This window comes from Glutamicibacter protophormiae (assembly GCF_014647495.1).
Classification (GTDB): Bacteria; Actinomycetota; Actinomycetes; order Actinomycetales; family Micrococcaceae; genus Glutamicibacter; species Glutamicibacter protophormiae.
In genome coordinates, this window is sequence record NZ_BMPH01000005.1 from 113409 (window position 1) to 171079 (window position 57671).

Genomic DNA, 57671 nt, shown 5'->3' on the forward strand with positions numbered 1-57671 from the left:
GCGGTGGACGTGAAGGGCCCTCAGCTCCGCAAGCGGCCCGTCAGCGTGGATGCTGAGGTCGGCTGGAAACCCGGAATCGGGTGCGCCATCGCGCCATGTTCCCAGTACTTGACCCGTAAGGCGGTCAACCGTTCGTGGACGGTCCGCTGGGGAAGCGAACCGATCCGGGTCCCTTCGGCTTCAACCTCCACAGGTTTCAGCGCCTGGTTCGGCATGGAAGCCTGAATTAACTTGAGCTCGCTGGGCTGGGGATCGATCCTTGCGACGAGGACAGCTCGAGCATGCATCGAAGAAAGGCCCACGATGTCCTGGGCGGATTCCTTCGCCGAGGTCGTGACCACCGGCATGTTCTGAACCCATCAGTGGGCGCTGAAATGATGGCGTCACTTCCTGGAACCCGGCAGCTCAGCGACACGCTGCGCAGTTCCTGTCCTGGCACTACGTCCTGGCACCTGTACTGCCTCCACCTTGTTCATAACTTTCCGCGCGCCCCCATCGGCCACGGCGCGCGCACCGGCGTCGTCCAATTGCAGGGATGACTCCTGGTGCTCCACAGTGCCTTTTCAGCTCCACGTGACGCGGCAATGCCCGGCATGGAATGACGGGAATTGGCATCAACTTCCAAGGCGCCCTCCGCAGGCTCGTGGCGGGCCGCAGATGAATGGAAAGTAGCCGTGCGGGCAGCGGATTCCCGCCGCCCGCACGGCGGCCGGCGTGGCCTGCACACCGGGTCTAGGAGACGGCGTCCTTGCTGTTCTGCACGAAGCCCGGAACCACCGAGAGGCGCTCCACGGCCTCGTCGATGATGCGGTCCACGAGCTGCTCGCAGGTCGGCAGGTCGTCAATCACGCCGACGACCTGTCCGGAGGCCAGCATGCCGGCCTGCGTATCGCCGTTGACCAGACCTGCCTTGAGCAGCATCGGGGTGTTGGCGGCGAGCATCATCTGGCCCCAGCTGCGCCCGGTGCTGCGCTTCATGCTCAGCCCGTCGCGGGCCAGGCCCAGCCAGGACTGCCCGGACAGCTCCTTGAACTGCAGGGTGCGGCGCGCGGTGCCCAGCAGCCGGCCCAGCGGCGATCCGGACTCCAGGCCGTCGATGAACTCGGTGCGCAGCAGCCGGTGCGGCATGCCGTCGGCCTTCGTGGTGACCACGGTGCCGTCCAGCCCGAACTCAAGGTAGCGCTGCTTGATGTGCTCGGGCACTGCGCTGTCGCTGGTGAGCAGGAAACGGGTGCCCATGCCGATGCCGGCCGCCCCGTAGGCCAGGGCCGCGGCCAGGCCGCGCCCGTCGAAGAAACCGCCGGCGGCGATCACCGGGATGTCCACCGCGTCGAGCACGGTCGGCAGCAGCAGGGTCGTCGGGGTGGCGCCGGTGTGCCCGCCGCCCTCGCCGCCCTGGATCATCACCGCGTCGGCGCCCCAGGAAGCGACCTTTTCCGCGTGGCGCGGCAGGCCGACCGAGGGGATGACCACCGCGTCGTTTTCCTTGAGCTTGTCGATCAGCTCGCGCTTGGGCGCCAGCGCGAAGGATGCCACCTTCACACCGTACTTGACCAGCAGGTTCACCCGGTCCATGGCGTCCGCGGCGTCGGCGCGCAGGTTGACGCCGAAGGGCTTGTCGGTGCGGGACTTGGTCTCCACGATGGCCTTCTCAAGCTCGTCGTAGGTCATGGTTGCGGAGGCGAGGATGCCCAGGCCGCCGGCTTCTGCGGTGGCTGTCACCAGGCTCGGGCCGGCAACCCATCCCATGCCTGTCTGCACCACGGGGTGCTGGATCCCGGTGAGTTCGGTCAGCGAGGTGCGGATGCGGTTTGGGGTGCTCAAGGGCGGACCTCTTGTTCTCTGCGGTTGGCGGGGTCCAGGACCTCGCGGATCAGTTCTAGCTCCTGCTTGTCGGGCAGTCGGGTAGCCGGGATCGATTCGGGCACGTGCAGGTCGAAACCGGTCGCGTCCAGGACCTCCTCCAGGCTGGCGCCCGGGTGCAGGCTGAGCAGCGCCATGGTGCCGCCCGGCCCGCTGAAGTCGTAGACGCCGAGGTTGGTGACCACCCGGTGCACGTGGTGGAAGCGCGCCGCGCCGGGTCCTGCGGCCCGGGCGCGGTTCGCCCCCACGCCGGTCACGAAGTCGACGTCCTGCACGAAGCTGCGCTTGGACTGCCGGGCGATCCAGTAGCTGGTGGCGTGGTTGACGGTGTTGGTGGCCGCGGCCCGGGAGCCCAGCAGCTGGCGGTGCGGCTGGAAGTGGTCCCCGATGGCGGAGAAGTTGTGGTTGCCTTCGCGGTCGATCTGCGCGCCGCCCATCACCACGTGGCGCTTGCCGGCGGCGATCAGCTCGAACAGCTCGCGGTAGGGCAGGTAGCCAGCGCTGTACTCGCTGTCTTCGCCCAGGGCGGGGACGTCCCCGTAGATCGTGGATTCGCCGTCGCTGAGCATGAGCGACGGGGCATGGGTCAGCGCCGCCAGCCGGGCGCCGAGCGTGGGAATCACGCCGGCCGGGCTGGCCAGGATGTCGCGCTGGCCGCGGAACAGGTCGCTGCAGGCGGCGACGGCGATGTCCGCGCGGGTGGCGCCAAGGGTCTCAGGCATTCAGGGCCTCCTTCCGCCAGATGTTCTCATTGTCCAGATGCCCGGCGCGGTACCGCTCCCACAGTGCGGGATCGGAGGCGGCTTGGGCGTATTCGCGCTGCAGTTCCTCATTGCGCGGGTAGTCCGGCAAGCAGGTGGTGAAGTGGGCCCCGCCGGGGGCCTCGAACACGTGGTCCACCATGGTGCGGTTCAGCAGCAGCGTGGCAGGGTGCGCACCCTCGGTCAGTTCGCGGGTGCCGACCACGGATTCGGCGCTGAGGATGGTGCGTGCCGCGGCCCGGGCGAACAGGTCGTCCACGTAGGGGTCCGGGCCCAGGCACTGCCCGTTGCCCAGCGCATCGGCCCGGTTCAGGTGGATGAGCGCCAGATCCAGCGGCACGGCCGGCATGGCCACCAGTGTTTCCCCGTCCCCGTAGGGGGAGGTGATGGTGCGGATCTGCGGGTTGACAGTCAGCACGTCAGAGCCCAGCCCGGTGCGGGTCACCTCGAAGGGCAGCCGCCGGCCGGCCGCGCGCAGCCCGGAGACCAGCATGGACTCGTCCAGCTCCGTGGTGGCAATGGCCCCGGATTGCCGGGCGGCCGCGAAGTGCGGGTCGACCGCGATGGAATCCAGGGTGACGAACCCGTGGACGACCTCGCGCACCTGCCCGGTGGCGCACAGCGTGCCCACGTCCGGGCCGCCGAAGCTGACGATGCGCAGATCCCTGGCCCCGGAGCGCACCAGCGCGGCGACCAGCGCCATGGGCTTGCGCCGGGAGCCCCAGCCGCCGATGCCGATGGTCATCCCGTCCTCGAACAGTCCGCCCAGCGCCGCGGCGTCAATGACCTTGCCGGACATGGCTAGGCTCCGGTGGCGACGAAGTCGTCGCGCAGCTCGTCGGCGACGCCGCCGAGGTTCAGCTCGAAGGTGAAGCCCTGCTCGAAGCGGTAGCTGCGGTTCACGTCGATCGGGTCGATGCAGTTCAGCGCCTCCTTGGCCGCGCGGATGACGCGCGGATCCTTGGCCGCGATTTCGTTGGCGTAGGAGAACGCGGTCTCGTCCAGCTTGTCGGCGCTGACGACCTCCGCCACGGAACCCAGCTCGGCCAGGCGCTGGGCGCTGATGTTCTTGCTGGTGAAGTACAAGGTGCGCAGCATGTGGGTCGGCACCAGGCGGGCCAGGTGGGTCGCCGCGCCCAGGGCGCCGCGGTCCACCTCCGGCACGCCGAAGTAGGCGGTGTCGCTGGCGACGATGGTATCCGCGTTGCCCACCAGGCCCACGCCGCCGCCCAGGCAGAAGCCGTTGACCGCGGCGATGACCGGGACCGCGCATTCGTAGATGGACTTGAACGCGGCGAAGCAGCCGCGGTTGGCGCCGAGGATCGCGTTGAAGTCCTCGGTGGACTGCATTTCCTTGATGTCCACGCCGGCGTTGAAGCCGCGGCCCTCGGCGCGCAGGATGACCGCGCGGGTCTTGGCGTCCTTGGTGGCTTCGTTCATGGCGTCGGCGACGCCGAACCATCCGGCGACCGGAAGGGCGTTGACCGGCGGGTAGTTCATGGTGATGACGCGGACTCCGTTGGAGTGCATTGCTGAAGTAATCGACATTGGGATCTCCCTGTACCTAACGTTTGCTTGTTTGTTACCCTAGCACTTGCTTGGTTTCAGGTACACTGGCAATCCATAAGCACCACATCGACGAAAGGAATAGCCCATGACTGGCATTTTGAGTGGCCGCGTCGCCATCGTGACCGGCGCAGGCCGCGGACTCGGACGCGAACATGCACTAGAACTGGCCCGCCAGGGAGCGATGGTCGTGGTCAACGACTTCGGCACCACCCTCGGCGGCGCCATCGACCCGGCGAATCCGGCCCACGAAGTCGTGGCGACGATCCGCGCGGCGGGCGGCCAGGCAGTGGCCAACGGCGCCGATGTGGCGAACTTCGAGCAGGCCGGCGCCATGGTGCAGCAGGCCATCGACACCTATGGCCGGCTGGACATCCTGGTCAACAACGCCGGCTTCGTGCGCGACCGCATGCTGGTGAACACCACCGAAGAGGAATGGGACGCGGTGATCCGCGTGCACCTCAAGGGCCACTTCGCCCCGCTGCGCCACGCCTCGAAGTACTGGCGCGACGAGGCCAAGGCCGGACGCACCCCGCAGGCCCGCGTCATCAACACCACCTCCGGCGCAGGCCTGAAGGGCAGCGTCGGGCAGGCCAGCTACTCGGCCGCCAAGGCCGGCATCACCGGCCTGACCCTGGTCGCCGCCCACGAGCTGGCCCGCTATGGCGTGAACGTGAACGCCATCGCCCCGGCCGCCCGCACCCGCATGACCGAGGACGCCTTCGGCGAGACCATGGCGGCCCCGGAAGAGGGCTTCGACGCCATGAACCCGGCCAACGTTTCCCCGGTCGTGGCCTGGCTGGCCAGCGCCGGCAGCGAAGTCACCGGACGCGTCATCGAGGTCGAAGGCGGCCGCGTGTGCATCGAGGAAGGCTGGAACCACGGCCCGCTGGTCGACGCCGGAGCGCGCTGGGATGCCGCCGCCGTCGGCACCCAGATCGAGCAGCTGCTGGCCCAGGCCGCCGTCCCGGAACCGGTGTACGGATCATGAGCGCCGCGGCAGTCGACCCGATGACCGCCGGCGCCTGGGCCGGCCAGCATCTGGGGGAGAAAACCGTCGGCTACACCGCTGACCAGGCGATCCTGTACGCGCTCGCCGTCGGCGCCAAGCCCGCGGACCTGGACCTGGTCTTCGAGGACCGGCTGCGCGTGCTGCCGTCCTTCGGCTTGACCCTGGCCCAGTGGGCCCCGGACATGCTGGCCGACCGTGGAGCCTTCGACAACCGCGCCGTGCACGGCGCGCAGGAGCTGCTGGTTGCCAAGCCGCTGCCGCGCAGCGGGGAACTGGCGCTGAACGCCCGGGTGGGCGAGGTCTGGGACAAGGGCGGCGCGGCCGTCTTCAACGTCATCGTCGAATGCGACCACTTCCAGGCCACCTGGCAGATTTTCGCCCCCGGCTTCGGCGGTTTCAACGGCGAGCGCGGCCCGGGCCGCCCCGCCGCCCCGGGCACGCCGCCCGTGGGAACCGCCAGCGTGCAGAGCGCCGAGAACCAGGCGGCCTTGTACCGGCTGCTGGGGGACAAGCACCATATCCACATCGACCCGCAGGCCGCCGCGCGCATCGGGCAGGACCGTCCGATCCTGCACGGGCTGGCCTCGCTGGCCGCGACCACGCTGCCGCTGGCAGACCTGGCCGGGGCGCACCCGGCGGACCTGACAGAGTTCGGCGGGCGCTTCTCCGGGGTGGTTTTCCCCGGGGACCGCATCGAGGTCAAGACCTGGGACAACGGACGATTCGAGGCCGCAGTGGCCGACCGGACGGTAATTGCCGACGGACTGGCGGTCTTCGGCTGAGCAGTGCCGAAGACCGGGGCGCGGGCAGCGCCACGGAAGCTGAAAGAGGGAACACATGAGAATCATCGTCTTGATGAAGGAAGTCCCGGATACCTACGGTGAACGCACCATAGATCTGGAAACCGGGCTGCTGAAGCGCACGGAGGCCGAGCCGGTGCTCGACGAGATCACCGAGCGCGCGCTGGAGGTGGCGTTGCGCCATCGCGAGGCGCAGCCGGGCACCGAAGTGGTGCTGCTGAGCGTGGGCCCGGAAGGCAGCCTGCCGACCACCCTGCGCAAGGGACTGGCCATGGGCGCGGACCGCGCGGTGCACGTGCAGGATCCGGCGCTGCTCGGCGCGGATTTGACGCTGACCGCCCAGGTGATCGCCGCCGCGGCCAAGCAGATCGGCTTCGACCTGGTCATCGCCGGGAACGTCTCCACCGACGGCGGAGGCGGCGCACTGCCGTCGATGCTGGCGGAACTGCTCGGCGTGGCCGGGCTGGCGGCGCTGTCCAGCGTGCAGATCGACGAGCTGACCGTCGCCGGGCGCGTCAACACCGACGTGGAGCGCTACGACGCCAGCGCCGACCTGCCGGCGGTCATCTCGATCACCGAGGCGCTGCCGGATGCCCGCTTCCCGAACTTCAAGGGCATCATGGCCGCCAAGAAGAAGCCGTTCGACACCCTGGACCTGCAGGCCCTGGGCCTGGCGCCGGGCGAGGAGGACGCGCGGTCCATCGTGATCTCCGCCGCCGCCCGTCCGGCGCGCAGCGCCGGCACGCGGATCGTCGACGAAGGCAACGCCGGCGAGCAGATCGCCGAATTCCTGGCCAAGAACCAACTGATCAAGGGGCATTAAGATGAGCAGCAATTCCGGGAACCCGATCCTGGTCCTGGTGGACACCTCGCCTGAAGGGCAGCTGCGCGCGGGCGCGGCGGAACTGCTCGGCGCGGCCGCCTCGGTAGGCAGCGCCGTGGCGCTGGCCGTTGCGCCGTCCGGACAGGCCGAGCGCCTGGCCGGCGAGCTGGCCGAGCTGGGCGCGCAGCGCGTGCTGGTCGCCGGCTCCGAGGCCTTCGGCGCCGAGGTCATCGCCCCGCTGGTCGACGCGCTGGCCGCCGCCTACGCGCAGGTGCAGCCCGAAGCCGTGCTGGCCCCGAACTCGATCCGCGGACGCGACGCCGCAGCGCGCTTCGCCGCCCGCGCCAGCCTGGCGCTGGCCGTGGACACCGTGGGCATCGGCCGCGACGAGGAAGGCATCATCGCGCACCACTCCGTGTACGGCGGCGCTTACCTGGTCGACTCGGCCGCGAGCACCGGAGCCCTGGTCGCCACCCTGCGGCAGGGATCCAGCGAGGCCCGCGCCCAGGCGCAGCCGGTCCAGCTTGAACCGCTGGCCGTGCAGCCCTCCGGAGCGCCGGATGCGGTGGCCACCTCCCGCGAAGAGGCGGTCATCGAGTCCTCGCGCCCCGACCTGCGTGGAGCGGACATCGTGGTCTCGGGCGGACGCGGCCTGGGCTCGGGAGAGAACTTCTCCCTGGTCGAGTCGCTGGCCGACGCCCTGGGCGGCGCCATCGGCGCTTCCCGCGCCGCGGTAGACGCAGGCTACGTGCCGCAGACCATGCAGGTGGGCCAGACCGGTGTCACCGTGGCACCGCAGCTGTACATCGCGCTGGGCATCTCCGGCGCCATCCAGCACCGGGCCGGCATGCAGACCTCCAAGACCATCATCGCCATCAACAAGGACCCGGAGGCCCCGATCTTCGACGTCGCTGACTTCGGCGTGGTCGGCGACCTGTTCACCGTGGTCCCGCAGCTGGTCGAGGCCATCGAAGGAAAGCGGGCGAACTAATGGCACGGCAGGGACTACCGCGCACCCCGGGGGCGGCCCAGGCGCCGCCGCCGCCGGCACCGGTGCAGGAGAACGAACCGCCGCAGCAGGCAGCTGAAGCAGCTGCCGCCTCAGCGCCGGCCGCCTCGACCGGCGTGCGCCGCGGGCTGCCGCGGCCGGGGGCCGCACCAGCGGCTGCCGAATCGTCCGTGACCCAAGCAGCTCCGGGGCAGCCAGCTGACTCCGCTGCGGCGGTCAAGGCCGAACCGGTGGCCGAACCGGTGGCTGCCGCGCCTGCTGCGGCGACCGGGCGCCGCGGGCTTCCGCGTCCCGGGGCCGCAAGCGCGCCGGCTGCGTCTCAAGCGCCGGCGGCCGCCGCCCCGGCTGCGGCGGATGCGCCAGCCCCTGCCAAGCCAGAAGCCGCGGCCCCGAAGGTGCAGGCCGCGGCCACTGCGGCACCAGCCAAGCCGGCTCCGACCCCGCCCGGGGCGCTGGCCAAGCTGTGGGCCACCGCAATCGGCAAGACCGTGCTGCTGGCCGCGGGGCTGCTGGTGCTCCTGGGCGCCGCAGTGCTGCTGGCCCGTTGGCTGGTCGGAATGGAATCAGTGCAGGAATTCCTCACCCGGTACCCGGGGGAGACCCACCTGCCCGAGGGCGCCCCGGTGGGGCTTCCTGCCTGGATGGGCTGGCAGCACTTCTTCAACATCTTCCTGATGGTGCTGATCATCCGTTCGGGTTGGCAGGTGCGCACCCAGCGCCGGCCGCCGGCGAGCTGGACCGCGAAGTTCGGCAAGAACCCCAAGAAGATCAGCATCAACCTGTGGTTCCACCAGTTCCTGGACATCCTCTGGCTGGTCAACGGCGCGGTGTTCGTCATCCTGCTGCTGACTACCGGGCAGTGGATGCGAGTGGTGCCCACCAGCTGGGAAGTCTTCCCGAACGCGCTCTCGGCGGCCCTGCAGTACCTGTCCCTGGACTGGCCGACCGAGAATGGCTGGGTGAACTACAACAGCCTGCAGGTGCTGGCCTACTTCACGACAATCTTCTTGGCCGCGCCGCTGGCTGCGGCCACGGGATTCCGGATGTCCGGAGCATGGCCGTCGAAGGCCGAGAAGCTGTCGCGCGCCTACCCGATCGAGGTCGCACGGGCGATCCACCTGCCGGTGATGTTCTACTTCGTGGCATTCATCGTGGTGCACGTGGCACTGGTATTCTCCACCGGGGCGCTGCGCAACCTGAACCACATGTACGCGGCGCAGGACGCGGTGAACTGGACTGGATTCTGGATCTTCTTCGCCTCGCTGCTGGTCATCGTCGGCGGCTGGTTCGCCGCCCGGCCGATCCTGCTGGCCCCGCTGGCCTCGCTGTTCGGCAAGGTCGGACGCTAGCCGACGCACTTGGAAGGACCGCTCCTCGCTTATCCGCGATGGGGCGGTCCTTTGCTGTTGCCGACGGGATGGCAAGCCGATAACTGATTCTTGTGGGTGCGAAAGTGGGACTGCCCTTGCAGGGTTGCGGCGCGCGGGGTTCACTTTAATATCGAGAGTCCATCATTTCGAGTTGGGGACCGGGCAGGATTGAGAAACGAGTAGACGTTTGGCACAGCGCAAGACAGAACGAAAGAACCTGCAGGGCGAAGAAACCCGAACCAGAATTCTTGAAAAGACCATGCGGCTGGTCGCGGTCCACGGATATGCGGGAACCAGCCTCAGCATGGTGCGCAGAGCCTGCAACGTATCGGCAAGTTCCATCTACTGGCACTATTCAGGCAAAGAGGAACTGGTTGCGGCCGCCCTGGAACACGCCTACCGTTCCCAGGCCCAGCGGCTGCCGAACTGGCTGGATACCCCTCCCTCGTCCTCGCGCGCCAACGATCTCTATTCGCAGCTCATGCACTCGCCCAATGGCGAAGGGGAGATGGGGTACTGGCGCGTAGGACTGCAGCTTGCGCTGACCAAGCCCGAGGAACCGATCCCGGCCCGCGACAGGTTCCTGCAGATCCGCGCCGAAGGCATCGAGTGGACGGCGGACTGGTGGGAACGAACGCTGCCGGAAAACATGCCGCAGCGGCGGGAAGCCGCTCGCCTCATGGGAAACTTCACGGTCGCCGAACGTGAAAGCAGTTTCCTGAAGCTTCGCGGACCGCGGACTACCGACACCGCCCGGCTGACCAAAATGGTCGCCGCGGCCCTGGACGCCGTGGCTGCACAGCTGGTGACCTTAGCTGAAACCAGCAACCTGACGCCATCCACCCCGACCCCACCGCAGATGACGCTTGTGGCCTGTGCCGAGGACGCCGAGTCGGGCCGCGAGGCCATCTTGCGCGCGACGCAGGAGGTTATCGGGCAGTCGGGATACGACGGGGTGAGCATCGCCAAGGTCTGCGAGCGGGCAGGGCTTCCCGCCAGCTCCCTGTATTGGTCATTCAAGGACAAGGACGAGCTGCTGTCCACCGTCATCTCCAACGCGTGCGCCGGCTGGAAGCAGCTGCGCGAGAAGGAATTCGCCCTGCCGCCAGGCGAGCACTGGGCCGAGCAGGTGCGCACGTTCATTTTGCCGTCCCTGAAAGGCACGGAGCACGGCCAGGGCGCGGTGCCGATGAGCCTGCTGTTGCTTTTGCAACGCGCCGAGCATGTCCATGCCGGCCGCAACGAACTTGAAGGAGTCTTGCAGGAGACCTTCGAAGCGACCGTCGACTGGTTCTGCGCACTACTGGGCCCCGCATCCGTGCCGCTGCGCCGCCACGCCCAGGACGTCGCCATCTGCCTATTCCGCTTGCTGGACGGGATGCTGATCGGACGCCGGGTGGTGGAGCAGTTTTACGACCCCCAGCTTTTGGCTACGTTGATCAGCAATGCCATCGTGCAGATTGCACAGCGCGGAGCCCAAGCGGCGTGAGGCTCTGAGCCTGAACCATGGCTTTCAGAACTAGCAAGTTTTAAGCTTTGAAGAGCAATTGCCGCGCAGGTCTGTTCCCCGCCATGACGGGGAAACTTCCGGGCTGCGGCCTATTTCTTTGTGCCTTCCGGACCACCCGCGGCCGCGCCCCGAACATTACGCTGGGAAATGACAAGGTTCACGAGCCCGCCACGAAGCCGTTGCCAGACTGGTTTCCCCGGGCCCCACGCCGTGTCAGCCGCAAGAGCTCGGCCCTGGAAATCGGGAATACAACATGCGCTGATCCGCAAGGCAGCGGAAAACTATCCAAGGTCCGGGGATCGTGGAATCATTTGCCAGTTCATTGAGTCGCATTTCAGGGAGGAAGTGAATTGCTGCAAAGCGCCAAGTCCACTGCAAATTCAAGGCAAAATGCGACAGCATGGAAATCTGTCGATACACACTGGCTTATTGCAGGAGTTTATACTCGATGGGAGAATGTTCATATTCCCCGTCAAGCTTTCGGCATGGAACGAAACGCAGGCTGCTGTAGCGATCCTGCCCGCAGACTGATCCAAGGCAACCAAGGCCCACGATTCTAGATCCAGATAGTGCGCAAGATCGAAGGAACATGAATCTATTGGAGTACCGAGGAGATCATGAATTACCGGCGCAAAGACATCCACTTGTCGCTCACGAACGACCAGCTGGATGATCTCATCAGTGCGCTGGAAGCGCACCGCGACGGCTTCAGAAAACTGGCAGCCGATGCAAAACTCGGTTTCGGACTGGATGCCTCATATTGGGGCGGTCGGGTAGCTGATGTCCAGAATCTGCTCGACACCGTGCACCGTCAGGCCGAGAGCGGAAACATCGAGTCTCATACGGCAGAACGGGAAGACTCATAGCGTAGGGCCCCTTGGTCCGATGCGGGCCTAGTACGGCTCTACAGGCGCAACGGATCTGGTGAAACTCATATCCGTACGGATGAAACACGGCACCTCGTGGATCGCCGCGCTGTGCGCCCAAAAGGACACGCGAAACGGCGAGAGCCGGGTGAGCCGGTTCCTGACGCACAGGTCGCCCAGGGTGGTCTCAGGCGGCAGGGGCTCCACCCTGGTGAAGATCGGGCTGGGAATCGTGATATGCCAAAGTTCCAGATTGTCGCTCTCTGCTTCGCCGAGCGCCAGCAGGACTGCGCGGCCATGAATGGAGACGAATCCCATCACGTCGTCCAGCAATTCCGCTCGATCCGCCATCACGACGGGCATCCCTTCGGTCCAGCCGTAACTGGCTAGATGGCGTCTGGCCTCAGGCGAGCTAAGAAGTTCGCTAATGCGTTGGCTGGTGTGCGAACGCAGTTCTGGATAGTCCATATTTTCCTCCGCTGATGGCAGCTCTCCGAAAGGTGATTGCCCACGAAATCCTGCTGCAGTGGTTGCCAGCAGAAATCCCCGGGTGTCGCCTGCGGCGCTCGGTGATCATCGTGGAGTGTTCTTCTGACAATACGCCCAAATTCGCGATTCGAACATTCGGCATCCACCACCAAATACGGCGAATAAATTCTCAGCGCCGAGATTTTCTCATCTGCCGATAGGCGGTTGCGGGTTACTGGTGGCGGCCCCGCTCCCGACAGCAAAGCACGACGAGCAGACCCCCGAAGGATAAATCCGTCGGGGGTCTGCTCGGGTTGGAGGCCGTGTCGCCCTAGTCTGCTGCGCCGCTCATTTCTTCTGCGGTACGCACCAGCTCCTGGGCCCAGGCGAGCACCTGGGAACCGGAAACGCCCTGAGGCAGATCGGAAGCGCGCAAGACCAGCCGTACCTTGCCGGCGGCATCGCGGACCGGTGCCAGCAGCGAGTCCACGTCATAGCTGCCTTCCGCGGCGAAGTCCACCGGGGCGTAGCCGGAGGAGGTCTGCGCAATGATTTCGCGCAGCCTGCGCTCCTGGGCTGGGGTATAGAGGCCCGAGGAGTACTCGCGCAGCACCGAGTAGACCTCGTCGTCCGCGTAGTCCCCGCGCATGGTCACCGACCAGCCACGATCGCGGGCGGCCTGCAGTCGGGCGCGGTAGTCCTGGGGAGTGCATTCGTCCGAGGGCAGCGCGCGGGCCAGCCAGCGGTCGATGGTGTCCTCGTCCTCCCATGCCAGGCACATTTCGCCCATGGGCGGCATCAGCGGGATGCGTTCGCCCAGGCGCTGGCCGTCATGGAACTCCCCGGTGCCGGAGACGATTACCGCCATTTCGTCGCCGATGACGGCCATGGTGGAGATATCCGCGCCCAGCGATGCCGCGAGCTGCTTCATTGTCTGGCTGTGGCGTTCGGCGCGGCGCACCCCGCGGATCAAATCCGTTTCGAACGGGGCATGCAGCGACAGCGGGGCGAAGCGCCCGTAGCCGCCCTGGAAGAACAGCAGCGGCGCTACCGGCGAGCAGACCTGCAGCTCCTGCACCGCGCCAACCACGATGTGGTGGTCTCCGGCATCGGTGATGGACTCGAAGGTGCAGTCGATGTAGGCGACCGCGCCATCCAGCACCGGGGCGCCGGACGGCGCCGGGGTCCAGGCGATGTCCTCGAATTTGTTCGGCGCGCGGCCGGCGAAGCGGCGGCACAGTTCCTCCTGGTCCGCGGCCAGCACGTTCACGCAGAAGGAGCTGGCGGTGCGCAGTTTCTTGAAGGTGGAGGATGCCACCGTGGGCAGGAAGCCCACCAGCGGCGGGTCCAGCGACACCGAGGTGAAGGAGCCGACGATCATGCCGACCGGCTCGCCGTCATCGGTGATGCCGGTGATCAGCACGACGCCGGTCGGGAAGTGTCCCAGGACGTTGCGGAACGCCATCGGATCTGAGACGGACGGGGTCTGTGCCCCCAGTGCTACTGCATTCACGGTCTTTTCCTTTCAGTGCTTCGCTGGCGCAGCTATTTCTGGCCGATGAGGTCCAGGGCGACATCCACGATCATGTCCTCCTGGCCGCCGACCATGCGGCGCTTGCCCAGTTCCATGAGGATGTCGGTGGTGGCGATGCCGTAGCGCTCGCTGGCGGCTTCGGCATGGCGCAGGAAGCTGGAGTACACGCCCGCGTAGCCCAGCGAGAGGGTTTCGCGGTCCACGCGTACCGGGCGGTCCTGCAGCGGGCGGACCAGGTCGTCCGCCGCGTCCATGAGCGTGGGCAAGTCGCAGCCGTGCTCGAAGCCGTACTTGTCGGCGGCGGCGATGAACGCCTCCAGCGGGGCGTTGCCCGCTCCCGCCCCCATGCCTGCCAGCGAGGCGTCCACGCGGTTCGCGCCGTGTTCCACGGCGGTGAGCGAGTTCGCGATGCTCAGCGAGAGGTTCTCATGGGCGTGGATGCCGATCTCAGTGGCAGGGTCCAGCAGCTGGCGGAAGGCGTCGACGCGTTCGGCCACGCCCTTCGGGGTCAGCGCGCCGCCGGAGTCCACCACGTACACGCAGGTGGCGCCGTAGCTTTCCATGAGCTTGGCCTGGCGGGCCAGCTCGGCGGGCTCGGTCATGTGGGACATCATCAAGAAGCCCACGGTGTCCATGCCCAGCTCGCGCGCGGCCGCGATGTGCTGCGCGGAGACATCCGCCTCGGTGCTGTGGGTCGCGATGCGCACCACGGTGGCGCCAGCCGAGTTGGCGGCCTTTAGGTCCGTGATGGTGGCGATGCCCGGCAGCGCCAGGGTGGCGACCTTGGCGTTCTTCACCGCTGCGGCGACCGCGGAGATCCACTCCAGATCGGTGTGGGCGCCGAAGCCGTAGACGCAGGAGGAGCCGTTGATGCCGTCGCCGTGGGCGACCTCGATGGAGGCGACCCCGGCCTTGTCCAGTTCGGTGGCGATGGCGACTGCCTGCTCGACGCTGTACTGGTGGCGGATGGCGTGCATGCCATCGCGCAGGGTGACATCTGAGATGTAGAGCTTGCTCATGCCCGGGCCTCCTGGAGTGCTGGGTTTTCTGCGGTGGTTGAGTGGTGCTGTGCCCAGCGTTCGGCCACGGCCATCGCGGCGGAGGTCATGATGTCCAGGTTGCCCGCGTAGGCCGGCAGGTAGTGCGCGGCGCCGGTGACTTCCAGCATCACGGTGACGCGGACGCCGGTGAAGTTGCCGGATTCCGGTAGGTACAGCGGGTTCTGCTCGGTGAAGGTCTCGAACTGCACGGCCTGCTTGAGCTGGTAGCCGGGAACGTAGCCCTGCACCTTGGCTGCCATGTCCAGGATCGAGGCTTCGATCTGCTGCACGTCCGGATCACCCTCGACCAGCGCGTAGACGGTGTTGCGCATGAGCATCGGGGGCTCGGCGGGGTTCAGGATCATGATGGCCTTGCCGCGGCCCGCGCCGCCGATGTCCACTAGCGCCTGCGAGGTGGTCTCGGTGAATTCGTCGATGTTGGCGCGGGTGCCCGGGCCGGCGGACTTCGAGGAGACCGAAGAGACGATTTCCGCGTAGCGTACGGGGGCGACGGCGCTGATGGCCGCAACCATCGGCACGGTGGCCTGGCCGCCGCAGGTGACCATGTTCAGGTTCGAGTCATCCAGGTGGTCTTCCAGATTGACCACCGGGATGCAGGACGGGCCGACGGCCGCCGGGGTCAGATCCAGCACCCGGACCCCGGTATCCTTCAGCTTCTCCCAGTTGGCGCGGTGCGCGCCGGCGCTGGTCGCGTCGAAGACGACCTTGATGTCCTTGAAGTTCGGCAGGGCCAGCAAGCCGTCGATGCCCTCGGCGGTGGTGGGCACCCCGAACTTGGCCGCGCGGCCCAGGCCGTCGGATTCCGGGTCGATGCCGACCATGGCGCCCATTTCCAGGCGCGTCGAGCCGCGCATGACCTTGATCATCAGGTCGGTGCCGATATTGCCGGAGCCGATGATGGCCACCGGCCAGCGATTGTGCTGTTCCATTAGTTCTCCTCGTGCGTGATGCGGACCTGTCCCAGGCCCTGGATGGTTGCCACCGCGTTGGCTCCGGCGGGGAAGTCGACCATGGGGCCCAGCGCCCCGGTCATCAGGATTTCTCCGGCGCGCAGCGGCCGGCCCAGCGATGCCATTCGGCGCACCAGCCAGAGCGCGGCGCGGTAGGGGTGGCCCAGGCAGGCGGCGCCGGATCCGACCGAGCGCACCTTGCCGTTGACTTCCATGGCCATGCCGACGGCCGACAGGTCCAGCGCCGTGGGCAGCACCGGCACCGTGCCGGTGACGATCTGCCCGCAGGAGGCGTTGTCCGCAATCGTGTCCAGAATCGAGATATCCCAGTTCTCGATGCGGGAGCCGACGATTTCGATGGCCGGAAGCAGGTGGTCCACCGCGGAGATCAGTTCGGTGATGGTGGTGTCCGGGTGCGGCAGGTCCTTGTTCAGGACCAGTGCGATTTCCGCCTCGACCCGCGGCTGCAGCACCGCGTTGGCGGCCAGCGGCTCGCCGTCGGCCAGGCACATGTCTGCGAACAGCACCCCGAAATCAGGCTGGTCCACACCCATTTGGGCCTGCACGGCCGGGGAGGTCAGGCCGATCTTGCGGCCGACGACCCGGCGTCCGGCGCTGATCGCGTGGTCCTCGTTCAGCCGCTGGACCTCGTAGGCGGCTTCGATGCCGCCGGCGGCGAGCTCATCGCGGATGGGGCTGATGGCAACGCCGTTGAGTTCAGCCTCGCGCAGACGCAGGGCGAGATCCGCCAGTGCCGTGGACTGTGCGCGAACCGTTTGAGTGTGTGTAGTCATCCGTCCTCCAAAGTGAAACTCCAGTATCTACAGCTCGCTTCGGGACGTGATTCGGTTGTCTCAGAGAGCGGGATAAATAAATTGAAACTAGTTCTAGTTTTTCCCTGTAGTGACGTGTACAGTGAATGAAAACAAAGACGTGGTTCATGTCACATGGAAGTTTGCAGCAGCTTCCGGTGGCCCGCACACAAGCATGACCTGCGCAACGCTGCGCAGTAGAAGACTTGAATCCCTTTTCCCAGGAAGGTTTCCAAATGAGCGTTTTGACCTCTGCCCCCACCCTTATGCCGGCTGTGCAGACGGCCAGCCAGGCTCCGTCCATGGTCTCCCGCATGACCATGATCATGGAGGCGTTCGAGCCCCAGGATGCGCGCCTGCTTCTGGACGAAATCACGGTTCGCGCGGGGTTGCCGCGGTCAACCACGCACCGCATCCTCGACCAGCTGGTGCAGCTGGGCTGGCTGGAGCACGCCCCGGACGGCTATGGCATGGGATGGCGCTCGCTGAAGTACCGCAACAACGACTCGATCAGCAGCCGGATCCGCGCAGAGGCGGCGCCGTTGCTGCACGATCTGCAGATCCGCACCGGCAAGGTCGTGCATCTGGCGGTGCTGGAGGGCGCGAATATCCGCTACCTCGACAAGTTGGGTGGACCGACTGCGGTGACCATTCCCTCCCGCGTGGGCGGCGTCAATCCGGCCCACGGCACCGCGTTGGGCAAATCGATGCTGGCGTGGATGGACCCGGAAGACCTGGACGAGATTTTCGCGAGCGGCCTGCCCGGAGTCACCGGCAAGACGCTGACCGACTCGGCCTTGCTGTACTCGGAGCTGGCGCGCATCCGCCGCCGCGGGGGCCTGGCCTATGAAACCGGTGAAAGCTACGAAGGCATCACCTGCGTTGCCTCGGCCATCCGCATTCGCCGCAAGCCGGTGGCCGCGCTGTCCCTGGTGGGCCGAGGCCGCGATTCCATGGAGCTGGTGGCTCCGCTGGTTCAGCAGGCCGCGCATCGAATCTCCGAGGCGCTCAGTGCCCGGCTTCGATGACCGCCTGACTGGAATTTTCCAGTCGCCCCGGCGCTCGTTGGCTTGCTCTCAAGCCGCCCGGTCATGGCCGCCAAATGCTGGCAGGCATCCAATGGAGGATGCCTGGCAGCATTGCACGTCTTTCGGCATTGCGCGAGGTAATAACGTGATGTTGGGCCTCGACCCGCCGTAGCCTTGAGGAAAAGCAAGGCGACGCTGAAATGAGGTGGCTGCAGTGGCCAAGAAAAAGAAGAAGCCGCAGCGCAAGCAGGGGCATCCGGCGAAGGTCAACGCCAATGTCCTCTCGCTGACCCATGCGAAGGTCAAACGGGGGCTCGACGCGCTGACTCCGGACTACGTGCGGTGGTTCGACCAGACCTATCAGGGCGCCGGCGCGGTGGAGATGGACCTGATGGCGGTGCGCGATTCGCTGAGCTTCTACGCGGATCTCGTCGGATTGGACTCCGTCACGGACTTCGACCCCCAGGCTGTTGTGGCCATTGTCCACGGCTTGGTTGAACGCGAGGAACGCCGCGAGGACCAGGAGCACCTCGGCAGGATCCTTTCCGAAGCCTGGATTTCCTACAGCCTGTTCCTCGAAGAATCCGGGCAATGGAAGCATCACGCCAGAGAGCTGGAGATGCTGCGCGAAGGCCTGCACAGCGCGCAGTTTGCGTTCAACGGGGGACCTGGAATCGGCGGGATCTTCGAGCAGGAGGCCGAGCTGAGCACGGAAGAACGCGAGGCCGTTGCGAAAGCGCAGTTCGATGCCATGCCGGTAGTCGCGCTCGGGCGTGCGATGGCCGACTGGGTTGCCAATGCGCCTGAACGCGAGTGGGACTCCAAGAATCCCGAGCCTTTCATCCAATCCGCCGTGCAGGAGCTGGCGGCGTCGATCCCGATGGGGATCACCGGCGAACGCCGTGAGGTGATCGTGGGATACGTCTTCATGGGGCTGGCCATGGCAGGGGTGCTGAGTCTGGACTTCGGCCAGCCGCAGCTTATCGACAATGCCCAGGGACTCGCCACGGCCGAGGGGGATGTGGGTCTGGGCGCCACCTATCTGCTGGTGCGTTCTGTAATCCAGCTGCTGATCGCGACTCCTGAAGAAGGCGATGAGGAAGCCGACGAAGTGTGGGACCTGACGCTGGGCTGGCTCACCGCGGCTCAGGACGGCGAGCCTCAATTGGTGGCGGGAGATCGATACCCGGACCGCAGCGAGGAGGCCTGGGCGAAGGCCCACGCGCGGATGCGGGAAATGACTGATTTGGGAATCGTTGAATCCGGCGACTACTACACGGTGCCACCCGTGGTGCAGGCCATTCTGGCGGATCTGGAGGACGAGGAACTGGGTCCCGACGCCGACGAGGAAACACTCTACGGTGACGCTGCAGACTGGGAGGAAGAAGAGCTGTTCCGCCCCGAGCGGACCGAGCCGTATACCGGGCAAGTCCTGCAGCTGAAGCTGGGACTGCGGGATACCAAGCCGCCGATCTGGCGCCGGGTGCTGGTGCCCATGGATCTGCACCTAGGCGACCTGCATGACATCATCCAGGCCGCCTTCAACTGGGACAATACCCACCTGCACATCTTCCGCACCGGGCTCTACGACGGGACCAGTTACGGGGCGGACATCCCCGAGATGGAAGTCGATGTCGAAGAAACCGCTGCCCTGGTGTCGGAAGTCCTCAAGGCCGAGAAGGACAGGCTGGAGTACAGCTACGACTTCGGCGATGACTGGCGGGTGCGCATCGATGTCGAGAAGGTCCTCGACGCGGACGGGGGATTCCTGCCGCGCTGCACCGGAGGCCGGCGCTTCTCGCCGCTGGAGGATTCCGGCGGAACCGAGGGCTGGGACGCCAAAATGGAAATTATCCGGGATGCCGGGCATCCGGAGCACGAGGAAGTCCGGGAGTGGCTGGAGGACATGTATTTCGAGATCCCGGATCCAGCGGAGTTCACCATTGACTCGGTCAACGAACGGCTGATGGAGGAGTTCTAGTCCCCAAGCTTCAGTGCGTCCCGGTGGTCCGGCCGGCAAAGATCCCCTTGCACCTGCTGCAGCGCAGGTCCAAGGGGATCTTTGGTTTTGGCGTCTACTGCTTGCGCTGGATGAACACCACGGTGTCTTCAAGCGTGGCCGGGTTCCCGTTGGGATCGGTGATCTCGCGTTCGATGACTTCCGCCTGCAGGACGTTCCACCGATCGGAATCCAGCTGCAACGCTTCGAGCTCGGTATCCGGCTGCGGGAAGGCGGGAACCTCGCCATCGAAGGCCGGGGCAAAGGAAGGCCGTGCGGCATGGGACAGCGCCAGCAGATGCCCGCCGGGGGCCACCAGCTGCGCGGCCTTGCGCAGGATCTCGGCGCGCGCGAACTCGAACGGCGCCTGGAAGAAGCTCAGCGTCACCAGGTCGAAGGTCTGGGAGGTGCTCCACTCGGACAGGTCCGCGGCGATGAAAGTGGCCTGCGGCTCGGTGAAGCCGTGTTTCGCCGCGTCCTGCCGGGCACGCTCCACCGCGGTCGGGGAGATGTCGACACCGGTGGCCTGCCATCCGCGGGAGGCCATCCACATCACGTCGCCTCCCTCGCCGCTGCCCAGGTCAAGGGAGGTGCCGGGGGCCAGCGGAGCGACCAGTCGCTCGATGACTTGGTTGACCTTGCCCGACCAGACGCGCTCGGAGCCGCCGTAGTGCTTCTCCCAGAACTCGACTCCGCGAAGCTCCTCGGTATCGTGATGGTGGTCCATGCCTGCATTCCCCTTTAGTTCCTAGCCGATGGGTCCTCATCAACGATCCTAGGCGCATGCGGCGGGCCGGGCGAGGCGGTTTGCGCCACCGGCAAAAACCCATACATTGCCTACCGTGCGCTGACCTTTCCGAAGAGCCGGGCAATGGACGCCAGGATCATCGGCCGGCAGGCAGCCCAGGCGGCCGCGGTGGCCAGGATGGCCACGGCAAACAGCCACAGGCCGGTCCAGTTGTCGGCGAACTCGGCTGGATCCGAGGATCCCTGGGCTGCGAACATGTGGTTGAGGTTGCGCAGCGCCCCGGTGGATAGCACCAGCGCCACATGCACCACGATGAACAGCGCGAAGTAGAGCATGGTGGGGAAGTGCAGCGCGCGGGCCACTTCGATCGGATAGCGCTTGGTCAGCGCCGTCGCGCTCTTGGGCCAGAAGGCACTGAGGCGGAATCCGGTGGCGGCCGCCAGCGGCGCGGCGATGAATACCGTCGCGAAGTAGGCCAGCTGCTGCAACGCGTTGTAGTTCACCCAGCCGTTCTCCGTGGGCCAGTCCAGCGTCATGTACTGCAGCGCGGCGGAGATGGCGTGGGGAAAAACTTCCCAGGAGGTCGGGATGATTCTCATCCAGTGCCCGGAAGCGAACAACAGGACCACGAACACCAGGCCATTGACCAGCCAGAGCAGGTCCAGGCTCTGGTGCAGCCACAGGTTGATGCTCACCTTGGGGCTGCGTTTCGAGGACCAATAGGCAGGCGGTTTGCGCTGATGCCGGACCTGCAACCCTGTACGGATGATCAAGATCATCAGGAACAGGTTGAAGAAGTGGTTCCAGGCAAGCCATCCCGGGATTCCCACGGGTGCCGACTCGGGCAGGTGGTATTCGCCCGGGTAGCGGGCGATGAAGCTGGAGATCGCGTCGAACCCGACGAACCAGCGGGCCAGCAGGACGACCGCGGTGGCCATGCCCAGTGCGCAGAAGGCGCCGAGCACCCCGGCCAGCACCCACTGCCTGGTGGTCAGCGGGCCGTGGCGCTTCGGTTCGGACTTCTTGGGTGCCGCCGCGGCAGCCGCGGCAGGCCTTGCTGGGGCAGTTGCCGGGGCGAGTGGCTGGCGCGGCTGTGGTGCCGCAGTCGGCTTGGCAGGAGCAGGCTCGGCAACCGAGGCCGCCACCGCAGCGGGCTGCGCCGGCTTTGCCTTGGGTTCGGGTGCTTCGGGCTGCGGCGCAGGTGCCGATGGCGTGGCAGCAGCAGGTTTGGTCTGCGCGGCCGGCGCCGCGGATTCCTGCTCGGCTGGGGCTGCAGGTTGTATGGGCGAAGTGCTCTTAGCGACGGAAGCCGCTGGAGCCGCGTGGGCCGGGGCGGCCGATGCCGGTGGCCATGGCTGGCCCCCGGGGACCCGGGGCAGCCCGCGGCGCAGATTCCCTGCCGAAGCGGTTTCAGCGGCCTGATCGGCGGATGCCTGGACAGCAGGGGCTGGGGTCGCGGTCGCGACTGTTCCGACCGATGGGATGGCCTCCGGGTCCGCGGCGGGCGCGGCTTGTGCCGGCAGTGCAGCAGCTTCAACCGTACCGGCAGACGCGATGGAAGTTCCGGCCGGGGGCCAGGGCTCCGCTCCCGGCACTCGCGGCAGACCGCGGCGCAGGGCGCCTCCAACGGCCGGTGCTGGAACAGTGGGAACCAACGGTGCGGCCGGGACAGCTGGCTCCACCGGTGTCGGCGACGCGGGGGCCTGCGCCACGGGATTATCGACAGCATCGGCGCAAGCCGGTGGTTGCGCAGTGTCGAGCTGGCTGGAATTGCCCGGGAGCTCTTCAGAAGCCGCGGCCGGGAAGCCGGCGGGCGGCCATGGTTCGCCGCCGGGGATGCGCGGCAGCCCCTGGCGCAGCGTACGGGTCGGGGTGCTCATGGCTACCGGCCCTTCGCGGCTTCCAGCGCGGCAATCAGCTGCGGAACCACCGTGAACACGTCGCCGACGACGCCGAAGTCCGCGATGTCGAAGATCGGGGCATCGGCGTCCTTGTTGATGGCCACGATGGTTTTGGCGGTCTGCATGCCGGCCTTGTGCTGGATGGCTCCGGAGATGCCCAGCGCCACATACAGCTGCGGGGACACCGAGACGCCGGTCTGGCCCACCTGAGCCGCATGGGGAACAAAACCCGCATCCACCGCGGCGCGCGATGCGCCGACGGCGGCCCCCAACGCATCGGCCAGCTGCTCGACCAGCGCGAACTGCTCCGCATTGCCCAGGCCGCGGCCGCCCGAGACCACGCGGTCGGCCGAGCGCAGTTCCGGACGCGATGAGGTCGACTCGACGGTTTTAAGGTCCGTGACCTCGACGTCCGGCTTGCCGCTGGCGGCAACCTCCAGCTCGGAGGACAGTTCCGGCTGGGCCTCGGCCCGGGCTTCGATGCTGCCCACCCGTACGGTGATCACCGGGGCGCCGAAGGTTGGGGCGCTGGTGGTGGAGAAGGCTCCGCCGTAGATCGCATGGGACGCGAGGACACCTTGCTCATCCCGGGAAACCCCCACGGCGTCGACGCTCAGCGAGGACCGTGCGCGCACGGCGAAGCGGGCCGCGATTTCGCGGCTGGTGTCGGTATGCCCGGCCAGCACCGCCTGCGGCTGGACCAGCGCGGCGGCGGCCTGCAGCGCATCCACCAGCTGCACGGTCGGCCGGCCCTCCAGCGGCACCGTCAGCACCCGGCTGGCGCCGGAGGCGCTGGCCTGCGCGGCCAGCGTTGGCAAGGCATCCGCCGGCCCGGCGACCAGCGCCACGGGGGTGCCCACGGATGCCGCGGCGCCCAGCAGCTCTGCGTGGTTCTTGGCCAAAGCGGGGCCCGGCGCGGTTTCCAGAAGAACGAGAATCGAATCGGTGGCAAAAGTTGTCATGGGTGTTCTCCGATCACGCCAGGTTGTTCTTGACCAGGAAGTCTGCCAGCGCGTTGCCGGCCTCGCCGTCATCGGTGATGACGGTGCCCGCCGTGCGCGGCGGCTTCTGCGCTACCGAGAGCATGATGGTCCGGGCGGTGTCCGCGGGCAGCGGGTCGACACCCAGGTCTGCCAGGCCCAGCACCTCGATCGGCTTCTTCTTGGCGGCCATGATCCCCTTGAAGTTCGGGAAGCGGGCATCGGGCAGGGACTCGGTAATGGAGGCGATGGCCGGAAGGGGCACGCGGATCTGCGCTGCGGCGCCGTCGAATTCGCGGGATCCCTCCACGGCTTCCGGGCCGATCCGGATTTCCGATAGCCCGGTGGCCGCCGGCAGGTCCAGCAGCTCGGCCAGCATGGCAGGCAGCACCCCAGCGGCCCCGTCGGTGGACATGTTGCCGGTCAGGATCAGGTCGTAGCCCCCGCGTCGCAGCGCGGCGGCCAGGGTGTCGGCGGTCAGCAGCAGATCCGCGCCGAGCAGCTGCTCGTCGCTGATATGGACGGCGGACGCAGCTCCCATGGCCAACCCCTTGCGCAGGGTTGCCTGGGCGGAATCCGGCCCCATGGTCAGTACGGTGATCTCGGTTCCCGGGGTCCCGTCGGCGTACTTGAGCGCGACTTCCAAGGTGCGCTCGCCGATTTCGTCGAGAACTGCCTCGGACGCCGCCCTGTCCGCCAATCCGGTGTCCAGATTCAGCAGCCGGTCCGCCCCCGTGTCGGGGACTTCCTTGATCAGAACAGCGATCTTCATCAATCTCTCCTCAGCTAATCCGCATGCGCTGCACGCCGCCCGGTGGGTTTCGGGCCGCCGTCTGGCGGTCGAGGATGCCGACCACCGAGTGAAGCATGTGTTGTTCAACACAATACTGATTAATGCCGCCCAGCGCCGGATTGCAGGGCGCGGTTCATCCTCGTTTGACGAAAAAGACCAGGTGAAGCATGTATCCCTCGCGCTGAAGGAACCGGTGCGCTTAGCCCGAGTCGCTAGTTTCCTGAGGCCGTCGCGGAGCGCTGTTCGAGCAAGGTTCGGATGCCGTCGAAGTGGTGGGCCATCAGCGCCTGGGCGGTCTGGACGTCCTTGGCAATGACCGCATCCAGGATGCGCCGGTGGCCGCGGGCGGTTTCGACCAGCATTTCCTGGTCGTGCGGGAAGCTGCTAATCGAATCGTGGATCGAGTGATAGACGTCCCAGAAGACACCCATCAAGTTGGAGAGCAGTCGATTATTCAGCGGTTCGAAGAGGATTTGATGGAACTGGCGGTCCGCGTCGGTGAAGCCCTCGCCCGCGGCGGCATGCTGCTCCATCTGTTGCACGCAGTCTCCCAGTCGCTGCAGGTGGTTCTGGGTCGCCGAGGCGATGGCGATGCCGATGAGCCCGGTTTCCAGAGCCTGGCGCACATCGACAAGTTCGCTGGCGCTCTGGCCATTCTGGCGTAGCGACATTTGGCCGCGGAAGGACAGGGTGTCATAGAGGGCGCTGAGGTTTTCCTCAGCGACGAACATGCCGAATCCGTGACGGGTATCAATTATGCCCTGGGCCTGGAGCACTTTGATCGCCTCGCGCAGCGAGTTGCGACCCACCCCCAACTCGACCATGAGTTCCTGCTCGGTGGGCATGGGATCGCCGGGCGCGAGATTGCGATCGAGAATGATCCCAGTGATGTCATTCGTCAGAGCGCGTAGGCGGGATCTGGCGTCGGATCGCCGAGCTGCTGTACTCATGTTTCGGGTTTCCTTTCCGGGGGGGCATCGGTGCGGAAAGTGACGCTGTTGACGAAGTCGCGTGACTCCCGTTACAGTCTAATCCATAGATCGGACATCCCACGTCCGACGAACAGACATTTTTCTCTCGGAGGTGGAAAACAATGCCGATCAAGGACGTGGCAAACAAATCCATGGAACGTCGAAATTTCCTCAAGATCAGCGGCATGATCGGTGCCGCGGCGTTCTTCTCATCAAGTCTCGCCGCCTGCTCCTCGGGCGACACCGGCACCAACATCGGCGCTGACGCCAGTGGCGCGTCAGGAGCTCTGGCGCTTACTGCCGGCATCTCCTACGCGCTGTCGACCGGCTTTGACCCGATGACCTCGTCGGGCGCGACCCCATTCGCCGCCAACATGCACATTTTCGAAGGCCTGGTCGACCTCGACCCGGCAACGCGCGAGCCGTATCTGGCCCTGGCCGCGGCCGATCCACAGCAGGTCAACGACACCACTTGGGAAGTCGAACTGCGCAAGGACGCGAAGTTCCACAACGGCGAGCCGGTAACCGTGGACGATGTGGTCTATTCCTTTGAGCGCGTGCTGGACCCGAAGAACGCTTCGCTGTTCGCCCAGTTCATCCCGTTCATCAAGTCGGTCAAGGCCAAGGGTGACTCCGCCGTGACCTTCACGCTCAACTACGCCTTCCCGCTGTTCCCGACCCGCATCTCTGTGGTCAAGGTCGTCCCGAAGGCCGTCGCTTCCAAGGACCAGGCCGGTTTCGACGCCAAGCCGATCGGCTCCGGCCCGTACAAATTCGTTTCGGCGACCAAGGACGACAAGATCGAGTTCGCCAAGTTCGCGGACTACAACGGCCAGTACGCCGCCAAGGCCGACACCATGACTTGGTTCCTGCTCTCAGACGCCGCGGCCCGCGTGACCGCCATGGAATCCGGCCGCGTCGCGGCCATCGAGGACGTGCCGTACCTGGACGTCGACCGCCTGAAGTCCAAGGTCAACATCGAATCCGTGCAGTCCTTCGGCCTGCTGTTCCTGATGTTCAACTGCGAGCAGAAGCCGTTCACCGACGTCCGCGTCCGCCAGGCCCTGCACTACGCGCTGGACACCGAGTCGATCATCAAGACCGCGCTGCTGGGCAACGCCAAGGCCGCTACCTCCTACGTGCAGGACACCCACCCGCAGTACGTCAAGGCCGACACCGTCTACACCTACGACCAGTCCAAGGCCGAGTCGCTGCTCAAGGAAGCCGGCGTCACCTCGCTGAACTTCGAGCTGCTGACCACCGACACCTCCTGGGTCAAGGACATCGCCCCGCTGATGCTCGAATCCTGGAACAAGCTGCCGGGCGTCACCGTGACCATGCAGAACCTGCAGTCCGGCGCGCTGTACGCGGACAACGTGGACGCTGGCAAGTTCACCGTGGTGGCCGCCCCGGGCGACCCGTCGGTCTTCGGCAACGACCTGGACCTGCTGCTGTCCTGGTTCTACCGCGGCGACGTATGGCCGAAGAACCGCTTCCGCTGGACCGGCACCGCCGAGTACAGGGAACTGCAGAAGAACCTCGACGCCGCGGTGAAGGCCAAGGACGAGGCCGGTGCCAAGGCCGCCTGGGCCAAGGCCATCAACCTGGTCGCCGCGCAGGTGCCGCTGTACCCGATCCTGCACCGCCAGCTGCCAACGGCCTGGGACTCGGCCAAGCTCGACGGCTTCCAGCCGCTGCCGACCACTGGAATCTCCTTCGTCGGAGTTGCACCGACGGCCTAGCGCCTTCCTGCTTCGATGAAGTCCTCGTGCAGGGCGCCGCGTCCGGCCGCACCCGGGTGCGGCGCCCTGCACACCCGCCGAAATATTCTTCCCCAAAACCCAACGGAGTCATTGCGTGGGAAATTTCCTGAATTTGCTGCTGCGCCGTCTGGCGGCGCTGCCGGTGATGGTCTTGGGCATCTCGCTGCTGGTGTTCATCATCCTCAAACTCGCCCCCGGCGATGAGGCTACCAGCGCGCTGGGCGAAGGCGCCAGCCCCGAGGCCAAAGAGGCCTACCGCGAAGAGCGCGGCCTGAACGACCCGCTCTTCATCCAATACTTCTCCTTCCTGGGCCGCCTGGTCCGGCTGGACTTCGGCGTGACCACCCCGCCGGCCCAGCCGGTCTCCGAGATGATCGCCAAGGCATTCCCGCTGACCCTGCAGCTGACCTTCTTGGGCGTCATCATCGCCGTGGTCATCTCCCTGATCTTCGGCGTCATCGGCGCGCTGTACCGCGACAAGTGGCCGGACCAGCTGGTGCGCATCTTCTCCATCGCGGCTATCGCCACCCCGTCCTTCTGGCTTGGCATCCTGCTGATCCAGTGGCTGGCCCTGGGCGAGAATCCGCTGTTCCCTTCCGGCGGCGCGGCCCCGGTCGGCTCCGGCCTGGGAACCTGGCTGCAGCACATGGCGCTGCCTGCCCTCGCGCTGGCCATCCCGGTCTCCGCCTCGCTGATCCGCGTGGTGCGCACCTCGATGGTGGAGGAGCTGGACCGCGACTACGTCCGCACCGCCATCGGCAACGGCGTGCCGCGCAACGAAGTCATCAGCCGCAACGTGCTGCGCAACGCGCTGGTCACCCCGGTGACAGTGCTGGGCCTGCGCATCGGCTACCTGCTCGGCGGCGCGGTGGTCATTGAAATGATCTTCTCGCTGCCCGGCATGGGCCAGCTGATCATGAACGGCATCACCAACCAGGACACCAACCTGGTCCAGGGCGTGGTACTGGCCATCGCGATCACCTTCGTGCTGGTGAACATCATCGTCGACCTGCTCTACCTGCTGATCAACCCGCGTATTAGGACGGTGTAGCAAATGACCATCATGGCACCGCGCAACAAGCTCGTGGCGCGCCTGAGCGACTCGGGCGCCCGCTTCACATCACTGACGCTGGGATCGAAAATTGCCCTGGCCTTCCTGCTGGTCATCGGCGTCATCGCGGTCATCGCGCCGCTGATCGCCCCGCACGACCCGCTGGCCACCGGAATCCCGGCCCAGCCGCCCAGCGCCGAGAACCCCTTCGGCACCGACCGCCTGGGCCGCGACATCTTCTCGCGCCTGCTCTACGGCGCCCAGTCCTCGCTGCTCGTGGGCCTCGGCTCGGTAGCGCTGGCCCTGCTGGCCGGCGGCCTGCTCGGTTCGCTGGCGGCCACCGGCTCCAAGTGGGCCAACGAAACCATCATGCGCATCATGGACATGCTCATGGCGTTCCCGGGCATCGCCCTGGCCGCCGCGCTGCTGGCTTCGCTGGGCAACACCCTGCCGGTCATCATCATCTCCATCGCCGTGATCTACACCCCGCAGATCGCCCGTGTGGTGCGCGCCAACGTGCTGTCCCAGTGGGGCGAGGACTACGTGCGCGCCGAACGCGTGATCGGCGCCGGACGCTTCTTCATCCTCGTCACCCACGTGGTGCGCAACTGCGCCGCCCCGGTGCTGGTGTTCGCCACCGTGATGGTCGCCGACGCGATCATCCTCGAAGCCTCGCTGTCATTCCTCGGCGCGGGCATCCAGGACCCGGCCCCGAGCTGGGGCAACGTGATCTCCTACGGCCGCACCTTGGTTCTCAACGGCGCCTGGTGGGCCACCACCTTCGCCGGCCTGACCATCCTGCTGACAGTGCTGGCGCTTAACATCCTGGCCGAAGGCATGACCGACGCGCTGGTCAACGTCAAGGGCTCGGCCAAGAAGAAGGCCCAGGGCGAGGAGAAGGCCCAGGTCGCCAAGCAGGCCGCGGACACTGCCGAGACCGAGCGGCTGAACGCCGAGCTCGCGGCACTGGCCCGCACCGAGGCCGCGCGCACCGACCGCTTGGTGCTCGATGCGTCCTCCGGCGCCCCGCGCACCATCCTCGAGGTCAAGAACCTGTCCATTCGCTTCCCGGAGCGCTACGGGGACACCCCGATCGTGCAGAACGTTTCATTCTCGGTGCGCGAGGGCGAGACCATGGCGCTGGTCGGCGAATCCGGCTGCGGCAAGTCCATCACCTCGCTGGCCATCATGGGCCTGCTCGGCAAGAGCGCCAAGATCTCCGGCTCCATCACCTTCGAGGGGCGCGAGCTGCTGCCAGCCACCGCAGACGGCGGTACCCTGGCCGGGGACGACAAGGTCTACAAGGGCCTGCGCGGCGAGCAGATCGCCATGGTCTACCAGGACGCGCTGTCCAGCCTGAACCCCTCGATGCTCGTGGGCGACCAGCTGCAGCAGCTGACCCGCCGCGGCGGGCGCAAGAGCCCCGAGGAGCTGCTGACCCTGGTGAAGCTGGATGCCGCGCGGACCATGAAGTCCTACCCGCACGAACTCTCCGGAGGGCAGCGCCAGCGCGTGCTGATCGCCATGGCCCTCTCGCGCAGCCCCAAGCTGGTGGTCTGCGACGAACCGACCACCGCGCTAGACGTCACCGTGCAGAAGCAGGTCGTGGACTTGCTCAACGAGCTGCGCGAACAGCTGGGCTTCGCCATGGTCTTCGTCTCCCACGACCTGGCCCTGGTGGCTTCGCTGGCGCACCGCGTCACCGTGATGTACGCCGGCCAGGTTGTCGAATCCGGGCCGATCAGCGATGTGCTGATCGCCCCGCACCATGAATACACCCGCGGCCTGCTCGGCGCGGTGCTTTCCATTGAATCCCAGGCCCAGCGCCTGCACCAGATCCCCGGCACCGTCCCCAGCCCGTACGACTTCGCCGACGGCGACCGCTTCGCCGAGCGCTCCCAGCGCCCGGAGGCCGACCCGGACCAGCATCTGGCCTTCGTGCCGGTGTCCGCCGGCAGCGAGCACCGTTGGGCAAGCCACCGCGGCGCGGGCGAAAGCCCGCTGGCCGAACAGTCAGGAGCAGCGCGATGAGCAACACCTCGCATCACCCGGTCATCGAACTCAAGGACATCCACGTCCACCACAAGATCCGCGGCGGAAAGCTCTTCTCCCCGCGGCTGGTCAAGGCAGTGAACGGCGTGGACTTCTCGGTAAGCCGCGGCGAAACCGTGGGCATCGTGGGCGAGTCCGGCTGCGGCAAGTCCACCCTCGCTTCCGTGCTGGTGGGCCTGCAGGAGCCGACCAGCGGCACCGTCCTGTTCCAGGGCAAGGAAGTAGGCCGGCGCAACGCCGCCGCGCGCAAGAGCTTCGGCCGCTCGGTCGGCGTGGTCTTCCAAGACCCGGCCACCGCGCTGAACCCGCGCATGAGCATCATGGACACGCTCACCGATCCGTTGCGCGTGCACGGCATCGGCACCGCCGCGAGCCGCCGGGCCAAGGCCCTGGAGCTGCTCTCCGTAGTGGGCCTGCCGCCTTCGGCCGCCTCTGCGTTGCCCAGCCAGGTCTCCGGCGGCCAGCGCCAACGCGTGGCCATCGCCCGCTCGCTGGCCCTGGAGCCCGAGGTCATCGTCGCGGACGAGCCGACCAGCGCGCTGGACGTCTCCGTGCGCGCGCAGGTGCTGAACCTGCTCACCGACCTGAAGGCGCAGTTGAACCTGGGCATGGTGTTCATTTCCCACGACATCCAGACGGTGCGCTATGTTTCGGACCGCATCTGCGTGATGAACGCCGGGCAGATCGTGGAAGAGGGCGATGCGGCGCAGGTCTTCGACACCCCGTCCAACGACTACACCCGCACCCTGCTCGGCGCCGCCCCCGCGCTGCTGGAGCACTAGCCGCCGGCATCCTGGCAGGCACAGAAGAATTCGACCCGGCGTCCGCCGGATCATCAGTAGAAAGAACAAGTTTCGTGGCATTTGCGAACAACCCCAAGTACACCGGCGTCATCCCGCCGGTAGTCACCCCGCGCACCGCTCAGGGCGCCATCGACGTGCCGGGCCTGCGCTCGGTCGTGGAGCACCTGGTCACCGGGGGAGTGACCGGCCTGTTCGTGCTCGGTTCCTCCGGCGAGGTCCCCTACATGACCAACGCCGAACGCGAGCTGGCGGTTTCCACCATCGCGGCTGCCAACAACGGGCGTGTGCCGCTGATCGTCGGCGCCAACGAGCAGACCACGCAGCGTGTCATCGAGGAGGGCCGCCGCATGATCGAGCTCGGCGCCCAGGCGCTGGTGGTCACCACCCCGTACTACGCGCTGTCCAACGCTGCGGAGATCGAGGCGCACTTCCGCATCATCCACGCCGCCCTGGACATCGACATCTTCGCCTACGACGTGCCGGTGCGCACCCACGTGAAGCTGCCGCTGGACGTCGCGATCCGCCTGGCAAAGGACGGAGTCATTGCCGGCGTCAAGGATTCCTCGGGCGACGACGTCTCCTTCCGCCAGCTGCTGCTGGCCACCAAGGACATCGAGGGCTTCTCGGTGTTCACCGGCCACGAGGTCGTGGTGGACGGCGCGATGCTCGGCGGCGCGCACGGCGTGGTCCCGGGCCTGGGCAACGTGGATCCGGCCGGCTACCGCCGCCTGTTCGACGCCGCCGTGGCCGGCGACTGGGCGCAGGCAGCCAAGGAGCAGGACCGCCTGGCCCGGGTCTTCGACATCGTCTACACCCCTGACTCCTCCCGCGTCTCCGGCGGCGCCGCAGGCCTGGGCGCCTTCAAGACCGCCCTGGTGGAAATGGGTATCATCGCCGGCAACACCATGAGCGCGCCGATGGCCGACCTCAACGCCTCCGAGGCCGCCGCCATCCGCGAGATCCTGGCCGAGACCGGCCTGCTGGGCGCCAAGTAGGTCCGCCCGGAATGCAGCACAACCCCCGCGGCGCCGGTGCGGTGATCGCCCTGGACCTGGGCGGCACCAAGATCGCCGGCGCCGTCATGGACCCGCAAGCCGGCATCCTGGCCTCGGGCGAACTGCCCACCCCTGCCACGCAGGGCGCCGAAGCGGTGCTCGACGCCATGGCCAAACTGGTCGCCGACCTGCGTTCGCGGGCCGAGTGCGGCATCGACGGCCTGGGCCTGGGCGCGGCCGGGGTCATCGACCCGGCCACCGCCCGCGTGCTCTCGGCCACCGACACCATTTCCGGCTGGGCGGGCACCGACCTTGCAGGGCAGATGTTCCAGCGCACGGGCCTTGAAACCCGCGCGGTGAACGACGTGCACGCACATGGGCTGGGCGAGGCCCGGTTCGGCGCGGGCCTCGGCGCCCGCGAGGTGCTGCTGCTGGCCGTCGGCACCGGCATCGGCGGCTCCCACCTCATCGACGGGCAGGCGCACACCGGCGCCCACCGCGTCGCCGGGCACATGGGCCACATCGACTCCCCGCTGGCCGCCGGGATCCAGTGCTCCTGCGGGCGCACCGGGCACCTGGAGGCCATCGCCGCCGGGCCTGCAATCCACCGCCACTACCTGCGGCTGGGCGGAAACCCGGAGGCTGTCGACACCCGCGCGGTGGCCCAGCTGGCCGAGTCCGGCGACGAGCTTGCCGTGACGGCGCTGCGCACCGGGGCCCTGGCCGCGGGCATGGCCGCCGGATCGCTGGCGAACATCCTTGACCCCGAGCTGGTCATCATCTCCGGCGGCATGGCCCACGCCGGGGAAGCCTGGTGGCAGTGGCTGCGCGAAGGCTACGAATCCTCCGCCATCGATTCGCTGCAGGGCACGCAACTGGTGCCCGCCCAGCTGGGCACCACCGCTGCCTTCTACGGCGCCGCGAGCTTGTTCTGGACCCCCGAAAGGACAACTTCCTGATGCTGCTGACCTCAGCCCAACTTGAAGGCCTGCGGGGCAAACTCATCGTTTCCGCGCAGGCCTACCCCGGCGAACCCATGCGGCTGCCGCAGACCATGGCGCAGGTGGCCGCCTCGGCGGTCATCGGCGGCGCGGCCGCGGTGCGCGTGCAGGGGCTCGCGGACATCCAGTTCACCCGTTCCGCGGTGGAAGTTCCGGTCATCGGCCTGTTCAAGGACGGGCACGAGCGCGTGTTCATCACGCCCACCGTGCACCATGCGCTGGCAGTGGCGCAGGCCGGGGCGCACATCGTGGCGCTGGACGGCACCCGCCGCGAACGCCCCGACGGCAAGAGCCTAGAGCAGACCATCCGCGCCGTGCATCAGAACAGCGGCGCGCTGGTCATGGCGGACTGCGGTTCGCTGGGCGACGCGCTGGCCGCGGCCGAGGCCGGAGCCGACCTGATCGGCACCACGTTGGCCGGCTACACCGGCGAACGCGCGAAGACCGAGGGCCCGGACCTGGAGCTGATCTCCCAGATCGCCGGTGCCGGGCTGGAGCGCCCGCTGGTGGCCGAGGGCCGCATCCACACCCCGGCCCAGGCCCGCGCGGCAGTGGACGCCGGAGCGTTCGCGGTGGTCGTGGGCACCGCCATCACGCACCCGGCGACCATCACCTCCTGGTTCGGGGACGCGCTGGCGGCCGACTGACCGGACCAACAACGCGTTTCCAGCGAACCTCTCCGCGCGCTGCGCTGAGCCCTTCGGCGCACCGCGCGGATAGGCGCGCTTAAAAAGAATATATCGATTTTGACTAGTCCTTAAATATTCAAAATGTTGATAATTTAACTACCAAACGCAATGCGCACCACATAAGCTGGGTACGACATCCCATGTCGTACATCCGATGAAATACGGAACCCCCATTTCACCCCGAGTGAGAGGAACCAGCTCCCGATGAAATTTCCCGATCGTCATCGCCGCCGATCCATTGCCCTGGCCGTGGCAGTCTCGTTGGCGGTACCGCTGTCGCTGATGCCCGCCGCCAATGCCGCGGGATCGCTCAACGACGCAGACCCTACCGCGGCGCCCGGCCAGTTCGCCGAGGCCAACCTCGCGCAAGACCGCACCGACGCGAACTTCTTCTACCGCATCCCCGCCCTGGTCCACCTGGGCGACGGCGTCGTGCTGGCCTCCTGGGACGCGCGCCCGGGCAGCGCGGCCGATGCGCCCAACCCCAACTCCATCGTCCAGCGCCGCAGCGTCGACAACGGCAAGACCTGGGGTCCCATGACCACCGTGGCCGCAGGTTTCCCCGGCAGCGCCGCCGAAGGCAAATACGGCTACTCGGACCCGAGCTACGTGTTCGACGAGGAATCCGGCAATGTCTTCAACTTCTTCGTCTACTCCAAGGACCAGGGCTTCCACGGCAGCACCTGGGGCCATGACGACGGCAACCGCCAGGTGATCAGCGCAGCCGTGGTCGAATCCTCGGACGGCGGCGAGACCTGGAGCGCTCCGCGGTTGGTCACCGACGTGGCCAAACCAGGGGACGGGCCGGTGCCCGGCGCGGTGCGCAGCACCTTCGCCACCTCGGGCGCCGGCATCCAGGTCACCCGCGGAGACTACAAGGGCCGGCTGATCCAGCAGTACGCCGGCGACGTGGTGCAGGCCAACGGCTCGCGGACCTACCAGGCGTACTCCGTGTACTCGGACGACCACGGGGCCACCTGGCAGCGCGGCGAGTTCACCGGAACCTCCATGGACGAAAACAAGGTGGTCGAGCTCTCCGACGGCAGGATCATGCTCAACTCGCGGGACTCGGCAGGCGGCGGCTTCCGCAAGGTCGCCATCTCCGAGGACGGCGGGCACAGCTACTCCGCCGTGGTCCAGGACCGCCAGCTGCCGGATCCGACCAACAACGCGCACCTGACCAAGATGTTCCCAGAGGCCCAGGCCGGCAGCGACGACGCCAGGAAACTGCTGTACACCGGAGCCAACTCGCAGACCGGCCGCGAAAACGTCTCGGCCCGGGTGTCCTGCGACGACGGCAAGACCTGGCCGGGACTGCGCACCATCCGGCGCGGATTCTCCGCCTACTCGGTGGCCACCGCCATGGACGACGGCCGGTACGGCGTCTTCTACGAGGGCAGCTACACCAACTCCATGGACTTCGCGTCCTTCGACGAGGACTGGCTGAACTACGTGTGCGCGCCGATGTCCGCCCCGAAGTTCACCGCCGACGCCGGACAGACCGCCACCATGGACGTCACGATCACCAACCAGGAAAACCACCCGGTGGGCGGCACCCTGCAGGTGCAGGGCAACAGCCAGGTCTCCTCCGGGCAGCTGTCCATCGACCCGATCCCGGCCAAGGAGCAGCGCACGGTCCAGCTTCCGGTCACCGCCGCCGCGGTGGCCAACGGACGCCAGCAGCTGCAGCTGCAGTTCACCGACTCCAGCGGCAAGATGTCCCAGGCCCTCGTGGACGCGGAGATCACCGGCAAGGAAGTGACCGGCCTGGACATCAAGGGCCAACGCGCCGATGCAGGCCGCGACCTCGCCGCGTCCCCGTACCAGGCGGGGGAGAAGCTGCCGTACACGTTCACCGTGAAGAACGCCGGCAACGTCAACCAGTGGGTGGTCCCGACCGAGGGCAACTTCGCGCCGTTCGCGGCCCAGCCCGTCGGACAGCCCAGCGACGCGGGCAACTGCCGCTACTCGAACCTCGCGGCCGGCGCATCCTACAGCTGCGCCACCCCGCGCCACACGGTGACCGAGGCCGAACTTTCCGACGGCTTCTTCGTCCCGAAGACCACGTGGACCGCCGGCAAGCTCAACGACTACACCACGGTGCTCAACGACTACGTGATCACCTCAGAGGAGGTCGACGTGCTGGAACGGCGCCCGGCGCTGGCCGCCGAGGCCGCCGACCCGGTGGTCAACGACCTGGACGCCGACGGCTACGCGTCCGCCGGGGACACCGTCACCTACACGGCGAGCGTGCACAACAACGGCAACGTCCGGCTGACCAGCCTGCATGGCGCCGGCTGGGAGGCTCAGGAGCTTGCCGCAGGCGAGCGCGCCACGGTGGAGATCACCCGTACGCTGAGCGCCTCGGATATCGAAGCGGGCTTGCTGGAAGCCGGAACCGAAACCCTGGAAGGAGCCAACGGCTTGCGCCTGGCCACGGCCGAGCTGAAGCTGCCCGCGCTGCAGCTGAACGTGGCGCCGAAGGACGACGCGACCGTCAAGCCTGGCAAGGCCGTGCTGTCCGATGACAACGGGCACGACACCGGCCTGAAGGACGGCGATTTCACCGTCACCATGAACCTGTGGTCCGGGTCCAACGCCTCGCAGTTCATCCTGTTGGAAGACGGCCGGGAAATCGCCCGCAAGAACCTGGTTCCCGCCTCGCCTGCGGCGCAGCAGGCCCGGGTGGGGATCGAAGGTAGGAAGAACGGCACCTACGAATACCAGGGTGTGCTGGTGAATGCGGCAGGAAGCACCAAGACCGCGGTGCTCAAGGTCAAGGTCACGGACGCGAACCCCGGCACCCCGGTGCTCAGCGCCAAGGCCGGATCCTCGCGAGGGGAGCTGACGCTGACCACCGACATGTGGTGGGGCACCAATGCCACGAGCTACCAGCTGTTCGAGAACGGAAAGCTGGCCGACTCGCAGGAGCTGGCCGCCGCAACCCCCGCGGCCCAGCATGTGGTGACTGTTCTCAGCGACCGCAAGCCCGGGACCTATGAGTACCAGGTGAAGCTGGGTAATGACGCGGGCGAATCGAGCAGCAAGATTCGCAGCGTGCGTGTGAAGTAGTAAAACGTCGGGGCCCATCCATGGTGAACGTGGATGGGCCCCGACATTTTTAATGGCGTAGATGCGGCTGGGCTGCTACGCCTGCGGCTGGTAGCCCAGACGGGCGCTGATCTGCTTGGCGGTGCGCACTGTCTGGCTGCACAGCTCGTCCAGATCCGCGGCCGAGACCCGGTAATACGGGGCGGCGATCATTGCCGCCGCCACGACGTCCCCGCGGTGGTCGAAGACTGGGGCGGCGACGCTGACCTCGTCGCGGGAGGTCTCGCCGTAGTTGATGGAGTAGCCGCGGCGCCTGACGGCTTCCAGCCGCGGGAGGTAGTCTTCGGCGGCCATGACCTGGGGCAGCTGGATCTTTCCCGCGTCGATCAGGGCACGCACGGTGTCGGTGGGCTGATGGGCCAGGAACATCTGCACCGACGCGCTCAGCCCGGTGTGGTAGCGGCTTCCCAGTACGGAGGTGTGTTTCACGAGCCTGGGGGAGGGCAGCTGTTCCACCGAGACGGATTCGCTGCCGTCCCAGATGCTCAGGATGGCGCTCTCCTCGGTGGAGTCGCGCAGCTCCTGCAGCAACGGGTAGGCGACCTGCCGGACATCCAGGTTGGCCAGCAGCGGGCCGGCAATGGCGATCAGCGCCAGGCCCAGCCTGTACTTGCGGGTCTGGTCGTCGCGCTCGACGATGCGTTCCTGCTCCAGGGTGGCCAGGATGCGCGAGACGCTGGACTTGTGCAGCCCCACCTCGGCGGCGATGTCCGTGACGCCCAGGACCGGGCGTTCCACGCTGAAGCAGCGCAGCACGTCGATGACGTTGACGATCACCGAGGCGCCGCGCGACTCGCCCGATGCCTCGGCGCGCGCGTTCGGCTGCTCGTCGTGTTCTACCGCTGTCATCTGATCTCCTCGGATTTTCGCTTCCCTTAAAAGATACTAGCCGGGCGTCAAGCGCGCCCGGCTAGTAAGCAGCGGAATCAGCGCAGCGGCTTGCGGCTGGTTTCCACGGAGCAGGCCACCGCGATCAGTGAGATCATGGCAGCTCCCATCAGGTACCAGCCCGGCGCCAGCAGGTTCCCGGAAGTGGCGATGAGCAGCGTGGCCACGAACGGAGCGGTGCCGCCGAACAGCGCGTTGGACAGGTTGAACGAGACGGCGAATCCCGAGTAGCGGACCTTGGTCGGGAACATTTCAGCCAGGTAGCTGGGAAGGGTTCCGTCGTTCAGCGTCAGCATCGCGCCGAGCAGGACCTGCACCAGAACGATGACCAGGAAGTTGCCGGTGTCCAGCAGCATGAATGCCGGGACGATGAACACGACGAACAGGATCGACGCGGTAATCAGCACGCGCTTGCGGCCGAACTTGTCGGAGAGCATGCCGGTCAGGAAGATGAAGCCGATATAGGTTGCCAGGGCCACGGTGGTGGCCAGGTACGAGCGGGTGGCGTCCAATCCCAGCTCCTGCGACAGGTAGGTCGGCATGTAGGAGAGGATCACGTAGAAGCCCACGGCATTCAGCAGGACCGCGCCGGCGGCCTGGAGCAGCTGGCGCCAGTGGTTGCGGAACAGGTCGCGCACCGGCGAGCCTTCCTGGGCCGGCTCCTCGGCGGCTTCGAGGAATGCCGGAGAATCCTCGAGCTTGGTGCGGATGTAGCGTCCAATCAGGCCCATCGGGGCGGCCAGCAGGAACGGGATGCGCCAGCCCCAGCTTTCCATCTGGTCTGCGCTCAGCGCGCCGGTGAGCACCGCGGCCATGAGCGATCCGAGCAGCAGCCCGGTGGCGGTGCTGGCCGGGACCACTGCGGCGTACAGGCCGCGCTTGTTGGCCGGGGCGTACTCGACCAGGAAGGCCGAGGCGCCGGCGTACTCGCCGGCGGCGGAGAAGCCCTGGACCAGGCGCAGCGCCAGCAGCAGCAGCGGAGCGGCGAAGCCGATGGCGGCGTAGCCGGGAAGCAGCGCGATGCAGGCGGTTGCCCCGGTCATCAGCAGGATCGACCAGGACAGTGCGGTGCGGCGGCCGATCTTGTCACCGAGGTGTCCCCAGATGAATCCGCCCAGCGGGCGGACCAGGAAGGAGATGGCGAAGACGCCGAAGGTCATCATCAGGGCGAGCTGGCGGTCTTCGCTTGGGAAGAAGACCGCGGAAATGGTGATGGCCAGGTATCCGTAGGCTGCGTAGTCGAACCACTCGACGAAGTTTCCGATGAAGCTGGCGGCCACGACCTTGCGTCGCACCGCCGGGTCAATCTGAGCCGTGCCTGCGCCGGATGCTGCCGGAAGCAGCTGGGTCTGCGATCCTTGGGACTGGTCATGCTCGGTCATGGTCCACCGCCGTCGGTTGGAGGGAATCTGGTCAGTTGCAATCGATGCAACTGTGTTGCTTAACGCTAAATGTGCCTCAGTTCACAGTCAAGGGGGTGGGGAAAGTTTTCAGTCGGTCCTTGGCGCATCCGCCGTCAGAGCTGCCCGGTTGGGAGCCGGGCCGCTCCCTCTGGTCTCCGGGGCAGTGCTGCATCGGGGGTCGAACGCAAAGGCAGGTGCACGTCGCGATTTCCTCATGCGACGTGCACCTGCCTAAGTTGTGGTTCTGCGGAAGTTGCTCAGTCAAGGGGTTTGCGGCTGGTTTCCACCGAGCAAGCCACGGCGATCAGCGAGATCACTGCCGCGCCCATCAGGTACCAGCCCGGAGCCAGCAGGTTCCCGGAGGTGGCGATGAGCAGGGTCGCGACAAAGGGTGCGGTTCCACCGAATAGCGCGTTGGACAGGTTGAAGGATACGGCGAATCCGGAGTAGCGGACCTTGGTGGGGAACATTTCAGCCAAATAGCTCGGCAAGGTTCCGTCGTTCAGGGTCAGCATCGCGCCAAGCAGAATTTGCACCAGGACGATGACCATGAAATTCCCGGTGTTCAGCAGCATGAATGCGGGAACCGTCGCGATGACGAACGCGATGGACGCGCTGATCAGCACGCGCTTGCGTCCGAACCTGTCAGAAAGCATACCAGTGAGGAAAATGAAGCCGATATAGGTCACCAGCGCCACGGTGGTGGCCACATAAGAGGCCGTAGCATCCAGGCCGAGTTCCTGGGACAGGTACGTGGGCATGTAGGAGAGGATGACGTAGAAGCCGACGGCGTTCAGCAAGACCGCTCCCGCGGCCAGCAGCAGTCGACGCCAGTGGTCGCGGAAGAGGGACTTGACCGGAGCCTTGATGACTTCGTCTTCCTGGGAGAGCTCGCGGAAGACCGGCGAATCCTCCAGCTTGGTGCGGATGTAGCGGCCGATCAGGCCCATTGGCGCGGCCAGCAGGAACGGCAGGCGCCAGCCCCAGGACTGCATGTCCTCGGCGGTCAGCAGGCCGGTGAGCAACGCCGCCATGAGCGAGCCCAGCAGCAGTCCGGTAGCGGTGCTGGCCGGCACGACGGCTGCGTAGAGGCCGCGCTTGTTGGCCGGGGCGTATTCCACCAGGAAGGCCGAAGCGCCGGCGTATTCGCCTGAAGCGGAGAAGCCCTGGAGCAGGCGCAGAAGCAGCAGCAGCAGCGGGGCCGCGATGCCGATGGTGGCGTAGCCGGGCAGCAGGGCGATGCAGAAGGTCGCGCCCGACATAAGCAGGATGGACCAGGAAAGCGCTTCGCGGCGGCCGATCTTGTCGCCGATGTGCCCCCAAACGAAGCCGCCCAGCGGGCGGACCAGGAAGGAGATGGCGAAGAGGGCGAAGGTCAGCAGCAGCGCGGTTTCCGGTGCTGATTCGGGGAAGAACACCACCGAGATGGTGACAGCCAGGTATCCGTAGGCCGCGTAGTCGAACCACTCGACGAAGTTGCCGATGAAGCTAGCTGCTACGACCTTGCGGCGAGTTGCCGAGCCGACTCCCTCGGGATTCGGTCGGCTCTGGCCGCTGAGTGTTGGCCCCAAATCGATTTTGCGAGCAGACCCGTTTCCGGATGATGAGTTTTCGTTCGTCATTGGATGTACCACCATGTTTGTTTTGCGCCGCAGCGGCTGCGGCGTGGAGGTGTCTAATAAACGGATGGCGCAAGTTCATCGCCATTGAGTGTTCGCGGGCTGAGTGGCCTGCGGTGAAATCCCTGGCGGGCGGCGTGGCCGGCCCTGCAGCGGTGCGGCCTGGCTGGCCGCTGGCATTCTCGGCAGGCTGGGCGCCTGCAATGCCCTGTGGATGCTGAAAAGCTATTTTTTTCGGAGCGGAGTCTGCTCCGCTGCGGTTCAAGATGAAAGCGGCGAAAGCCGCGTTCGGGGCCCGGACGAGCGCAGGAATCGCTCGTCCGGGCCCCGGGGCGGATCGGCTTAGGCGTCGATGATGTTGTTTTCCGGACCGAAGCCGAACTTAGTGATGTTCTCAACGGTGTTGTCCTCGTTGATCACCAAAATGTCGTGCTCGCGGTAGCCGCCGGCGCCCGGCTCGCCGTCCATGACGGTGATCATCGGCTCCATGGAGACGACCATGCCCGGCTCCAGCACGGTATCGATGTCCTCGCGCAGCTCCAAACCGGCTTCGCGGCCGTAGTAGTGCGACAGGACGCCGAAGGAGTGGCCGTAGCCGAAGGTGCGGTTCGGCAGCAGGCCGTGGGCGATGTAGATCTCGTTCAGCTCCGCGGCGATGTCCTTGCAGACCGCGCCCGGCTTGATCAGTTCCAGGCCGCGCTTGTGGACCTCGACGTTGACGTTCCACAGTTCCAGGCTGCGGGCATCCGGTTCGCCGAGGAACAGGGTGCGTTCCAGGGCGGTGTAGTAGCCGGAGGTCATTGGGAAGCAGTTCAGCGACAGGATGTCCCCGCGCTGCAGCTTGCGGGTGGTGGCCCAGTTGTGGGCGCCGTCGGTGTTGATTCCGGACTGGAACCAGACCCAGGTGTCGCGCACTTCGCGGTGCGGGAAGGTCTTGGCGATCTCGTGCACCATGGCTTCGGTGCCGATCAGCGCGACCTCGTACTCGGAGATGCCTTCGCGGATCGCCGCCTTGATGGCCTCGCCGCCCAGGTCACCGATGCGGGCGCCGTGCTTGATGACTTCGATTTCCTCGGCGGACTTGATCATGCGCTGGCGCATGGCGTCCTGCGAAACGTCGAGCAGGGTTGCGCCGGCGAAGGTGTCCTGGATCTTCTGACGGGTCAGGCCCGGCAGGAAATCGTCCTCCACGCCGATGCGCGAGGCCTTCACGCCGTCGCGCTTCAGGGCCTCCTGCAGGCCGTAGTAGAAGTTGTCGCGCTTCCAGTCGGTGTACACGATGTTCTCGCCGTAGCTGGTGCGCCATGGCATGCCGGCGTCGATGTTCGCGGTGACGGTGGTTGAGTTCTTTGCGGTGACCACCAGCGCGTAGTTGCGGCCGAAGGTCGTGTAGAGGAAGTCCGAGTAGTACTTGATGCCGTGGTAGCTGGTCAGGATGACTGCGTCCAGGGACTTCGCCGCCATGATCTGGCGCAGCCCGGCCAGACGGCGCTCGAACTCTGCGTCCGAGAAGGTCAGCTGTTCCTTGGTGCCGTTATGCAGGGTCTTCAGGCGGGCCAACTCGGAGACGTTGGTTGCGATGTTCGAGGAAGTGGTCATTGCTTGACTCCTTTTGGAAGTTGTTTGAGGTGTTTAGAAAGCCGGGAACAACTAAGTTGCATTCATTGCAACACCGTTGCACTCAGCGTATTTGTGCTTCAGATCACTGTCAAGTGGGTGCCTGAAGAATCTTTTGGACGCAGGCCAAGGACCGTTCCGTGGCGGATGCCGAATGTCGAGAATCCGCCACGCGGCGCCTTGTAAGCGCTGCGAAATCAGTGCCGGGGAATCTAGGATTCGCCGATGTCATCGGTGATTTTCTTGCTGATTGCGCCCGTCCCGTTGGGGTCGGGCACGAATAGCAGCGACGGATCCGGGTTGTTGATGTCCTTTTCCAGCTGCTTAATTGCCTTGTCGCGTTTAAGCAGCCGCCGGATCAGGTTCACGATCATCAGCAGGATCACGAAGGAGAACGGGAAGGCGCCGATGATGGTGCCGGTCTGGACCGTGTCCACCACCGCGGTGCCGCCCAGCGTCAGCAGGACGGTGGCAACCGTGGCGATGCTGACCACCAGGACCACGCGGAATACCGGCCCGGACTTGTTCGGCGCGGACACGAACTCGCTCAGCGCGTAGATTCCCGAATCGAGGGAGGTCACGTAGTACGTCGCTACCAGGATCGTGGAGACCACCAGCAGGATGGCGCCGACGAACGGGATATGCTCCAGCATGGCGAACAGGCCGGCTGAGGTATCCGTGGCCACCGCCTCGCTGATGCCTCGATTGCTCTGGTTGTCGTAGTAGATCGCGGCAGAGCCGATGACGCCGATCCAGATCATCACAATCAGCGTCGGGATGACCGTCACGCCGATGACGAACTCGCGGATGGTGCGGCCGCGGGAAATGCGGGCAATGAATCCGGCAACGAACGGCGAGAAGGCGATGACCCAGCACCAGATGAAGACAGTCCACCAGCCGTTCCAGCTGTCCTGCCAGGACTCCAGGGGCTGCGCGGTGATTCCCGCGTCGGTCCACAAGCTCATGTTCACGAAGTTCGCCATGAAGCCGCCGAAGGTCTGGGACAAGGTGGAAACGATGTACAGGGTCGGACCGAAAATGAAGACCGCGCCGACCAGCACGATGCTGAGGATCGAGTTCAGGCTGGAGATCCGCGCCATGCCCTTGTTGATGCCCACGATGGCCGAGATGGCGGTAATGCCGGTGAACACCGCGATGACCATCATCCACATCATCGGGGAAGCCTCGATGCCCAGGAGCGAGGTGAGGCCTGAGCTGAACTGCATCGTGGCGAAACCGAAGGACGTTGCTAGCCCCAGGACGGTGGCGATGATAGCCAGCAGCTCCACGATCACGCCGGCCCCGCGCTGGGACCATTTCGGCAGGATATCGACGGTGGCTTCGCGGAAGGTCAAGGTTTTGCCGAGATTGTGGTGCGAGTACGCCAGACAGACCGCAACCACGCAGTACATGGCCCAGGCCGTCAGGCCCCAGTGGAAGTAGCTCCAAATGATCCCGCCCTCGGAGGCCCCTTCAGGTCCTGCAGGAATCACCGGGTTCTCGTCGCGCAGCATGATCGGTTCGGCCACGGACCAGAAGATCAGGCCGATGCCTTGGCCGCAGGCGAAGAGCATGGAGTACCAAGCAAACTTGCTATGCTGCGGTTTGGCCTTGGGCCCGCCCAGGCGCACCTTGCCCACCTTGCTGGTAGCCAGCCAGATGCACACCACGAGCGCGAACGCGGAATACAGGATGAACAGCCAGGTGAACTTCCCGGTGACAAAGGTGCGCAGGTCCGAAATGACTGCCGAGGCGCCGTCGGGGTTGAGCAGGACCCAGATGATCACCGCCACGATGAGGATTGGCGGGATGACCCGGATCAACAGCCGGTCCAGCGGCGGAATGTGTCGACCCATGAAGCGCGGCAATTCCACCGGTGCGTTCTTTGCTTTGTCGGTGCGCATCGGCGCATGATCGGTAGACATGCTATTCCACCTCGACCATCTGGCTTGAAAGGTTGAGCTCCTGGCCTAGTGCAGCCCCCAGGGCCGAGGTCACTGCATCCAGCAGCAGTTGGCCTCGGGCGGCAGTGGCGTTTCTCGCGCTGGAAAGGCACCCGCTGGCCGGGGTGCGCGCAGGATCCTCCGGGAACACGTCGTAGGAGGTAAGCTCCGCAGGGGGATGGTCTACCACGCGGTCCATTCGCACCAGCTCCGGGTGAAGCAGCAGCATCAGCGAGGTTTCCAGCACGCCTCCGTGCTCTATGTCCCAGCCCAGGAACCCCTCGGGGAACACCTGCTCCAGGGTCTGCTCGTCCACAAAATCCCAGTAGGACATCAGCACCGCCCGCGAGGTTGAGCCGGCTTGCAGCGAGCTAGCCACCGCCTTGTCGAGGCCTTCGTAGAGGAATTGATAGTTCTCGAAGTGCCCGTTGAGAACCACGACGTTCTTGAAGCCCTGGGCCATAAAGGAAGCGGCGACCTCCTCGATCTTGCTGATCAAGGTGCTAGCGCCCAGACTGGTGGTGCCCACCCGGTGGTTTCCTCCGCCAGAGCGCGGCTGGGATTTGTAACCGTAGCTGAAAACAGGGGCGACCAGCGCGCCGGTGCGCTGGGCAAGCTGTCCGGCGATAGCTTTGGACAGCATGGCGTCGACTCCCAATGGCATGTGCGGGCCGTGCTGTTCAGTGGCGCCGGTGGGGATGATGACAGTGGAATCCGTACGCGATACGTAGGATGCGTAACTCTGAGCATCGATTTCCTCTAGGAAAACAGAAGGCAACGTTCTCTCCTTGACTAGCGGGTGGTGGGGTGTGGGGAAGTGGGTCCGGGAAGTTCGCGGTTGTTCGTCGCCTGCCAAGGTCCTGGGTCCGTCTGTCTGGATCCGGGTCTGCGGGCCGAGGCCCGTGCGCCGCGGGCGGCAAGGCAGTTTCCGGCTTACCCGCCACCGTTCACGGGTTGCAGGTTGGCGTCATCGTCGCGGACGGAATGCCCTGCTGCTGTCGTTCGCAGGCTTTTCATGCCTCCTCGATTCGTGTGGAAAAAGAAGTGAGGGAAGTGCGTTGACTCAAAGCATAGGGAGCGTAGTGTGATGAGCGATACATGCAAAATGTCGTCAGATATATCGTTCTAGGTGACAAGTAGTCACTTGTAGCTTGAAACTTGAGGGTTACCGCTTGGTACCCGCTGTCGCCGGGAGGAATTCATGCTCATCACCCTGTCTGAAATCATGGCCGACCCGTTGATGCGTGCAGCGAAGCCGCGGCTTTTGGCCCCGGGCACGGTTGAAAGCGAGGTGTATGTCCGCTGGGTGCACACCAGCGAGGTGGTGCAGCTGGCGGGGCTCATCCACGGGGCGGAGCTCTTGCTGACCACCGGCGAGTCCGTGTTCAAGCTGCCCCTCGACCAGCAGCGGCAGTACTTGGCGATGCTGGCCGAATGCCATGTGGCGGCGCTCGTGGTCGAGCCCGTCGGGCCGGACCCGCAGCTGCCCCCGGATTTCGTGGCGGCGGCAGCGGAACTGGAGCTGCCGCTGTACCAGTTGCAGGAGACGGTGCCCTTCGTGGCCCTCGCGGAGAAGATCAATACCCGCATCGTGTCCGAACAGGCCTCGGCGTTGCAGCAAGCCGATGCCATCTCGCAGCAGCTGGCCCAGCACCTGGCCGTGGCCGGTCCCGCGCTGGTGCCGCTGCTCGAGATGATTGACAACCAGCTGCGGCTGGGAGCGGAAATCGTAAACCCGGGCGGGGAGGTGATCGCTGCTTCGCAGCGGGCAGTGAAGCAACGGCTGCAGGAGAACGGGCCCGCGCAGTTCGACGTCGCGGTGGACCTGTATATCGGCGGCGACACCGCGGCGCGCCTGGTGCTGCATGCGCAGGCGCAGCATCATCGGCAGCGTCTGGAGCTGATGGCTGAAAGGCTCGGGAGTATCGTGACGCTGGCGTTCTCCCAGCATTATCGGCCCAGCGCCCAGCAGGCGGCTTCGTCCGCTTTGCTGCAGTCGATCGTGAACGCGGGAGGCGAGAATTACGTGGCGCATCGGGCCGCTGAAGCGCAGATCGCCGCGGGGGTGCCGCTGTGCATGCTGGTGCTGCAGGGCGTGGACGTGTCGCGGGGCCGTGCGGACCTGGAGCGCCACCTGCGCGCCGGCGGGCAGCGGGTGTTCACCTATGCGCAGGCCCACCGCCTGTATGCGCTGTGCATCCTGGATCCAGCAGCGGCCCGCCGTTCCAGGGACGAGCTGGTCCAGCGCCTGCGTTCGGCGTTGCGCGGGGAGCAGGCCGAATGCTGCGTTGGTCCCATTGCGCTGGATGTTTCCCGCGCGCGCTGGTCGCTGACGCAGGCGGAGGCGATCGAGTCATGGGGGCCGGCGAACGGCATGGAGGGTCCGGTGCGAGATGCGCTGGACTACGCCTTGCCGCGTCTGGTGGCGCAGCTTGATGAGCCGGTGAGGCTGCGGGAATTCATCACGGAGCAGATTGGGGAGCTGCTTGACGCGGACCGCGACAAGGACGGGCAGTTGCTCAAGACGCTTGAAGCCTGGTTGGCCAGCGGCTGCCACGCCACGGAGACTGCGGCGCGGCTATACGTGGAGCGCCAGACGCTGCACAAGCGTCTGGCGAAGATCTTCGCGCTGATCGGGGGAGACCCGCGCGTCAACGGCAGGGTACTGCCCGTGCATCTGGCGGCGTGGCTGGCGCTGAGGGATTAAATGCGGCCGCAGCGCGCTACAGCACGCTGCGGATGGTCTTTTCGAAGCCGATGACGTGCTTGGCCGCCAGCTGCTCCGCCTCGTCGGCGTCCCCGTCCAGGATGAGCTTGATCAGCGTCGCATGCTCGGCAATGTGGCCGTGGAGATCGGGCAGCCGGTCCAGCACCATGCACCAGATGCGGGTCGCCAGGTTGTCCAGGCGCACCAGCGTTTCCTCAAGATGCCGGTTCTGGGCCGCACGGTAGATCAGCCGGTGCACTTCGAGGTCGTATTCCATCAATTCGCGCCGGTCGCCGGTCAGGTCCAAGGACAAGATCGCGCTCATGGTGCGCTCGAGTTCCCCACGGTAGGCACCCCCGCGATGCTCGGCCGCGCGGCGCGAGGCCAGGGGCTCGAGTACCAGGCGCATCTCGGAGATCGAGGCCAGTTCGGTGATGTCGACGCCCGTGGCAAAGGTCCCGCGCCGGGGGTAGGAAACCACCAGGTGGTCGACCTCCAGACGCTTGAGCGCTTCGCGGATCGGCGTGCGGCCCATGTCCAGATCGACCGCCAGCTGCGCCTCGTTGATCGGGTCGCCGGGAGCGATATCCATCATGATCAGCCGGTCGCGCAAGATGCGATACGAGCGTTCCGCCATGGACTCGGTGCCAGTGATTACTCCGGTCAAGCTTGTCATTTCACGCTCCCTTGTTGATGTCTATTCTGCCGTGGGCAGGGCCGGTAAAGAAATCTTCGTCCCACCCATTGACGGGGTGTGGCTTACATCATACGCTAAGACGCAGACATTGATATATCAGTTGTCGGCAATTCATACTTTTAGGGAGAATGTGGTGCTTCAAACTCAAACGCTTGCTGCTGAATCGCTGACCCAGTCCCTGGCCGAGCTGGATCCAGAGGTCGCGCAGCGTATCGACGCTGAGCTGGCCCGCCAGCAGCGCGGCCTGGAAATGATCGCCTCGGAAAACCACACGGCCCAGGCCGTGATGCAGGCGCAGGGCTCGGTGCTGACCAACAAGTACGCCGAGGGCTACCCGGGCCGCCGCTACTACGGCGGCTGCGAAGAGGTCGACGTGATCGAGACCCTGGCCATCGAGCGCGTCAAGGAGCTGTTCGGCGCGAAGTTCGCCAACGTCCAGCCGCACTCCGGGGCGCAGGCCAACGCCTCGGTCTATCACGCGCTGGTACGCCCGGGCGATACCGTGCTCGGCTTGAACCTGGCCCACGGCGGGCATTTGACCCACGGCATGAAGATCAACTTCTCCGGCCGCCTGTTCAACATCGTCCCGTACGGCGTGGACGAGGAGACGAACCTGGTGGACATGGACGAGGTCGAGCGCCTGGCCATCGAGCACCAGCCGAAGATGATCGTGGCCGGCTGGTCGGCGTACCCGCGCCAGCTGGACTTCGCGCGGTTCCGTGCGATTGCGGACAAGGTCGGCGCGTACCTGTTTGTGGACATGGCGCATTTCGCCGGCCTGGTCGCGACCGGGCTGCACCCGTCGCCGGTGCCGCATGCGCATGTGGTCACCTCGACCACGCACAAGACCCTTGCAGGTCCGCGTGGCGGCATCATCCTGTCGAATGATGCGGAGATCGCCAAGAAGCTGAATTCGGCGGTGTTCCCTGGCCAGCAGGGCGGCCCGTTGGAGCATGTGATCGCCGGCAAGGCGGTGGCGTTCAAGATCGCCGCGTCGGCGGAGTTCAAGGAGCGCCAGCAGCGCACCCTGGCCGGGGCGCGGATCCTGGCTGAGCGGTTGACCCAGGCCGATGTGGCCGCGAAGGGGATCAGCGTGTTGACCGGTGGCACCGATGTGCACCTGGTGCTGGTGGACCTGCGCAATAGCGAGTTGGATGGGCAGCAGGCCGAGGATCTGCTGGCGCAGGTGGAGATCACGGTGAACCGTAATTCGGTGCCGTTCGACCCGCGTCCGCCGATGACCACCAGCGGGTTGCGGATCGGCACCCCGGCGTTGGCGACCCGCGGCTTCTCCGAGGAGGCGTTTGCCGAGGTCGCGGAGATTATCGCGCAGACCCTGATTGCCTGGGCAGAGGGCGACATCGGCGCGCTGCCTGAGCTGAAGGCTCGGGTTCTGGAGCTGGCCGCAGCCCACCCACTGTACCCAAACCTGAAAAAGATCGGAGAATAGCCATGGCTGATTTGCTGCCTGAGCACCCGGAATTCCTCTGGGCCAACCCGGAGCCGAAGAAGTCCTATGATGTCGTCATCGTCGGCGGCGGCGGCCACGGCTTGGCAACCGCCTACTACCTGGCCAAGAACCACGGCATCACCAACGTCGCCGTCCTGGAAAAGGGCTGGCTGGCCGGCGGGAACATGGCCCGCAACACCACCATCATCCGCTCGAACTACCTGTGGGACGAATCCGCGGGCATCTACGAGAAGTCCCTGAAGCTGTGGGAGCAGCTGCCCGAGGAGCTGGACTACGACTTCCTGTTCTCCCAGCGCGGCGTGCTGAACCTTGCCCACACCCTGGGCGACGTGCGCGAATCCATTCGCCGCGTGGAAGCCAACAAGTTCAACGGCGTCGACGCCGAGTGGCTCACCCCGGAACAGGTCAAGGAAGTCTGCCCGATCATCAACATCGGCGACGACATCCGCTACCCGGTCATGGGCGCCACCTACCAGCCGCGCGCCGGCATCGCCAAGCACGACCACGTGGCTTGGGCCTTCGCCCGCAAGGCCAACGAAATGGGTGTGGACATCATCCAGAACTGCGAAGTCACCGGCTTCCTGAAGGACGGCGAGAAGGTCACCGGCGTGAAAACCACGCGCGGCACCATCCACGCCGGCAAGGTCGCCCTGGCCGGCGCCGGGCACTCCTCGGTGCTGGCGGAACTGGCGGGCTTCGAACTGCCCATCCAGTCCCACCCGCTGCAGGCCCTGGTCTCCGAGCTGTTCGAGCCGGTGCACCCGACGGTGGTCATGTCCAACCACATCCACGTCTACGTCTCCCAGGCCCACAAGGGCGAGCTGGTCATGGGCGCGGGCATCGACACCTACAACGGCTACGGCCAGCGCGGCGCGTTCCACGTGATCGAGGAGCAGATGGCCGCCGCGGTGGAGCTGTTCCCGATCTTCGCCCGGGCGCACGTGCTGCGCACCTGGGGAGGCATCGTGGACACCACCATGGACGCCTCGCCGATCATCTCCAAGACCCCGATCCAGAACCTCTACGTCAACTGCGGCTGGGGCACCGGCGGCTTCAAGGGGACCCCTGGCGCCGGCTTCACCCTGGCGCACACCATCGCGAATGACGAAGCCCACGCGCTGAACGCCCCGTTCAGCCTGGAACGTTTTGAAACCGGCCACCTGATCGATGAACACGGCGCAGCCGCCGTGGCCCACTAGGAGCAGCCACCATGATGCTGATTGAATGCCCCAACTGCGGGCCGCGCAACGAAACCGAATTCGCCTACGGCGGCCAGGCCCATGTGGCCTACCCCGAGGACCCGAACGCCCTGAACGACAAGGAATGGTCCCGCTACCTGTTTTACCGCGAGAACCCCAAGGGGATCTTCGCCGAACGCTGGGTACACTCCGGCGGGTGCCGCAAATGGTTCAACGCCCTGCGCGACACCGCAACCTATGAATTCAAGGCCGTCTACCGGGCCGGGGAACCGCGTCCGGAACTGAACACCCAGGGAGGATCCCGATGAGCCAGCACAAGTCCTACCGGCTGCCGGCCGACCAGTCCCCGGCCGCCCGCATCGACCGAGGCGAAACGCTGGTCCTGAACGTCGACGGAAAGCAGCTGAACGCCTTCCGTGGCGACACCGTGGCTAGCGCCATGCTTGCCAACGGGCAGCGCTCTTGCGGCAATTCCATGTACCTGGATCGCCCGCGCGGCATCTTCTCGGCCGGCGTCGAGGAGCCGAACGCCTTGGTGACCGTGGCAGCGCGCCACGAGCAGGACATCAACGAGTCAATGCTCGCCGCCACGACTGTCCCGGTGACTGCCAACCTGAGCGCTACGCTGCTGCGTGGTCTGGGGGTGCTGGACCCGAGCACCGATCCGGCCTACTACGACCACGTGCACGTGCATACCGATGTGCTGGTGGTTGGCGCCGGACCGGCTGGGCTGGCCGCCGCCCGTGAGGCATCCCGCTCCGGGGCACGCGTGCTGCTGCTGGATGAGCGTGCCGAAGCCGGAGGCTCGCTGCGCGATGCCGCCGGCGAGCAGATCGACGGCCAGGACGCCGCCGCGTGGATCGACGCGACCGCCGCTGAACTGGCCTCGGCCGCGGAAACCACCCACCTGCAGCGCACCACCGTGCTCGGCTCCTATGACGCGAACTACGTGATCGCCGTGCAGCGTCGTACCGTGCACCTGGACGCGCCTTCCGGCGCCGGCATCTCGCGCGAACGCATCTGGCACATCCGAGCCAACCAGGTGGTGCTGGCCACCGGCGCCCACGAGCGCCCGATCGTATTCCAGAACAACGACCGCCCGGGCATCATGCTCGCCGGCGCCGTGCGCAGCTACCTGAACCGCTACGGCGTGCGCGCCGGAACGCAGATCGTCGTGGCCACCACCAACGACTCCGCCTACCCGCTGGTCGCGGACTTGGCCGCCAGCGGCGGCGTGGTCGCCGTCGTCGACGCCCGCACCACGGTCTCCGCCGCAGCGGCCGAGGCCGTCGGCGCAGGGGTCCGGGTGATCACTGGTTCCGTCGTCGCGGACACCGAGGCCAACGAGTCCGGCGAACTGTCCGCCGTGGTGGTCGCCGAACTGGGTGAGGACCGCGAACTGGGAGCGCCGCAGCGCTTCGAGGCCGACGTGCTGGCCGTGGCCGGCGGCTTCAACCCAGTGGTGCACCTGCACTCCCAGCGCCAGGGCAAGCTGGTGTGGGACACCTCCATCCACGCCTTCGTGCCGGACACGGCAGTGGCCAACCAGCACCTGGCCGGCGCGCTGACCGGCCTGTTCGACACCGCCAGCGCACTGTCCACCGGCGCCGCAACGGGCGCCGCGGCGGCCACCGCCGCGGGCTTCGAGCGCATCGCCCAGGTGCCGCAGGCGCTGGCCGTGCCGGCCGGGGAAACCCGTCCGGTCTGGCTGGTGCCCTCGCTGAACGGCGACCAGGCCGCGAACTACACCACCCACTTCGTGGACCTGCAGCGCGACCAGACCGTCTCCGACGTGCTGCGCGCCACCGGCGCCGGCCTGGAATCGGTGGAGCACATCAAGCGGTACACCTCGATTTCCACAGCCAACGACCAGGGCAAGACCTCGGGCGTCGCGGCCATCGGCGTGATCGCCGCGGTGCTGGGCATCGAGAACCCCGCCGAGATCGGCACCACCACCTTCCGCGCCCCGTACACCCCGGTATCCTTCGCCGCGCTGGCCGGCCGCACCCGTGGCCAGCTGCTGGACCCGGCGCGCATCACCCCGATGCACTCCTGGCACTTGGCTCATGGCGCGGCATTCGAGGACGTGGGCCAATGGAAGCGCGCCTGGTATTTCCCGCAGGACGGCGAGGACATGGACGCAGCGGTCTACCGCGAATGTAAAGCTGTGCGCGACTCGGTGGGCATGCTGGATGCTACGACCTTGGGCAAGATCGAGATCCGCGGCGCGGATGCAGCCGAGTTCCTGAACCGCATCTACACCAACGGCTACACCAAGCTGAAGGTCGGCATGGCCCGCTATGGCGTGATGTGCAAGGCCGACGGCATGGTCTTCGACGATGGCGTGACCCTGCGCCTGGCCGAGGACCGCTTCCTGATGCACACCACCACCGGCGGCGCCGCCGGAGTGCTGGACTGGCTGGAGGAATGGCTGCAGACCGAATGGCCTGAGCTGGACGTCACCTGCACGTCGGTCACCGAGCAGCTGGCCACCGTGGCAGTGGTCGGTCCGCGCTCGCGCGATGTGGTGGCCAAGCTGGCCAGCGGGCTGGACGTGTCCAACGAGGCGTTCAAGTTCATGTCCTTCCGGGACGTGACCCTGGATTCGGGCATCGAGGCGCGCATCAGCCGCATCTCCTTCTCCGGCGAACTGGCCTACGAGATCGCGATCCCGTCCTGGCATGGCCTGCGCGTCTGGGAAGACGTGTTCGCCGCCGGGCAGGAATTCAACATCACCCCGTATGGCACCGAAACCATGCACGTGCTGCGCGCCGAAAAGGGCTTCATCATCGTCGGGCAGGACACCGACGGCACGGTGACCCCGCAGGACGCCGGCATGGAATGGGTGGTTTCCAAGCTCAAGGACTTCGTGGGCAAGCGTTCCTTCTCGCGGGCCGACAACCTGCGCGAGGATCGCAAGCATCTGGTCTCCGTGCTGCCGGTGGACACTACGTTGCGACTGCCTGAAGGCGCTGCACTTGTCGGAGCGGAGGCACTGGCCGTTGACGGGATCACGCCGATGGACGGCTGGGTCACCAGCTCCTACAACTCGCCGGCGCTGGGCCGCACCTTCGGCCTGGCACTGATCAAGAACGGGCGCAGCCGCATCGGCGAAGTGCTCAAGACCCCGGTCAACGGCCAGCTGGTCGATGTCCTGGTATCCGATCTCGTACTTTTCGACCCGGAAGGGAGCCGTCGCGATGGCTAGCAACACCCTGATTGAATCCACCTCCCTGCGCCGTTCACCGGCCGAGCACCTGGCCGAGGCAATGGCCCAGGGCTCCACCGCCGGTGCGGTGGTGCTGCGGGAAATCGCCTTCGCCACCCAGGTCGGCGTGCGCGCCGTGCCCGGAAGCGCCGGACATGCCGCGCTGGCCGCGGCACTGGGCACCGGGCTGCCGCAGCAGGTTGGCGAGGTCGCCGGGGCCGCCGAGGGCACCGCGGTGCTCTGGCTGGGACCGGATGAGTTCCTGGCCATCGCCCCGGAGGGCTCCGGGCTGGCCGGCGAACTGGTCGCGGCGCTGGGCGGAGAGCCAGGCCAGGTCATCGACCTGTCGGCCAACCGCAGCGTGCTGGAACTGTCCGGACCGGCCGCACCGCTGGTGCTGCGCAAGAGCTGCCCGGCGGACCTGCACCCGCGCGCCTTCGGCGTCAACCGGGCGATCGCCACCACGCTGGCGAATATCCCGGTGCTGCTGTGGCGCACCGGCGAGCAGTCCTGGTACGTCCTGCCGCGCGTCTCCTTCACCGAGCACACCGTGCACTGGCTGATCGACGCGATGACGGAATTCGCCTCCCCGGCGGTCGCCTAGTCCGGCAAATTCCTCCATCCCGGGCCCCGGGCGGTTCGCGGGCCGGCGGCTTCCCCGGCACCTCCAGTGCCGGGAACCCGTCGGCCGGTGCCGACGTGGCCCAGCCGGGATGGACTGCGCCCCGCCGCCGATTCGGGAGGTCGGGCGGCGGAGCGTTGAGCGGGCCCTGCCCGGCGGGTTGATGGTTGCCGCCGGGCCTGGGGGCTTCACGGCGCAGCCCGCCGCGGCGGGAGTAGCCTGAAAACGCCACGGGCGAAGAAACCAAACCCGAACTTTTCGGCGGAGCGGGCCCCTCAGGGCGCGTTCCGCCCCAGACATCTGAATGGAAGTGGACCATGAGCGAGCAGGTTCGGCACGTCTTGACCCTCCAGTGCCCGGAGGGCATCGGCATCGTGCATGCGGTGACCGGATTTCTGGTCAGGCAGCAGCGCACCATCGTGGAGCTGAAGCAGTACGACGACATGAGCGCCGGACGGCTGTTCCTGCGCGTCGATTTCGCCGGGGACGGCGCCCCTGATTTGCTCGCTACGATGCGCAGCGAGTTCTCCGAGGTCGCCGAGCAGTTCGACATGGAATGGCAGCTGCGCGAGCGCGGCGAGAAGACCAAGGTGCTGATCATGGTCTCCAAGTTCGACCACTGCCTGCAGGACCTGCTCTTCCGCATGCACTCGGGGGACCTGCCCATCGAGGTGGTCGGGGTCGCCTCCAACCATCCCGACCACCGTTCCCTGGTGGAATGGTACGGGATCGGATTCCACCACATTCCGATCAGCAAGGACACCAAGCCTCAGGCCGAGGCGGCGCTGCTGCAGCTGATCGATGAGACCGGCGCCGAGCTGGTGGTGCTGGCCCGCTACATGCAGGTGCTTTCCGACCACCTGGCCACCGAACTGTCCGGCAAGACCATCAACATCCACCACTCGTTCCTGCCTTCCTTCAAGGGCGCCAAGCCCTACCACCAGGCGTGGGAACGCGGCGTGAAGACCGTCGGCGCCACCGCGCACTACGTGAACTCGGAACTCGACGAGGGCCCGATCATCGCCCAGCAGGTGGTGGAGGTGGACCACACCTACGGCCCGCAGGACCTGGTGGCCGCTGGCCGCGACTCGGAATGCAAGGCGCTGTCCAACGCGGTGCGCTGGCACTGCGAGGGGCGCGTGTTCCTCTACGGCAACCGCACCGTGGTGCTGCGCTAGCGTCCGGGTCGCAGGCGGCCAGCCATTGCCCGTAGGCTTAATGGCAAACCTCCACCCAAGCGAAGGACGGCTCATGGCCAGCAAGAAGCGTCAAGGCAAAAAGAACTCCGGCGCAGGAAACCCTGCCAAGGCGGCGCAGCGCGGCCGCAGCGTGCACAAGATCCAGGCCGAGCTGTCGGTTGACGCGCTGCGCGGCCAGTACGTCGCCTGGGTCGCCGCCCAGGTTCCCGCCTTTTCCCCGGCGGACGCCGCCCAGGCCGCGGAGATCCAGCTGGACGTCATCCGCACCATCGGCGGGGAATACGCCGAAACCGCGCGCAGCGCCAACCTGTTCGACCTTGACCCGGAGGTTTTCGGACAGGCCCTGGCCGACTTCCTGGTCAACCTGCCGGACAACGTGGCGCCGGAGCCGATCTTCTCCACCTGGCTGGACTTCTTCAGCTTCGCGGAAGACCGCGGGCTGTGGGAGGGCAGCGCGGAGAACCTCGAGGAAGTGCGCGAGATGCTGGAGGACGCCCTGGACGGCTTCGCGGAGGGCGACGCTGAAATCTGCGCCCTGCTGCGCGGCACCGAGCTGTTCGACGCGGTGAAGAACTTCGCCGTGGCCATCGGCGACGGAATCGACATCAGCGACTTCAGCGAATCCTCCAATGCCGCCCGGGCCAAGGTCTTCGCCGCCATGGGCATCGATCCGCAGGAAATCGACCCGGACGAGCCGGCCCCGCTGATGTTCAACTACATCTGGAACGCCGCGATGATGTCCGTGGCGGAAACGAACGAAAACAGCATCGTGCGCGATGAGGAGGCCTTCGCCGAATTCCTGGACGGCGAGGAAGCCGACAGCGCCCAGCTGCTGTTCGAAATGGCAGTGGCCTGCGTGCAGGCGCACCTGAATCCGACCATGGAGAGCAGCCTGCGCGACGAAGCCCACTACCTGGTGGTGCGCAACCTGCTGGTCACCGCCTCCACCGGCCGCGACGGCGACCTGGAGGGCCTGCGCCGCAACGTCGGCGCGAAGATCTACGACTCGGTGCTGCCCGAGGCCACCGAGGCCATGGCCTCGCTCGCGCGCTTCGGCCTGCTGCAGCGCGCCGGGGAGGCCTACAGCATCGACGAGCGCCTGGTCCCGGTGATCTCCGCCGGCATCAGCGAGGTGGAAGCCTTCTTCGAGGAAGCGGTCTAATCGTCGCCGCGTGAAAACGCGATCGCGATGAGCCGGCGCAGCACCGCCTCGTCGATTTCCTCCAGCTTCTTCACGTAGACGCAGCCTGCTCCTTCGGTGTACGTGCCGAGATCCGGGAGCAGCGCTGCGCCTTCGGGCAAGTCCTTGAGCCCGTAGATGGACAGCGCCGTTTTGCGTGGCGAGAACCCGGTTTTTGGCCAGATGCCGGTGGTGCGCGCGTTGACCGGGGAGACGTGCCGGTACTGCCCATAGCCCACGATCGACGGACCCCACATCACCGGGGACGCGCCGGTGACCTCGCCGAAGATCCGGGCCAGCGCCTCTCCGTCGAGGCGGCGCCGGGCCGGGGTCGCGGCGGCGAGGAAGTCCTCGACGCTGGCATCGGTGGGCTGGGTTTTGGCGGCGGTGGCCATGGAAGACTCCTTGGGTTAGCTTGGCTCGGCGGCCGGTGACGGCTCGGTGGACTGGAAGATTTCCGAGAGCTTGCGGTACTGGCCGGTGGTCATGGCCAGCAGCGCCACGAGGATCATGACCAGCCCGCCGACCAGGAAGATCAGCGCGATGCCGCGCGCCTGCCCCTGCCCGACCAGCCAGCCGAAGGCGGCGTCGCCCTCGGAACTCTTCATGAACGGGATGATCAGGTACTGCGCCAGCGGGGCGATCAGGAAAGCGGTGATCGGGGCCGCGGCGGCTTCCATCATCTGGGCGAAGCCGAACACCCGGCCCTGCCTCCGGAAGGGCACCACCTTCTGGATGACGGTCTGCTCGGCGGCTTCGCACGCCGGAATCAGGCACATGTACAGCCAGATGCCCACGATATACAGCCACACCCATTCGCGCAGCGTGAAGACCGCGCCCAGGAATCCCATGCACGCGACCAGGACCAGCAGCGTGCGGATCGGGTTCTTGCCTAGGCCGAATTTCGCGACCATCGCGCCGCCGACGATGAAGCCGGTCGACGCCAGGCCGAAGGTGATGCCCCAGGCCTCCACGGACATCACGGTCAGCCCGTAGGGATCCATCAGCGCCATGTAGATGCCGCCGATCAGGTTGTTGAACATCGAGAAGATGATCAGCGCCAGCAGCCCCGGGATGGCCATGACCGTGGTGAAGCCCAGCCGCAGGTTCGCGGTTTTCCCCGTGCCGGCGGCCGGATCGGCCTGCGGCATGTCCTCGGGGATGGAGATGGTGACCAGATGCAGCATGGTCAGCACCACCAGCGCGATGGAGATCACCAGCGTCCAGCCCATGCCCAGCAGGCCGATCGACAGCCCGGAGAACACGCTGGTGACAATGAACGCCAGCCCCTGCACGGTGCCCACCAGGCCGTTGGCGTTCGCGTGCCGTTCCACCGGGATCAGCAGGGTCACCGTGGTGGACAGCGCGATGCCGCGCATCTGCTCCACGATGGCGCCGAGCAGGATCACGATGCAGAACAGCCAGAATTCCCAGCCGCCGATGTTCAGGATCCGTTCGGTGGGCAGCCACAGGTACAGCAGCCCGGCCAGGGTGAACATCACCGCGGTGACGGCGGCGGAGAAGGCGAACACGGTCTTCTTGCGGTGCTGGTCCACGATGCTGCCGAACACCATGGAGAACATCGCGATCAGCAGCATGAAGGCGCCGCCGATGATGCCGGTGGCCAT

The 57671-nt window shown here is 66.4% G+C and carries 49 protein-coding genes (1 of these 49 only partly in view); 25 read left to right on the forward strand and 24 right to left on the reverse strand.

Annotation, left to right across the window (positions count from 1 at the left end):
• Positions 1–20: 20 nt before the first annotated feature.
• The 5 genes from IEY43_RS07880 to IEY43_RS07900 all read right to left on the reverse strand — a co-directional run bounded on the left by IEY43_RS07880 (position 21) and on the right by IEY43_RS07900 (position 4172).
• Positions 21–347 carry a hypothetical protein gene (locus IEY43_RS07880; RefSeq protein WP_188948051.1) on the reverse strand — a complete coding sequence of 109 codons (327 nt, stop codon included), beginning with the start codon at positions 345–347 and terminating at the stop codon, positions 21–23.
• A gap of 385 nt (positions 348–732) precedes the next feature.
• Entirely contained in the window at positions 733–1824 is a 1092-nt protein-coding gene (locus IEY43_RS07885) for an NAD(P)H-dependent flavin oxidoreductase (protein ID WP_188948052.1), read from the reverse strand.
• A complete protein-coding gene (locus tag IEY43_RS07890; protein WP_188948053.1) occupies positions 1821–2585 on the reverse strand; it encodes a CoA-transferase subunit beta in 765 nt (254 codons plus the stop codon). The genes IEY43_RS07885 and IEY43_RS07890 overlap by 4 nt, the downstream gene beginning before the upstream one ends.
• Positions 2578–3423, reverse strand: coding sequence for a CoA transferase subunit A (locus tag IEY43_RS07895; RefSeq protein ID WP_188948054.1), 846 nt, complete (start codon positions 3421–3423; stop codon positions 2578–2580). Before IEY43_RS07895 ends, IEY43_RS07890 begins: the two co-directional genes overlap by 8 nt.
• Positions 3424–3425: 2 nt before the next feature.
• On the reverse strand, positions 3426–4172 hold the full coding sequence (locus IEY43_RS07900) for an enoyl-CoA hydratase family protein (RefSeq protein ID WP_188948055.1): 747 nt from the start codon (positions 4170–4172) through the stop codon (positions 3426–3428).
• Between the two features lie 106 nt (positions 4173–4278).
• Here IEY43_RS07900 and IEY43_RS07905 point away from each other — a divergent pair, with 106 nt between their 5' ends.
• From IEY43_RS07905 to IEY43_RS07935, 7 genes are all read left to right on the forward strand, one after another.
• Entirely contained in the window at positions 4279–5181 is a 903-nt protein-coding gene (locus tag IEY43_RS07905; RefSeq protein ID WP_188948056.1) for an SDR family oxidoreductase, read from the forward strand.
• On the forward strand, positions 5178–5984 hold the full coding sequence (locus tag IEY43_RS07910) for a MaoC/PaaZ C-terminal domain-containing protein (RefSeq protein WP_209550352.1): 807 nt from the start codon (positions 5178–5180) through the stop codon (positions 5982–5984). Before IEY43_RS07905 ends, IEY43_RS07910 begins: the two co-directional genes overlap by 4 nt.
• Positions 5985–6039: 55 nt before the next feature.
• Positions 6040–6825, forward strand: a complete 786-nt coding sequence (locus IEY43_RS07915) for an electron transfer flavoprotein subunit beta/FixA family protein (protein ID WP_188948057.1) — start codon at positions 6040–6042, stop codon at positions 6823–6825.
• 1 nt (position 6826) lies between these two features.
• Positions 6827–7816 (forward strand): electron transfer flavoprotein subunit alpha/FixB family protein, encoded by a 990-nt coding sequence (locus IEY43_RS07920; RefSeq protein WP_188948058.1) that lies wholly within the window; start codon positions 6827–6829, stop codon positions 7814–7816.
• Positions 7816–9183 (forward strand): cytochrome b/b6 domain-containing protein, encoded by a 1368-nt coding sequence (locus IEY43_RS18145; RefSeq protein WP_229777318.1) that lies wholly within the window; start codon positions 7816–7818, stop codon positions 9181–9183. Before IEY43_RS07920 ends, IEY43_RS18145 begins: the two co-directional genes overlap by 1 nt.
• 208 nt (positions 9184–9391) lie before the next feature.
• Positions 9392–10693 (forward strand): TetR/AcrR family transcriptional regulator, encoded by a 1302-nt coding sequence (locus IEY43_RS07930; RefSeq protein ID WP_188948059.1) that lies wholly within the window; start codon positions 9392–9394, stop codon positions 10691–10693.
• 638 nt (positions 10694–11331) lie between these two features.
• Positions 11332–11580, forward strand: coding sequence for a hypothetical protein (locus tag IEY43_RS07935; RefSeq protein WP_188948060.1), 249 nt, complete (start codon positions 11332–11334; stop codon positions 11578–11580).
• Between the two features lie 27 nt (positions 11581–11607).
• Here the strand turns inward: IEY43_RS07935 and IEY43_RS07940 are convergent, their stop codons facing one another.
• The 5 genes from IEY43_RS07940 to mhpD form a co-directional block, all read right to left on the reverse strand.
• Entirely contained in the window at positions 11608–12048 is a 441-nt protein-coding gene (locus IEY43_RS07940; protein WP_188948061.1) for a hypothetical protein, read from the reverse strand.
• Between the two features lie 331 nt (positions 12049–12379).
• Positions 12380–13561: a flavin reductase gene (locus IEY43_RS07945; protein WP_188948062.1), complete on the reverse strand. Its 1182-nt coding sequence runs from the start codon at positions 13559–13561 to the stop codon at positions 12380–12382.
• 32 nt (positions 13562–13593) lie between these two features.
• Entirely contained in the window at positions 13594–14601 is a 1008-nt protein-coding gene (dmpG, locus tag IEY43_RS07950; protein ID WP_188948063.1) for a 4-hydroxy-2-oxovalerate aldolase, read from the reverse strand.
• Positions 14598–15572, reverse strand: a complete 975-nt coding sequence (locus tag IEY43_RS07955) for an acetaldehyde dehydrogenase (acetylating) (RefSeq protein ID WP_188948064.1) — start codon at positions 15570–15572, stop codon at positions 14598–14600. The genes dmpG and IEY43_RS07955 overlap by 4 nt, the downstream gene beginning before the upstream one ends.
• A complete protein-coding gene (gene mhpD / locus IEY43_RS07960; RefSeq protein ID WP_188948065.1) occupies positions 15572–16387 on the reverse strand; it encodes a 2-keto-4-pentenoate hydratase in 816 nt (271 codons plus the stop codon). The genes IEY43_RS07955 and mhpD overlap by 1 nt, the downstream gene beginning before the upstream one ends.
• A gap of 254 nt (positions 16388–16641) precedes the next feature.
• Between mhpD and IEY43_RS07965 the strand changes: the two genes are divergently transcribed.
• Together IEY43_RS07965 and IEY43_RS07970 are read left to right on the forward strand one after the other, a co-directional pair.
• On the forward strand, positions 16642–17433 hold the full coding sequence (locus IEY43_RS07965; RefSeq protein WP_188948066.1) for an IclR family transcriptional regulator: 792 nt from the start codon (positions 16642–16644) through the stop codon (positions 17431–17433).
• 214 nt (positions 17434–17647) lie between these two features.
• Positions 17648–19414 carry a plasmid pRiA4b ORF-3 family protein gene (locus tag IEY43_RS07970; protein WP_188948067.1) on the forward strand — a complete coding sequence of 589 codons (1767 nt, stop codon included), beginning with the start codon at positions 17648–17650 and terminating at the stop codon, positions 19412–19414.
• 94 nt (positions 19415–19508) lie between these two features.
• On the opposite strand, the gene IEY43_RS07975 is transcribed toward IEY43_RS07970, so the two are convergent.
• From IEY43_RS07975 to IEY43_RS07995, 5 genes are all read right to left on the reverse strand, one after another.
• On the reverse strand, positions 19509–20159 hold the full coding sequence (locus IEY43_RS07975) for a class I SAM-dependent methyltransferase (RefSeq protein WP_188948068.1): 651 nt from the start codon (positions 20157–20159) through the stop codon (positions 19509–19511).
• Between the two features lie 110 nt (positions 20160–20269).
• A complete protein-coding gene (locus tag IEY43_RS07980; RefSeq protein WP_188948069.1) occupies positions 20270–22060 on the reverse strand; it encodes a cytochrome b/b6 domain-containing protein in 1791 nt (596 codons plus the stop codon).
• Between the two features lie 2 nt (positions 22061–22062).
• A complete protein-coding gene (locus tag IEY43_RS07985; protein WP_188948070.1) occupies positions 22063–23043 on the reverse strand; it encodes an electron transfer flavoprotein subunit alpha/FixB family protein in 981 nt (326 codons plus the stop codon).
• 13 nt (positions 23044–23056) lie between these two features.
• Positions 23057–23833 (reverse strand): electron transfer flavoprotein subunit beta/FixA family protein, encoded by a 777-nt coding sequence (locus tag IEY43_RS07990; protein WP_188948071.1) that lies wholly within the window; start codon positions 23831–23833, stop codon positions 23057–23059.
• A gap of 233 nt (positions 23834–24066) precedes the next feature.
• Positions 24067–24804 (reverse strand): FadR/GntR family transcriptional regulator, encoded by a 738-nt coding sequence (locus IEY43_RS07995; RefSeq protein ID WP_188948072.1) that lies wholly within the window; start codon positions 24802–24804, stop codon positions 24067–24069.
• A 143-nt stretch (positions 24805–24947) separates the two neighbouring features.
• On the opposite strand from IEY43_RS07995, the gene IEY43_RS08000 reads away from it, so the two are divergent.
• The 8 genes from IEY43_RS08000 to IEY43_RS08035 all read left to right on the forward strand — a co-directional run bounded on the left by IEY43_RS08000 (position 24948) and on the right by IEY43_RS08035 (position 36251).
• Positions 24948–26567: an ABC transporter substrate-binding protein gene (locus IEY43_RS08000; protein WP_209550351.1), complete on the forward strand. Its 1620-nt coding sequence runs from the start codon at positions 24948–24950 to the stop codon at positions 26565–26567.
• Positions 26568–26682: 115 nt separating this feature from the next.
• Positions 26683–27639 (forward strand): ABC transporter permease, encoded by a 957-nt coding sequence (locus IEY43_RS08005; RefSeq protein ID WP_188948073.1) that lies wholly within the window; start codon positions 26683–26685, stop codon positions 27637–27639.
• 12 nt (positions 27640–27651) lie between these two features.
• Positions 27652–29670 (forward strand): dipeptide/oligopeptide/nickel ABC transporter permease/ATP-binding protein, encoded by a 2019-nt coding sequence (locus IEY43_RS08010; RefSeq protein WP_188948167.1) that lies wholly within the window; start codon positions 27652–27654, stop codon positions 29668–29670.
• Positions 29667–30473, forward strand: coding sequence for an ABC transporter ATP-binding protein (locus IEY43_RS08015; protein ID WP_188948074.1), 807 nt, complete (start codon positions 29667–29669; stop codon positions 30471–30473). The genes IEY43_RS08010 and IEY43_RS08015 overlap by 4 nt, the downstream gene beginning before the upstream one ends.
• Positions 30474–30547: 74 nt before the next feature.
• Complete coding sequence (locus tag IEY43_RS08020) at positions 30548–31489, forward strand: dihydrodipicolinate synthase family protein (RefSeq protein WP_188948075.1); 942 nt, start codon at positions 30548–30550, stop codon at positions 31487–31489.
• Positions 31490–31500: 11 nt separating this feature from the next.
• On the forward strand, positions 31501–32448 hold the full coding sequence (locus IEY43_RS08025) for an ROK family protein (protein WP_188948076.1): 948 nt from the start codon (positions 31501–31503) through the stop codon (positions 32446–32448).
• Positions 32448–33137, forward strand: a complete 690-nt coding sequence (locus IEY43_RS08030; RefSeq protein WP_188948077.1) for an N-acetylmannosamine-6-phosphate 2-epimerase — start codon at positions 32448–32450, stop codon at positions 33135–33137. Before IEY43_RS08025 ends, IEY43_RS08030 begins: the two co-directional genes overlap by 1 nt.
• 246 nt (positions 33138–33383) lie before the next feature.
• Complete coding sequence (locus IEY43_RS08035) at positions 33384–36251, forward strand: exo-alpha-sialidase (protein WP_188948078.1); 2868 nt, start codon at positions 33384–33386, stop codon at positions 36249–36251.
• 75 nt (positions 36252–36326) lie between these two features.
• On the opposite strand, the gene IEY43_RS08040 is transcribed toward IEY43_RS08035, so the two are convergent.
• The 6 genes from IEY43_RS08040 to IEY43_RS08065 all read right to left on the reverse strand — a co-directional run bounded on the left by IEY43_RS08040 (position 36327) and on the right by IEY43_RS08065 (position 44538).
• On the reverse strand, positions 36327–37139 hold the full coding sequence (locus IEY43_RS08040; protein ID WP_188948079.1) for an IclR family transcriptional regulator: 813 nt from the start codon (positions 37137–37139) through the stop codon (positions 36327–36329).
• A gap of 77 nt (positions 37140–37216) precedes the next feature.
• Positions 37217–38560 (reverse strand): MFS transporter, encoded by a 1344-nt coding sequence (locus IEY43_RS08045; RefSeq protein ID WP_188948080.1) that lies wholly within the window; start codon positions 38558–38560, stop codon positions 37217–37219.
• A 278-nt stretch (positions 38561–38838) separates the two neighbouring features.
• Positions 38839–40203, reverse strand: coding sequence for an MFS transporter (locus IEY43_RS08050; protein ID WP_188948081.1), 1365 nt, complete (start codon positions 40201–40203; stop codon positions 38839–38841).
• Positions 40204–40542: 339 nt separating this feature from the next.
• Entirely contained in the window at positions 40543–41799 is a 1257-nt protein-coding gene (locus tag IEY43_RS08055) for an aminopeptidase P family protein (protein WP_188948082.1), read from the reverse strand.
• 230 nt (positions 41800–42029) lie between these two features.
• Positions 42030–43742, reverse strand: coding sequence for a BCCT family transporter (locus IEY43_RS08060; RefSeq protein WP_229777321.1), 1713 nt, complete (start codon positions 43740–43742; stop codon positions 42030–42032).
• A gap of 1 nt (position 43743) precedes the next feature.
• Positions 43744–44538, reverse strand: coding sequence for a creatininase (locus IEY43_RS08065; RefSeq protein ID WP_188948083.1), 795 nt, complete (start codon positions 44536–44538; stop codon positions 43744–43746).
• A gap of 423 nt (positions 44539–44961) precedes the next feature.
• On the opposite strand from IEY43_RS08065, the gene IEY43_RS08070 reads away from it, so the two are divergent.
• The gene (locus tag IEY43_RS08070; protein ID WP_188948084.1) at positions 44962–46467 is read left to right on the forward strand and encodes a PucR family transcriptional regulator; all 1506 of its coding nucleotides are present in this window, start codon (positions 44962–44964) and stop codon (positions 46465–46467) included.
• A 16-nt stretch (positions 46468–46483) separates the two neighbouring features.
• On the opposite strand, the gene IEY43_RS08075 is transcribed toward IEY43_RS08070, so the two are convergent.
• A complete protein-coding gene (locus IEY43_RS08075; protein WP_188948085.1) occupies positions 46484–47143 on the reverse strand; it encodes a GntR family transcriptional regulator in 660 nt (219 codons plus the stop codon).
• Positions 47144–47297: 154 nt separating this feature from the next.
• Here IEY43_RS08075 and glyA point away from each other — a divergent pair, with 154 nt between their 5' ends.
• The 7 genes from glyA to IEY43_RS08110 all read left to right on the forward strand — a co-directional run bounded on the left by glyA (position 47298) and on the right by IEY43_RS08110 (position 56025).
• Positions 47298–48614, forward strand: coding sequence for a serine hydroxymethyltransferase (glyA, locus tag IEY43_RS08080; protein WP_308425048.1), 1317 nt, complete (start codon positions 47298–47300; stop codon positions 48612–48614).
• 2 nt (positions 48615–48616) lie between these two features.
• Positions 48617–49834, forward strand: a complete 1218-nt coding sequence (locus tag IEY43_RS08085; protein WP_188948086.1) for a sarcosine oxidase subunit beta family protein — start codon at positions 48617–48619, stop codon at positions 49832–49834.
• 11 nt (positions 49835–49845) lie between these two features.
• Positions 49846–50142 (forward strand): sarcosine oxidase subunit delta, encoded by a 297-nt coding sequence (locus tag IEY43_RS08090; RefSeq protein ID WP_188948087.1) that lies wholly within the window; start codon positions 49846–49848, stop codon positions 50140–50142.
• Positions 50139–53042 (forward strand): sarcosine oxidase subunit alpha family protein, encoded by a 2904-nt coding sequence (locus IEY43_RS08095; protein ID WP_188948088.1) that lies wholly within the window; start codon positions 50139–50141, stop codon positions 53040–53042. Before IEY43_RS08090 ends, IEY43_RS08095 begins: the two co-directional genes overlap by 4 nt.
• Positions 53035–53646, forward strand: coding sequence for a sarcosine oxidase subunit gamma family protein (gene soxG / locus IEY43_RS08100; protein WP_188948089.1), 612 nt, complete (start codon positions 53035–53037; stop codon positions 53644–53646). Before IEY43_RS08095 ends, soxG begins: the two co-directional genes overlap by 8 nt.
• 335 nt (positions 53647–53981) lie before the next feature.
• On the forward strand, positions 53982–54842 hold the full coding sequence (gene purU / locus IEY43_RS08105) for a formyltetrahydrofolate deformylase (RefSeq protein ID WP_161449544.1): 861 nt from the start codon (positions 53982–53984) through the stop codon (positions 54840–54842).
• A 73-nt stretch (positions 54843–54915) separates the two neighbouring features.
• Entirely contained in the window at positions 54916–56025 is a 1110-nt protein-coding gene (locus IEY43_RS08110) for a hypothetical protein (RefSeq protein WP_188948090.1), read from the forward strand.
• On the opposite strand, the gene IEY43_RS08115 is transcribed toward IEY43_RS08110, so the two are convergent.
• Positions 56022–56438 carry a DUF1801 domain-containing protein gene (locus tag IEY43_RS08115; RefSeq protein WP_188948091.1) on the reverse strand — a complete coding sequence of 139 codons (417 nt, stop codon included), beginning with the start codon at positions 56436–56438 and terminating at the stop codon, positions 56022–56024. The two genes, IEY43_RS08110 and IEY43_RS08115, sit on opposite strands and share 4 nt — an antisense overlap.
• A gap of 15 nt (positions 56439–56453) precedes the next feature.
• A protein-coding gene (locus IEY43_RS08120) for an MFS transporter (RefSeq protein WP_374189858.1) crosses the window boundary here: on the reverse strand, positions 56454–57671 show its 3' portion. Its footprint extends 171 nt past the window's final position; only the last 1218 of its 1389 coding nucleotides appear in the window; its start codon lies off the right edge, out of view; its stop codon occupies positions 56454–56456.

Excerpts from the sequence above, each read along its gene's own strand:
- IEY43_RS07880 (WP_188948051.1), bottom strand. The coding sequence starts at position 347 with ATGCCGGTGGTCACGACCTCGGCGAAGGAATCCGCCCAGGACATCGTG.
- IEY43_RS07890 (WP_188948053.1), bottom strand. The coding sequence starts at position 2,585 with ATGCCTGAGACCCTTGGCGCCACCCGCGCGGACATCGCCGTCGCCGCC.
- IEY43_RS07895 (WP_188948054.1), bottom strand. The coding sequence starts at position 3,423 with ATGTCCGGCAAGGTCATTGACGCCGCGGCGCTGGGCGGACTGTTCGAG.
- IEY43_RS07900 (WP_188948055.1), bottom strand. The coding sequence starts at position 4,172 with ATGTCGATTACTTCAGCAATGCACTCCAACGGAGTCCGCGTCATCACC.
- IEY43_RS07905 (WP_188948056.1), top strand. The coding sequence starts at position 4,279 with ATGACTGGCATTTTGAGTGGCCGCGTCGCCATCGTGACCGGCGCAGGC.
- IEY43_RS07910 (WP_209550352.1), top strand. The coding sequence starts at position 5,178 with ATGAGCGCCGCGGCAGTCGACCCGATGACCGCCGGCGCCTGGGCCGGC.
- IEY43_RS07915 (WP_188948057.1), top strand. The coding sequence starts at position 6,040 with ATGAGAATCATCGTCTTGATGAAGGAAGTCCCGGATACCTACGGTGAA.
- IEY43_RS07920 (WP_188948058.1), top strand. The coding sequence starts at position 6,827 with ATGAGCAGCAATTCCGGGAACCCGATCCTGGTCCTGGTGGACACCTCG.
- IEY43_RS18145 (WP_229777318.1), top strand. The coding sequence starts at position 7,816 with ATGGCACGGCAGGGACTACCGCGCACCCCGGGGGCGGCCCAGGCGCCG.
- IEY43_RS07935 (WP_188948060.1), top strand. The coding sequence starts at position 11,332 with ATGAATTACCGGCGCAAAGACATCCACTTGTCGCTCACGAACGACCAG.
- IEY43_RS07940 (WP_188948061.1), bottom strand. The coding sequence starts at position 12,048 with ATGGACTATCCAGAACTGCGTTCGCACACCAGCCAACGCATTAGCGAA.
- dmpG (WP_188948063.1), bottom strand. The coding sequence starts at position 14,601 with ATGAGCAAGCTCTACATCTCAGATGTCACCCTGCGCGATGGCATGCAC.
- IEY43_RS07955 (WP_188948064.1), bottom strand. The coding sequence starts at position 15,572 with ATGGAACAGCACAATCGCTGGCCGGTGGCCATCATCGGCTCCGGCAAT.
- mhpD (WP_188948065.1), bottom strand. The coding sequence starts at position 16,387 with ATGACTACACACACTCAAACGGTTCGCGCACAGTCCACGGCACTGGCG.
- IEY43_RS07965 (WP_188948066.1), top strand. The coding sequence starts at position 16,642 with ATGAGCGTTTTGACCTCTGCCCCCACCCTTATGCCGGCTGTGCAGACG.
- IEY43_RS07975 (WP_188948068.1), bottom strand. The coding sequence starts at position 20,159 with ATGGACCACCATCACGATACCGAGGAGCTTCGCGGAGTCGAGTTCTGG.
- IEY43_RS07980 (WP_188948069.1), bottom strand. The coding sequence starts at position 22,060 with ATGAGCACCCCGACCCGTACGCTGCGCCAGGGGCTGCCGCGCATCCCC.
- IEY43_RS07985 (WP_188948070.1), bottom strand. The coding sequence starts at position 23,043 with ATGACAACTTTTGCCACCGATTCGATTCTCGTTCTTCTGGAAACCGCG.
- IEY43_RS07990 (WP_188948071.1), bottom strand. The coding sequence starts at position 23,833 with ATGAAGATCGCTGTTCTGATCAAGGAAGTCCCCGACACGGGGGCGGAC.
- IEY43_RS07995 (WP_188948072.1), bottom strand. The coding sequence starts at position 24,804 with ATGAGTACAGCAGCTCGGCGATCCGACGCCAGATCCCGCCTACGCGCT.
- IEY43_RS08000 (WP_209550351.1), top strand. The coding sequence starts at position 24,948 with ATGCCGATCAAGGACGTGGCAAACAAATCCATGGAACGTCGAAATTTC.
- IEY43_RS08010 (WP_188948167.1), top strand. The coding sequence starts at position 27,652 with ATGGCACCGCGCAACAAGCTCGTGGCGCGCCTGAGCGACTCGGGCGCC.
- IEY43_RS08015 (WP_188948074.1), top strand. The coding sequence starts at position 29,667 with ATGAGCAACACCTCGCATCACCCGGTCATCGAACTCAAGGACATCCAC.
- IEY43_RS08025 (WP_188948076.1), top strand. The coding sequence starts at position 31,501 with ATGCAGCACAACCCCCGCGGCGCCGGTGCGGTGATCGCCCTGGACCTG.
- IEY43_RS08030 (WP_188948077.1), top strand. The coding sequence starts at position 32,448 with ATGCTGCTGACCTCAGCCCAACTTGAAGGCCTGCGGGGCAAACTCATC.
- IEY43_RS08035 (WP_188948078.1), top strand. The coding sequence starts at position 33,384 with ATGAAATTTCCCGATCGTCATCGCCGCCGATCCATTGCCCTGGCCGTG.
- IEY43_RS08040 (WP_188948079.1), bottom strand. The coding sequence starts at position 37,139 with ATGACAGCGGTAGAACACGACGAGCAGCCGAACGCGCGCGCCGAGGCA.
- IEY43_RS08045 (WP_188948080.1), bottom strand. The coding sequence starts at position 38,560 with ATGACCGAGCATGACCAGTCCCAAGGATCGCAGACCCAGCTGCTTCCG.
- IEY43_RS08050 (WP_188948081.1), bottom strand. The coding sequence starts at position 40,203 with ATGACGAACGAAAACTCATCATCCGGAAACGGGTCTGCTCGCAAAATC.
- IEY43_RS08055 (WP_188948082.1), bottom strand. The coding sequence starts at position 41,799 with ATGACCACTTCCTCGAACATCGCAACCAACGTCTCCGAGTTGGCCCGC.
- IEY43_RS08060 (WP_229777321.1), bottom strand. The coding sequence starts at position 43,742 with ATGTCTACCGATCATGCGCCGATGCGCACCGACAAAGCAAAGAACGCA.
- IEY43_RS08070 (WP_188948084.1), top strand. The coding sequence starts at position 44,962 with ATGCTCATCACCCTGTCTGAAATCATGGCCGACCCGTTGATGCGTGCA.
- IEY43_RS08075 (WP_188948085.1), bottom strand. The coding sequence starts at position 47,143 with ATGACAAGCTTGACCGGAGTAATCACTGGCACCGAGTCCATGGCGGAA.
- IEY43_RS08085 (WP_188948086.1), top strand. The coding sequence starts at position 48,617 with ATGGCTGATTTGCTGCCTGAGCACCCGGAATTCCTCTGGGCCAACCCG.
- IEY43_RS08090 (WP_188948087.1), top strand. The coding sequence starts at position 49,846 with ATGATGCTGATTGAATGCCCCAACTGCGGGCCGCGCAACGAAACCGAA.
- IEY43_RS08095 (WP_188948088.1), top strand. The coding sequence starts at position 50,139 with ATGAGCCAGCACAAGTCCTACCGGCTGCCGGCCGACCAGTCCCCGGCC.
- soxG (WP_188948089.1), top strand. The coding sequence starts at position 53,035 with ATGGCTAGCAACACCCTGATTGAATCCACCTCCCTGCGCCGTTCACCG.
- purU (WP_161449544.1), top strand. The coding sequence starts at position 53,982 with ATGAGCGAGCAGGTTCGGCACGTCTTGACCCTCCAGTGCCCGGAGGGC.
- IEY43_RS08110 (WP_188948090.1), top strand. The coding sequence starts at position 54,916 with ATGGCCAGCAAGAAGCGTCAAGGCAAAAAGAACTCCGGCGCAGGAAAC.
- IEY43_RS08115 (WP_188948091.1), bottom strand. The coding sequence starts at position 56,438 with ATGGCCACCGCCGCCAAAACCCAGCCCACCGATGCCAGCGTCGAGGAC.